The sequence below is a fragment of the Paraburkholderia sp. NPDC080076 genome (assembly GCF_050281145.1).
Lineage (GTDB): Bacteria > Pseudomonadota > Gammaproteobacteria > Burkholderiales > Burkholderiaceae > Paraburkholderia.
In genome coordinates, this window is sequence record NZ_JBNNWQ010000005.1 from 114673 (window position 1) to 172343 (window position 57671).

Here is a 57671-nt window from a genome sequence, read left to right on the forward strand (position 1 = left end):
GCTCGGCGTGCAGGTCCGCTGGGTCGCGCTGGTGCTGCTGCCGTTCATGCTCGGCGCGATGTCGCAGCATCTGCATAACGGCTGGGGTTTCGCATCGCCGAACGGCGGCTGGGAATATCCGGCGTTCTGGGCGGTGACGTTGGTGGTGCAATCGCTGCTGGGTGGCGGAGCGCTGGCGTTTAGCGGGGTGAAGGCGCCGCGGGCGGTGGCTGCCTGATCGGTCCACGCTTGCAATCGAAGGCACGCGCCCGGAAGGCCGCGTGCTTTTTTTTCATGGCGCGACGCCGCGCTGCGCCGCGTTGATGCAATCAATACAACACCATCTGCGTACAACGAAACAACGCCATCGTCTTGCCGTTCGGATCGGTGACCGTGGCGTCCCACACTTGCGTGTTGCGCCCGAGATGCACGCCTTTCGCGACCGCGCGAATCGTTCCTTCCGTCGCCGTGCCGAGAAAATTGCTTTTCAGCTCGATGGTCGTGAAATTGCGCGCCGTCTGCGGCAGATGCGCAATGCAGGCGTAGCCGCAGGCGGTATCGGCGAGACCGATCACGGTGGCGGCATGCAAAAACCCGTTCGGCGCCAGCAATTCCTTGCGCACGGTCAATTCCGCGGTTAGGACGCCTTCTTCCAGCGACAGCACATGCACGCCCAGCAAGGCGGGCAGCGAGCCTGCCTGGCGTTCGTGGAGGTGTTCGACGGTGCATTCCGGGCGGAGTTTGCTCATGAGATTCGGTTCCTCGATGGAAAAATCGGCGGGGCACGGCGGCCAATTACCCGTTTGGGGGCTTCGGCCAACGTGCATTTGTCGATATTATCAACGGCTGGGTCGGCAAGTGGACCTGAACCCGGCACGAGTCCGGCACGAATGCGGGCACACTTGCGCAGGTCAGAGCAAATACGCGGCAAACCGGCTGGCGGCGTCCAGCCTTCTTTCCGGGAGAATTCATGACGGTGATCGTGGTGGCGAATCCGAAGGGCGGCGTGGGTAAAAGTACGCTGTCGACCAATCTGGCCGGCTATTTCGCCGCGGCCGGCGAATGGGTCGCGCTGGCGGACCTGGACAAGCAGCAGTCCGCGCACGCGTGGCTGTCGCTGCGGCCCGACACGCTGCCGGCCATCGAAACCTGGGAAGTCAATCAGGACGCGCCGGCCAGACCGCCCAAAGGGCTGGAGCACGCTGTCATCGACACGCCGGCCGGGCTGCACGGCAATCGTCTGAGTATCGCGCTGGATCTGGCCGACAAGGTGATCGTGCCGCTCCAGCCGTCCATGTTCGATATTCTGGCCACCCAGGAATTCCTTGAGCGGCTCGCCAAGGAAAAAGCGGTCAGGAAAGGCGCGATCGAAATCGGCGTGGTCGGCATGCGCGTCGATGCGCGCACGCGCTCGGCGGAGCAACTGCACCGCTTTGTCGAGGGTTTGAAGCTGCCGGTGCTGGGCTTCTTGCGCGACACGCAGAATTACGTGCAACTGGCGGCCCACGGGCTGACCTTGTGGGACGTCGCGAAAAGCCGCGTGGAGAAGGATCTGGAGCAGTGGCAGCCGATCGTCGAGTGGACTAACGGCACGGGCAAGAAGGGTTGAAGCGGCAGGGCAGGCGGCCCGGCCGCCCGCTGCATGATGATGCGGCCCAAGTTGTTAATCCTGAGGGCTTCGCGCGAGGCGTGCGCCAGTGGACTACGAGTTGCTCTGGTCCAGATCAGTATCTGACGCCCCTGCGCTGTGGCTCGCCCTAGACAACCCTCCGCACGGCGAGCGTAACGAACGCTCAATTGAACAACAGCGCGCTCAGGTCCAGTTCTGCGTCGGTACGTGATCGCGGCTGCCCTTGATCTTGTTGTTTTCGTCCACGAATACCAGGTCCGGCTTCCAGCCGGTCTTCAGTTCCGCTTCATCCACCACCGCGAACGCCGCAATAATCACCAGATCGCCCAGCTGCGCGCGCCGCGCGGCCGAGCCGTTCAGCGAAATCATGCCGCTGCCGCGTTCGCCCTTGATCGCGTAGGTCGAGAAACGCTCGCCGTTGTTGATGTTCCAGATGTCGATCCGCTCGTTTTCGACGATGTTCGCCGCTTCCAGCAGATCTTCATCGATCGCGCACGAGCCTTCGTAGTGCAGCTCGCAGTGCGTGACCGCGACGCGGTGGATCTTCGACTTCAGCATGTTGCGTTGCATGACCAATCCTGTGAGATTTCTTATGCGTGTCTACGCTATCTAAGACGACTTCAGATTTCGAGGTTGTCGATAAGACGGGTGGCGCCAAGCTTGGCGGCGGCCAGCACGACCAGTTCCGCGTTCGCATCTTGCGGACCCGGCGGCAGCAGATCCGAGCGCTTGCGCACTGCGATGTAGTCGGGTTGCCAGCCGCGCGTGGCGAGAGCCGCCATCGCCGCCTGTTCGATTTTTGCGAAGTCGCGCTCGCCCGAAAGCACGGCATCGCGCACGCGATTCAGTTCAGCGGCCAGCATCGGCGCCTCGGCGCGCTCGGCGGCCTGCAAATAGCGATTGCGCGAGCTGAGCGCGAGGCCGTCGGTGTCACGCACGGTTTCGGCGGCGATGATGTCGGTGGGCAGCGCGAACTGGTGGCACATGCGGCGCACGATCATCAACTGCTGGTAATCCTTCTTGCCGAACACGGCGACGCGCGGCTGCACGCACGACATCAGCTTCATCACCACTGTGCACACGCCCTGGAAGAAACCGGGCCGGAATTCGCCTTCGAGGATATCGCCCAGATCGTGCGGCGGATGCACGCGGTACTCCTGCGGCTCCGGATACAGATCCTTTTCCGTCGGCGCGAACAGCACGTAGACGTTTTCCTTCTGGAGCTTTTCGATGTCCGCTTCCATCGTGCGCGGGTATTTGTCGAAATCCTCATTCGGACCGAACTGCAGCCGGTTGACGAAGATGCTCGCCACGACCGGATCGCCGTGCTGGCGAGCGAGACGCATCAGCGACAGATGGCCCTCGTGCAGGTTGCCCATGGTCGGCACAAAGGCCGTGCGATTCTGGCCGCGCAACTGGTCGCGCAATTCATGGATCGAGCTGATGACTTTCATGATCGGACAGGGATTTCCTCGCGCGGCGCAAGACCGGATGGACGCAAAACCCTTGGGATTGCGCGGCCCGCGGCCTCACTGGTAATGACAGGTTCGGAGCGCCGGATTGTAGTGGATTTGCGTGCCTGCCGCACCGAAAAGAGGCACCTTCTCCCGCCGGGCGGAATTGCGCCCGGTTCGAGGGCTTCAGGCGGGCAGATAGGCGAGGCGCACATAGATCGGTGCGAACGGCTCCGCCTGGGTGATTTCGACGAGCGATTCACGGCACAGCTCGAGCACGGCGATGAAATTCACCACCACCACCGGCACGCCCTTGCTCGTGTCGAACAGGTCGGAGAACTCGATGAAGCGCGCGTTCTGCAGTTGCCGCAGGATCGAGCTCATATGCTCGCGCACCGACAGCTCTTCGCGCGAAATCTTGTGATGCTGGACCAGCTTGGCGCGCTTGATCACGTCGGCCCACGCGGCGCGCAGGTCCTCGCTGTTCACGTCCGGAAAACGCGGCGTGATGCTTTGCTCGATGTAGACCTCGGCGCGCAGGAAATCGCGCCCGAGTTGGGGCAACTGGTCGATGCGCTGCGCGGCGAGCTTCATCTGCTCGTATTCGAGCAGGCGCCGCACGAGTTCCGCGCGCGGATCCTCGGCTTCTTCGCCGCTGTCGGCTTTCTTTACCGGCAGCAGCATGCGCGACTTGATCTCGATCAGCATCGCGGCCATGAGCAGATACTCGGACGCGAGTTCGAGATTGGTCTGACGCAACTGGTCGACGTAGCCGAGGTATTGCACCGTGACGTCCGCCATCGGGATGTCGAGCACGTTGAAGTTCTGCTTGCGGATCAGGTACAGCAACAGATCCAGCGGTCCTTCGAACGTTTCGAGAAACACCTCGAGCGCGTCCGGCGGGATGTACAGATCCGTCGGCAGCTTGAAGAGCGGCTCGCCGTACAGGCGTGCGAAAGCAATGCCGTCGACGATGTCCGGTGTCGAATCGGTGGCGGGCGCGGCGAGCGCGGCGTCGGCCGGCGCTGCGCCGTGTGCCTCGTCGGCGTGACTCACGCGCTTAGAAGTTTTGATAGTACGAGTAAGGCGTCTGTTCTACGCGCGAGGCTCTCTGCTCGGCGCGTTCTTCCAGATCGATCGGCTGTTTGTCCCACAGCAGCGCGCGGCCGCGGCGTTGTTCGGCTTCCAGATTGGGCTTCTGTTGCTTGAGCTGGTTCAGGAACTGGGTGATGTCCGATTGATACATGGCTCGACGTCCGTGGTGTAGGAATTGGCGGCTGCCCGGCGCTCATTGGCCCGTTGCCTCGCGCGGCGCCCGCTGCTATTCCATAATTTTACCGCATGCGCGGCGCGCGGTCGAAAAACGGCGGCCAGGCCGGGCGGGCGGCGCGTGAAAATAGCCGGAACCCGCGTGGCAGGGCGTGCGTCAAAGGCGGGCGCGTCGGCGGGCGCGTCGGCGGGCGTGGCGGCGGGCGTGGCGGCGGGCGTGGCGGTATTGCGGCTGTTGTGGGCGTTGTGCGCGCTTGGCGTTAGCGCGACACGGTGGCATTGGTGTCCGCATCGGCCAAGCGGCACTGGCACTGGCACTGGCACTGGCAACGGCAGCGGCAACGGCAACGGCACCGGCACCGGCCAGCCGCTTTGGCATCGGCACCGACACCCGCGTCGGCGTCACGCAGCATCGCGCGCCGCGCGCGAACCCGACGGTAAAGCCCGCCGGCAAGCCGCGGACACAGTTTTAGAGATCTCGCGGCGTCCCGCCGATGTGGTCAAATAGCGTGCTTCGGCCGCCGTGGCGCGGCTGACCGACAAGAATTCATCAACCACGGCTGGAGGTCCTGTTTGGCGGGGTGTGCGATCGACAAGCTGCGGCGCGGCAAGGCCAGTTCCGGGCGTGGGCATCGCACGCCCATGCGGCGCTGGTTGCGCACGTGGCTGGCATTCGCCCTCGTCATGCTGGCGCTTGCAACCGACAACGCCCACGCCGCAAAAGCAGCGGCCAGCTACAAGGTCGATATCGAAGCCACGCCGCGCTCGCTGCGCAAGCTGCTCGAGGCGCATCTGGATATCGCGCGTTTCGCCAAGCGCCCTGACATCAGCGACGACCAGTTCGAGTTTCTGATTACCGCCACGCCCCAGCAGGTCCGCGACTTGGCCTCCACGCAGGGCTATTTCAGCCCGGTCGTGCGCACCGACGTGCGCACCATCGACAATGCGAAGCGCGTCACGGTGAGCGTCGATCCCGGCCCGCAGACCGTCATCTCATCGATTTCGCTGTCGTTTCGCGGGCCGGTGCTGACCGAGGATCCGGCCCAGGAAAACGCCGCGCGCTTCGCATTTTCGCTGCACGAAGGCGATCCGTTCTCGCAGGGCGATTGGGACGATGCAAAAAACGCCTCGCTCAAGGCGCTGCAGGCGCGCCGCTATCTGGGTGCGAAGATTTACCACTCCGAGGCGCGGGTCGATCCGCGTACGCACGAGGCGAAACTGTTGGTCACGTACGACAGTGGGCCGACCTTCACGATGGGCAAGCTCGATGTATCGGGTACGCGGCGCTATCCGGAAAAGATCGTTGAGAACGTGAACCCGATCTCCGAGGGCGATATCTACGACGTTCAACGCATCACCGAATTGCAGCGGCAGTTGCAGAACACGCCGTACTACGCGAGCGTCGCGATCGACGTGGACAGCGACCCGGCCAAGCCGGTCGAGACGCCGGTGCACGTGAAGGTGTCGGAATATCCGTACAACAGCATTCGAGGCGGGGTCGGCTACTCGACGGACAACGGCCCGCTGGTCCAGGGTTCCTATTCGTATCTCGACACGTTCGGCAAAGCGTGGCCGTTCACCATCCAGGGGCGCATCGACCAGATCCAGCAATACGGGCAAATTCAGCTCGCCATGCCGCCGGGGCCGCGTGCGTGGACCAATAGCGTGCTGGCGTCCTACACTACGACCGACGTATCCGACACGCGCATTTACAGTATCCGCGGCGGCGTGCAACGGGCCCGGACCTCGCAATTCATCGACTACAACTACTCGCTCCTCTTCTACCAGGACCGGCTCGATCAGAACGCGTTCGCGCCGACCACGAGCCGCGCGCTGGTGCCGGCTTGGTCGTGGACCCGGCGCAATACCGACGACCCGCTGTTCCCGCGCAAGGGCAACCTGATTCACGTCGAGGCGGGCTTCGCGGTCAAAGGCGCGCTGACCGACCAGACTTTCATTCGCGGCTACGCGCGCGGCCAGCAGTATCTGCCGATCGGCAAGGAAGACCTCGTGCTGATTCGCGCCGAACTCGGCGGCGTGTTCACGAGCGGCCCTTCGAGCGGTATTCCGGCCTCGCTGCTGTTTCGCGCGGGCGGCTCGAATTCCGTGCGCGGCTATGGCTATCAGAGTATCGGTAACAACGTCGACGGTTCGGTGCTGCCCACCAAGTATCTCGTCACGGGCTCGGCCGAGTACCAGCATTGGTTCAGTCACGACTGGGGCGCGGCCGCGTTCTTCGACATCGGCACCGCCACCGACACGTGGGGCGAAAAAGTCTTTTATCCCGGCGTCGGTGTCGGGGCGCGCTGGCGCAGCCCGGTCGGCCCGGTCAACGTCGATGTCGCCTACGGCATTCGCAACAACAGCGTGCGGCCGTATCTGACGCTTGGCATCGCCTTCTGATGAAAACCTGCTTCCACATGATCCACGCATGACCACGGACGTTTCCGCCCAACCTCCCGCGCAGCCGCCCGGTGCACAACCGCCGGAGCAGCCGCCCGAACAGCAGCCGCCGCCCAGGCGCCGCCTCGGCCGGTTGCTGCTGAAAACGTTCGCGTGGACGGTAGCCGTGCTGGTGCTGTTGCTCGCGTTGGCCGTGGGTTTGTTGTACGGCGCGCTCACTACCGAGCGCGGCACCGCCTATGCGTGGCAGGCGGCGGTGAAGCTGCTGGGCGGCAAGCTGAGCGGCACGTTGGAGCGAGGCGCTCTCGCCAATGGCCTGCAATTGCGGCAAGTGCGGTGGCGCAGCCTCGACGGCAGCGGCACCGATATCCAGATCGACCGCGTGGCGGGCCGCTGGGCGCTCGCGCGCGAGCCGTGGCGGTTCACCATCGACTATCTGCATATCGGCACGGTGGACGCGCGTATTGGTTCTTCGTCGTCGAGCAGCAGCGGGCCGGTGAAGCTGCCGCAAGACTTGCGCTTGCCGATGCAGCTCGACGTTCGCGATGTCCAGGTCGACAAGCTGCTGCTGCATCAGGGCGCGTCGACGACCGAATTCTCGCGCTTCGTCTTTCATGGACGTAGTGACGGACGTCATCACGAGGCCGCGATCGAGCGGCTGGACACGCCGTTCGGCGCGGTGACGGCGGCCGCCAAACTCGACGGTGTGCGGCCGTTTCCGTTGACTGGGGACGTCGGCTATTCGGGCAAGGTGAACGACGAGGCGGTGCAGGTGGGTGGCCATCTGAGCGGCTCGCTGGAGAATCTCATCGCGGAACTCGATGCAAGCGGCATGAAGCTCGCCGGTCATGCGAGGGTCGAGGCTACGCCGTTCGGCGACGTGCCGTTGCAGCGCGCTACGCTGACCTTCGATCACATCAACCCGCAGGCTTTTGCGCCCGGCGCGCCGTTGGCCGACCTGGCCGTGCGGGCGGAGTTGCAGCCGGTGGGGCAGGGTGCGGCGGAAGAGGTCGTGTTGGGGGCGAGTGGGGTAACGGGGGCAAGTGCGGCGAGTGCGACAGGCGCTGCGCGCGGGGCCGGTGCGGCAAGTGGGGCGAAGGCAGCGGCAAAGGCCGCGAGTTCGGCGAGTGGTGGCAATGCCACGAGCGTCACGAAGGCTGCGAGTACCACGAACGCCACCAACGCCACCAGCGTTTCCAGTTCAGCCAACGCAGCCAGTGCCGGCCGCGCTGCCAGCCAAAGCGCCCTCGCGGGCGCAGGCAATGCCGCCAGCGCAACGCAACCACCCATAGCGACAACCGGCAAACGCGACGCCAACCCCGACACCACCGCCAAACCCGCCGCGACTTTCGCAGTCACCGGCCACGTCTCGATCGTCAACGCCAAACCCGGTGCGATCGACCAGAACCTGCTGCCGATCATCGACGCCAACGCCGACGTTCGGCTCGACGCCCAGGCGCAGCGCATCTCGAACCTGAACGTGCGGCTCGTAAAGAGCGCCACGCTCACCGGTGGCGGCGCACTGAGCGGCAAGCGTGGGCAGTTCGATCTGAAAGTCGCCAACCTCGACCTGAACGCGCTGCAAGCAACGGTGCGGCCCACACAGCTGTCTGGCCCTATCGGCGTGCGTCTGAACGACGACGTGCAGAGCCTCACACTCGATCTCGCCGACCCGAAAGCGGCGCTGCGCGCCCAGGGCAAAGTGACATTCGATCCCGCCCGCATGAGCTTCAATGACGTACGCATCACTTCGGGCAAAGGCCGCATCGATCTGTCAGGCGCGCTCAAGCACGACGCGAATTCCACCTACAACCTGAAAGCGCAGCTGACCGATTTCGATCCGTTGACGCTGGCTTCACAGATGCCGTCGCGCAAGCCGGTGACTGGACCGACGCCGGCAGCGTCGGCAAGCCGTGCCAAAAACAGCAAAACCGCGGAGGCCGCCGCGCAAGTGGGCAGCACGGCCGGCGCAAAAAGCGCCGCGCCCGCCGACAAAGCCGCCGCCGCCGTAAAAAACACCGCCAAGGCGGCAGTCAAAAGCGAAGTAGTCGAGCGCAAAACCCCGCCGCCGCCGAAACGCGGCGCCCCGCCTGCCCGCAAGATCGAGGCACGTGTGAACGGCACGCTCACCGCGGCCGGCATGCTCGGCCCGGTCTTCACGACCAAGGCCGAATTCAAGCTGGGTCCGAGCGTCTACGACGGCCTGCCGTTGACCGGCGGCGGCACAATCCAACTGGCGGGCTCGCGGATTTTGCCGAGCCGCGCGAACCTCTCGGTCGCGGGCAACCAGGTGGATCTGCAAGGCAGCTTCGGCGCACGCGGCGACCGGCTGAAGTTCCGCGTCGACGCGCCGGAACTGGAGCGCCTTGGCTTCGGTCTCGCCGGACTCGTCGCGGCCGATGGCGACGTCACCGGCTCGTTCGCGCATCCGAATGTCGTGCTGAACTACAAGGCCGACAGCGTGGTGTTCGGCAGCAACCGCATCGGCCACGCGGAAGGGCACGCCGAACTGCGCGACGGCGCGAACGGCGCGCTGGTCTTTACCACCGACGCGCGCAACCTCAGCGCAGGCGGCGTCGATCTGAACGTGCTCACGGCGCGTCTGTCCGGCACGCGCGCCAATCACACGCTCGAGGCCGCCGCCACCGGCAAGCTGCAAGACCGTCCGCTCGATCTCACGCTGGCCGCCAACGGCAAGCTGACCGAAGCGCGCGACGGCACGCGCTGGGACGGCACCGTCACGCGCCTGCAGAATCGCGGCACACCGGCGTTGAATCTCGAGTCGCCGCTCGCCGTCAGCGCCGGGCCGGACCGCCTGACGCTCGGCACGACGCGGCTCACGCTCGAAGGCGCGGTGCTGAGCCTGAAAACCTTTGCCTTCGACCACGGCAAGATTCAGTCGGCAGGCAGTTTGACCGGCATTTCAGTCGCGCGTCTGCAGGCCCTGCGGCACGAGATCACGGGTGAGCCGCCGCACGTCAAAACCGATCTGGTGTTCGACGGCGACTGGGACTTCGCGCTCGGCAGCACGGCGACCGGCCACATCCAGTTGCAGCGCCGTAGCGGCGACGTCACGGTTGAAATCGGCCGTGGCCTCGCCTCGCTCGGTATTTCGAGTATCGCCGCGCGCGCCGAATTCAGCGGCGGCAACCGGCTCAACGCCACTTTTCACGCGCAGGCGAGCCGCATCGGCGTGATCGACGCCGACGCGCACACCACGCTGGTGATGCGCGACGGCTTCCTGACCGTCAACGAGGACGGCGCGCTCACCGGCAACGTGAACGCCAACGTGCCTTCGCTGAAAACCACCGGCGGCCTGTTCGGTCCGAGCTATCTGCTCGACGGCCACCTCGCGCTCAAGCTTGCGCTCGCCGGCACCGTCGCCAAGCCGAACCTGACCGGCTCGCTGCTCGGCGACGGTCTCTCCGCGACGATGGTGGATCAGGGCGTGCAGTTGAAGGACGGCGTGGTGCGCATCGCGCTGTCGCACAATCTGGTGGACTTTCAACAGGTCGAATTCAATGGCGCGAGCGGCACTTTGCGCGCCACCGGCCGTGTGCGTCTGGACGGCGCGGAGCCGGATCTGACGGCGAGCATCGTCGCGGACAAGCTCGAATTGTTCGCGGCGCCGGATCGCAACCTGTCGCTGTCGGGCAGCGCGAGCGTCGCGAATGCCGGCGCGCAAGGCGGCATGGCGATCAACGGCAAATTCGTCGTCGATCACGCGTTGTTCGACATGCCGGAGCAGTCCGCGCCGAAGCTCGGCGACGATGTCGTGGTGGTGCGCCCGGACGGTTCGGTGGCGGGCGAGCGGCCACCGCCTGTGCCTGGCACCAACAAGCCGATTGGCCCGTTCGCCCCGCGCGCCAATATCGACATCAGCCTCGGCAACAACTTCCGCTTCCGCGGCCAGGGCGCGGACCTGGGCCTGACCGGCACGATCACCGCGATGAGCGCGCCGAACCTGCCGCTGCGCGCGGTGGGGAACGTGCGCGTCACGCAGGGCTCGACCTACACCGCGTTCGGCCGCAAGCTCAACATCGAGAACGGCTTCTTCACCTTCAACGGGCCTGTGGCCAATCCGGGCATCAACATCCTGGCCATGCGCCGCAACCAGCAGGTCGAGGCGGGCGTGCAGGTCACGGGCACGGTTCAATTCCCGACGGCGAAGCTGGTGTCGGAGCCGAACGTGCCGGATAACGAAAAGCTCTCGTGGCTACTGTTCGGCCACGGCACGGATCAGGGTAATAACCTCGGCCAGCAAAGCACGATGACGACGGCGCTCGCACTGCTCGGCAGCGCAAGCGGCAAGCGGATCGCGCAGACTTTCGGGCTCGACGAGTTTTCGATCGGACGAAGCGAAGTGGGGCTGACCGATCCGCAGGTGGTGATGGTGTCGAAGGCGATCAACGAGCGGCTCGTAATCGGCTACGAACAGGGGCTGCAGTCGGCGAGCAATGCGATCAAGGCGACGGTCAACCTGACGCGTTACTGGTCGGTCGCGGCTTACGGCGGCACGTTCTCCGGCGTCGATCTGCTCTATACGCGGCGCTTTGACCGGATCCGATGGTGATGGGCAGCGGGCGCGCTTAAATCTTCGCGCTGAGGCAAATAAAAACGGCACGCCTTTTCAGGGCGTGCCGTTTTTTCATGCGTGCCTTCGGCGTGAGACGCCGCGCTTTATTTCACGCGCATGCCCGGCTTCGCGCCGCTATCCGGCTCGAGCACATACAGGCCCGGTTCCGCCTTCTCGTCGGTGGCGGATGCGGCCAGCACCATGCCTTCGGACAGGCCGAACTTCATCTTGCGCGGCGCGAGGTTCGCGACCATCACCGTCAGTTTGCCGACCAGTTGCTCCGGCTGATACGCCGACTTGATGCCCGAAAACACGTTGCGGGTTTTCTCTTCGCCGACATCGAGCGTGAGTTGCAGCAACTTGTCCGAACCTTCCACCGCCTTGCAGTCGACGATCTTCGCAATGCGCAAATCGATCTTCGCGAAGTCGTCGATCGAGATGACGCCGGGCGTTTCGTCCTTGTCGGCGGCGGCCGCTTTCTCTGCCTTCGACTTGCCCTTGGCGTCGGCCGGAGCGGCGGCTTCCGGCGTGGCTTGCAGCGAGTCGCGATTGGCGGCCAGCAGCGCTTCGATCTGCTTCGGATCGACGCGCGTCATCAGATGCTTGTACGCGTTGATCGGGCGGGCGGAGCTGAGCGGCACGTTGGCGTCGGCCCACACCAGCGGTTCGATGCCGAGGAAGCCTTCGACCGCTTCGGCGAGCTTCGGCAACACCGGCTTGAGCGCCAGCGACAGCAGCCGGAACGCTTCGATGCTCACCGTACAAGTTTCATGCAGCGCGACGCTGTTCGCCGGGTCTTTCGCCTGATCCCACGGCTTGGCGGTGTCGACGTAGGCATTCACGGCGTCGGCCAGTTCCATGGTCTGACGCAGCGCGCGGTTGTACTCGCGCGCTTCGTAGTTCGCGGCGATTTGCGGCACGGCGGCGCGCAGCGAGGCGAGCAGCGGATGCTGCATCGCGCTGTCCTGCACGCGGCCGTCGAAGCGCTTGATCAGGAAGCCGGCGGCGCGGCTCGCGATATTCACGTACTTGCCGACCAGATCGCTGTTCACGCGCGCCTGGAAGTCGTCGAGGTTCAGGTCGAGGTCTTCCATCGTGCTGTTCAGCTTGGCCGCGAAGTAGTAGCGCAGCCATTCCGGATTCAGCCCCGTGTCGATCACGCTCTGCGCGGTGATGAACGTGCCGCGCGATTTCGACATCTTCGCGCCGTCCACGGTCAGGAAGCCGTGTGCGAACACGTTGGTCGGCGTGCGGTGGCCCGAAAACTCGAGCATGGCCGGCCAGAACAGCGTGTGGAAATACAGAATGTCCTTGCCGATGAAGTGATACTGTTCGGCCGTCGAACCCTTGCGAATCCACGCGTCGAAGTCGAGACCGCGTTTTTCGGCGAGATTCTTGAAGCTCGCGTAGTAGCCGACCGGCGCGTCCAGCCACACGTAGAAATACTTGCCCGGCGCGCCCGGAATCTCGAAGCCGAAATACGGCGCGTCGCGCGAGATGTCCCAATCGGCGAGCTTGGCTTCGCCGGCGTCACCGAGCCACTCGCGCATCTTGTTGGTGGCTTCCGGCTGCGCCAGACCGCCCACCCACGCGCGCAGGAAATTCTCGCAGCGCGGATCGGAGAGGCGGAAAAAATAGTGCGTCGACGTTTTACGAATCGGCGTGGCGCCGGAGACGACCGAGTACGGATTGATCAGCTCGGTGGGCAGATAAGTCGAGCCGCATACTTCGCAGCTGTCGCCGTACTGGTCTTTCGCGCCGCATTTCGGGCATTCGCCCTTGATGAAGCGATCCGGCAGGAACATTTCCTTGACCGGGTCGTATGCCTGTTCGATATCGCGCGCGTCGATCAGGCCCGCTTCCTTGAGCGCCAGATAGACGTTTTCGCTGAGAACGCGGTTCTCTTCGGAGTCGGTCGTGTAGTAATTGTCGAACGAAATCCCGAAGCTGTCGAAGTCGCGCTTGTGTTCCTGCCAAACGCGGTCGATCAGCTGCTTCGGCGTGAGACCTTCTTTCTCCGCGCGCAGCATGACGGGCGTGCCGTGCGTGTCGTCGGCGCCCACGTAGTAGACCTCGTGCCCGTGCATTCGCAACGTCCGGACCCAGATGTCCGTCTGGATATATTCGACCAGATGGCCAATATGGATTTGCCCGTTCGCATACGGAAGGGCCGACGTGACGAGAATCTGGCGACGGCCTGACGGCGCGCCTGCGGAGAGATCGGTTACGGGTGCTGACATAAGGATGGTGGGAGCCTGCGGTGGGACGAAAGGTTGATTCTAGCAGGGCAGGCGCCGGGCGCGGGGCGGGCCGCCTGGGGCGCGGGCTGAGTCATCGCGGGGCGGCGCGGCGTGTAAACCGAGCGCCCAAAAAAAACCGGGGCTATTAACCCCGGAGCAACAACGACAAGAGGAGAATGGTGACGCGGCGGCATCGCCAGCCACGTACCGTAAAGACAGACAGCGGATTTTGCGCAGAGTTCGAAATTTTTTTCGTTCCCGTGCAAGATTCCTTTTTTCCGCCTTCCACGGCTTGCTAAAGCATAACGGTCGCCGGTGATGCAGCCCCAGCGACCGGCTCTCTCAATCTCCCGCGGTCTCGTCCTTATTGCGTGGTGTGCTGAGCCGTGGCGCGCAGATAGATTTCCACGCGGCGGTTCGCTGCACGACCGGCTTCGGTGTTGTTGTCGGCGATCGGCTGGGTTTGGCCCAAGCCTTGTGCCGACAGGCGCTGCGGCGCGACGCCGCGCTGGCCCAGGTAGCCCGTCACGCTTTCCGCGCGGTTGACCGACAGCGTCTGGTTATACGCCGGCTGGCCCGTGCTGTCCGTGTGGCCGACCACTTGAGCGATCAGTTCCGGATTCTGTTGCATGGTCTGCGCCAGTTGGTCCAGCACCGGCGCGAACGACGGCTTGACCGCGTAGCTGTTGGTGTCGAACGTGACCGAACTCGGAATGTTCAGCTTGAGCGAGCCATCCGGCTGTTCGGTGATCTGCGTGCCGGTGCCCTTGGTGGCGCCCGACAGCTTGTTGTGAATGGCTTGCCAGTTGTAGCCGGTGATGCCGCCCACCGCCGCGCCGACGCCCGCGCCGATCGCCGCGCCCTTACCGCCGCCGAAGATCGCGCCCAGCGCAGCGCCCGTGCCGGCGCCCACGCCCGTACCGACCGCCGTGTTGGTGCCCTGTTGGGTGGCGCAACCCGCCAGCAGTGAACCGGCAACAGCAAAGACAGCCAGGCGAGTCATAATTTTTGCATTCATTTTTGATTCCTTTGAGTGAAGCCAGTCAGGCAAGCAAGGCGGCGATATGAAAAAATCCGTACGGCGAACCTGACGGCAGTAAAGCCGCCGGCTCGACAATACGAGAAGTCTTACGCCCTGCTCAGCCTCGGTCCGACAGTAAAGAAGGGTCTTCCGGCAAGGCTTGCCGCCAGCCACTACAATAATGGCTGAAGCATGCAGCGATGCGGCCCCCTGGCGTTCCGCCTGCCCGAAGGGTGCCCGGCACGCCTGGTTTTCGCAATGCTGTCTAACAATTTCTTTCAAATTCCGGCGCGTGGCCGAGATTTCGATTCCGCTGCGCCGCAGGTGTTCCCCACGGAGTGTCAATGAGTATCGATCGGGCTTTGGTCGACGCTGCCCTCGCAGCCGTCGCTGACCCCAACACCGGCCGGCCCTACGCGGCCGCCAAGAACATCAAGAACGTCGCGGTGCAGGGTGACACGGTTAGCGTCGACGTGGTACTCGGCTATCCGGCCATGCGCCAATTCGACGCGATCCGCACGCAATTTTCGGATGCGCTGCGCGCCGTGCCGGGTGTGGCCGACGTGCGTGTCCAGGTGTCGCAGCAGATCGCGGCGCATACCGTGCAGCGTGGCGTGAAACTGTTGCCGAACGTTAAAAACATCGTCGCGGTGGCGTCGGGCAAGGGCGGTGTCGGCAAGAGCACGACCGCCGTGAATCTTGCGCTGGCGCTGGCGAGCGAAGGCGCGTCGGTCGGTATTCTCGACGCGGACATCTATGGCCCTTCGTTGCCGATGATGCTCGGCATCGTCGGCCGCCCCGAGTCGCCCGACGAGAAGTCGATGAACCCGATGACCGGCCACGGCTTGCAGGCCAATTCGATCGGCTTCCTGATCGAGCAGGACAACCCGATGGTGTGGCGCGGCCCAATGGCCACTTCCGCGTTGGAACAACTGCTGCGGCAGACCAACTGGCACGATCTCGACTACCTGATCGTCGACATGCCGCCGGGCACTGGCGACATTCAGCTGACGCTGTCGCAACGCGTGCCGGTGACGGGCGCCGTGATCGTCACCACGCCGCAGGACATCGCGCTGCTCGACGCGAAGAAGGGTCTCAAGATGTTCGAGAAGGTCGGCATTCCGATCCTCGGCATCGTCGAGAACATGGGTATGCATATCTGCTCGAATTGCGGCCACGAAGAGCATATCTTCGGCGCCGGCGGCGGCGAGCGCATGGGCAAGGAATACGGCGTCGACGTGCTGGGCAGCCTGCCGCTCGACATTGCGATCCGCGAGCAGGCCGACTCGGGCAAGCCGACCGTGGTGGCCGACCCGCAAGGACGCATCGCGGAGATCTACCGGTCGATCGCGCGCAAGGTGGCGATCCATATCGCCGAACGCGCTCGCGACATGACGTCGAAGTTTCCCAATATCGTGGTCCAGAACACCTGAGAAAACGCCGGGCCGCCCCAAGTTTTGTCCCCCCTCGGGGGGCTGGCGCGAAGCGGCAGGTTGGGGGCGCTCTTGACAGCCGTTCGGACAAGGGCCCAAGGCGTCTGTTTTCGCCTGGTCTCGCGGTATCATGTCGACTTCACAAGTTCGGCTCGGCGGCCGCAGGGGCGGCCGCCAGGCCGGCAAGAGGATCGCATGGGAAAACGAATCGACGGGCAGGCGGTGCATGCGTTCATCGTCCTGGCTGCCAGCAGTGTGCTGTTATGCGGCTGTAGCGCGTTCCTGAGACCACAGGAAAAACGTGCGGACGCGCAGTTGCTGCCCACCGTGGGCAATCAGGCGCGCGGTCTCGTCACGTTCATCGAGCGCTCGGACGGCGTGCAGGTTACCTACAATCTCTCGGGCATGCCGCCCAATAGCGACCACGCTTTGCAAGTGCACGAGCGCGGCGACTGCAACGCCGCCGACGGTTCCAGCGCCGGCCAGGTGTTCTCGCCGGCCGCCGAGCGTCTGAAATCGGGCGCGCGGGTCGAGGGCGACCTCGGCAATATTCACGCGGACGCGAACGGAGTGGCCACCGGCTTCATCGTCGCGCCGGACGTCTCGCTCGACGGCATCCGCTCGGTGTTGCAGCGCGCGGTTCTGCTGCATCACGACGCGACCGATCCGTACGCCTATCCGCAGCATGGCGCGGGCCCCGCGCTCGCGTGCGGATTGATTCGCCAATGAGCGTTGCGCGTGCCGCTTGATCGAGGCCCGCGCGCAGGCTGCCGGCGTTCAGCCAGGCGGCCTCGGGGCTGGCATCGGGCCGCTCCCGAACCCAACCTGCGGCAGCATTCTCACGATCGCGTAAAATAAGCGCCTTTCGTTCGGCTGCCTCGCCGGAGTGCCCGTCCTGCCGAGTAGGCGGGGCACTTAGCCGAAGGGGCTTAGAGCGCCGAACGGCCCGCGGCGTGGCTTTGTATCCGAAGTCAGCGCAACGAAGGCGCGCAGTAAGCCAAAAGTGACCCGGCACTTACCGGGTCGTTATCCGTCATACCTCTGTCATTCACGTCGAGCAGCGTTCACCTATGACTATCAAATCCGACAAGTGGATCCGGCGCATGGCCGCGTCGCACAACATGATCGAGCCGTTCGCGCCCGATCAGGTTCGCGTCTCCGAAGACGGCCGGAAGATTGTCAGCTACGGCACGTCGAGCTACGGCTACGACATCCGCTGCGCCGACGAATTCAAGATCTTCACCAACATCAACTCGACCATCGTCGATCCGAAGAACTTCGACGAGAAGTCGTTTGTCGACTTCAAGGGCGATGTCTGCATCATCCCGCCGAATTCGTTCGCGCTCGCGCGCACGGTCGAGTATTTCCGCATTCCGCGCAGCGTGCTGACCGTGTGTCTGGGCAAGTCCACGTATGCGCGTTGCGGGATCATCGTCAACGTGACGCCGTTCGAGCCGGAATGGGAAGGGCACGTCACGCTCGAATTCTCGAATACGACACCTTTGCCTGCGAAAATCTACGCGAACGAAGGCGTCGCTCAAGTGCTGTTTTTCGAAAGCGACGAGATTTGTGAAACGTCGTACGCGGATCGCGGCGGCAAATATCAAGGTCAGCACGGCGTCACGTTGCCCAAGACGTGACGTCGGCAGCGTACTGACCCACCAGCTATACCGGGTGACCGCTGCAATTTAGAGAATGCAGCGGTCGTTCTTTTTGGAGAATCGCCCATGAAGTTTCGTTTTCCCGTCGTCATCATCGACGAAGATTTCCGCTCCGAGAACATCTCGGGTTCCGGCATCCGGGCCTTGGCCGAAGCCATCGAGAAAGAAGGCGCGGAAGTGCTCGGGTTGACGAGCTATGGCGATCTGACCTCGTTCGCGCAGCAGTCGAGCCGCGCCTCGTGCTTCATCCTCTCGATCGACGACGACGAACTGCTGCCGTACGTCGATAACGTGGTGGTGGAAGGCGAGACGCCGGAGCTGGCCGCCGCGATCGTCGCGCTGCGCGCGTTCGTGACCGAAGTGCGCCGCCGCAACGCCGACATTCCGATCTTCCTGTACGGCGAAACGCGCACCTCGCGTCACCTGCCGAACGACATCCTGCGCGAACTGCACGGCTTCATCCACATGTTCGAGGACACGCCGGAGTTCGTCGCGCGCCATATCATCCGCGAGACCAAGGTGTATCTGGATTCGCTCGCGCCGCCGTTCTTCAAGGAACTGGTGCAGTACGCGGACGAAGGCTCGTATTCGTGGCACTGCCCGGGGCACTCGGGCGGCGTGGCGTTCCTGAAGAGCCCGCTCGGCCAGATGTTCCACCAGTTCTTCGGCGAGAACATGCTGCGCGCGGACGTGTGCAACGCCGTCGACGAACTCGGCCAGCTGCTCGATCACACCGGTCCGGTGGCGGCGTCCGAGCGCAACGCGGCGCGCATCTTCAGCGCGGACCACGTGTTCTTCGTGACCAACGGCACGTCCACGTCGAACAAGATCGTCTGGCACGGCACGGTTGCGCCGGGCGACATCGTGCTGGTGGACCGCAACTGCCACAAGTCGATCCTGCACGCGATCACCATGACCGGCGCGATTCCGGTGTTCCTCACGCCCACGCGCAATAACTTCGGCATCATCGGGCCGATTCCGCGCAGCGAGTTCGAACCGGAAAACATCAAGAAGAAGATTCTCGCGAACCCGTTCGCCCGCGAAGCACTCGCGAAGAATCCGGAGCTCAAGCCGCGCATTCTGACGATCACGCAGAGCACCTACGACGGCGTGATCTACAACGTCGAGATGATCAAGGAGATGCTGGGCGACTGGCTCGACACGCTGCACTTCGACGAAGCCTGGCTGCCACACGCGGAATTCCACGAGTTCTATCAGGACATGCACGCGATCGGCGCGGGGCGCCCGCGCATCGGCGCGATGGTGTTCGCCACGCACTCCACGCACAAGCTGCTGGCGGGCATTTCACAGGCTTCGCAGATCGTCGTGCAGGATTCGAAGAACAGCCGCTTCGACAAGCATCGCTTCAATGAAGCGTATCTGATGCACACGTCGACCAGCCCGCAGTACGCGATCATCGCCTCGTGCGACGTGGCCGCGGCCATGATGGAAGCGCCGGGCGGCACCGCGCTCGTCGAAGAGTCGATCGCAGAGGCGTTGGACTTCCGCCGCGCGATGAGCAAGGTCGACGCCGAATACGGCGACGACTGGTTCTTCAAGGTGTGGGGCCCGGACCAGTTCGCCGAAGAAGGCATCGGCTCGCGCGAAGACTGGATGCTGCGCCCGAACGACAAGTGGCACGGGTTCGGTCCGCTCGCCGAAGGCTTCAACATGCTCGACCCGATCAAGGCGACCATCGTCACGCCGGGTCTGGACATGGACGGCGGCTTCGGCGAGTCGGGCATTCCGGCTGCGATCGTCACGAAGTATCTGGCCGAGCACGGCATCATCGTCGAGAAGACCGGGCTGTATTCGTTCTTCATCATGTTCACGATCGGCATCACCAAGGGCCGCTGGAACTCGATGGTCACCGAACTCCAGCAGTTCAAGGACGACTACGACAACAACCAGCCGCTGTGGCGCGTGCTGCCCGAGTTCGTCTCGCATCATCCGATGTACGAGCGCGTCGGTCTGCGCGATCTGTGCGAGCAGATTCACAGCGTGTACCGTGCGAACGACATCGCGCGCTTGACGACCGAGATGTACCTGTCGAGCATGGAACCGGCCATGAAGCCGTCCGACGCGTTCGCCAAGCTCGCGCACCGTGAGATCGATCGCGTGCCTATCGACGAACTCGAAGGCCGCGTCACGTCGATCCTGTTGACGCCGTATCCGCCGGGCATTCCGCTGCTGATTCCGGGCGAGCGCTTCAACAGGACCATCGTCAACTATTTGCGTTTCGCGCGCGAGTTCAACGAGCGCTTCCCGGGTTTCCACACGGACATCCACGGACTCGTCGGCGAAACGATCAACGGGCGCATCGAATACTTCGTCGATTGCGTTCGCGCCTGACGATGCGGCGGGTGAAGTCCCTGTTGGCGGCCGGCGTCGGCGTTCGCGGCGCGCGTCGCGCGTTCGGCGCGTTGGCGCTGGCTTCGGCGGCGGTGCTAGGCGTGCTTCCGCTATCGGCGCACGCCGAAGTCGCCGCCGCCGATCCGATCGATGCGTCGATGCGCGCGTGTCTTGCGCGCAGCGACATGTCGTCGACAACAGGGCAAGTGCAGTGCATGGACAACGCGCGGATCGGCTGGAAGACCGCGCTCGATAACGCGTGGCAGCAGCTTCAGCAGAAGTTGCCGCCCGCGCAGCGCAAGCAGTGGGAAAAGAGTCAGGCGAGCTGGCAGGCTTCACGCGATGCCGAGAAGCAGTTGCTTGCGGCCGTGTTCGCCACGACGCGCGGCACGATGTACGTGCTCGCCGAAGCCGACATGCAATTGCAGCCGGTGCGCGACCGCGCGCTCGCGCTGCGCAGCGCGGTGGCGAAGGCGAGTGCCGGCGGCGATCCGCCGCGCCGGGTGCGTGCCTGCAGCGCGGACGCGCAGTGCGAACACGCGATGTTCGATCTGAACCGCTATTACCGACGTTTGCAGTCGAAGATGCCGGCGCGTACGCGTCCGACACTGACGCATGCACAGAAGGCGTGGACTGCGTATCTGAACGCCACGACGCCGGTGGTCGATGAGCGCAGTCGTATCGATGTGATCGGCGCGCGGGTCGCGACACTCAAGCGATTGTCGGAAACAGTCGGCAATAGTTGAGCGGTGTGCTCGGGCGTGAGCCTGCTTAATTGACTATGTAGCCTTCCGCTTCCGGGCTCGGCAATTGAACAGCCGGTTCGCCGAGCATGTCGCGCATGGCGTCCTCGATTGCCACGGACATCAGGTTGAGCGCGAGGTCGTTGTCGTCGATGCCGAACGGCTCTTCGATTTGCGATGCAATGGCTTCGTGCGCCATGAACGTGTACGCCACGAAGACCGCGAAGACGGGCGTGAAGATGCCGATGCTGTCCACCAGTCCGAACGGCAGGGACGCGCAGAAGAAATACACCGTGCGGTGAATCATCACCGAATAGGCGAACGGCAGCGGCGTCGAAGCAATGCGCTCGCATCCGCCGATTACTTCCGAGATTCCATTCAGATTCCGATCGAAGGCGATGACCGCCATTGGATCGATCGCGCCTGAGCGAGCGTGACATTGCACCCATTCGCCGAGGTAAAGCATCAAGGTGGCCGGTTTGTAGCGCGACGCTATGACGCGGGCGAAGAGGGCTGGCGGCAGGCGTTCGGCGAGGTCTTCGCGTGCGTCGCTCTTGCGGAGCTGATGACGCAGCGCGTGCGGGAGGGCGCTGAGCGCTATGAAAAAAACTTTGATGTCTTCTTGTGGGAGCTGTTTTGTCGGCAGCGTGAGCGTCTGGCGGATGAGTGAGCGTGACTCGTTCAGCAGTTGGCCCCAGAGCTTGCGGGCTTCCCACCAGCGGTCGTAGCTGGCGTTGTTTCTGAAGCCCAGGAAGACTGCTAACGCGATGCCTATTAGCGAGAAGGGCGCTGTCGTGTTGAGGTTTAGCGAGATCGGGAGCAGGTGGTCGTGGGCCGCCACGGCGACGATCGAAATGCAGAAGATCAGGAATAGGCGCGGGAGCAACTGCGGGAGGACGGAGCCTCGCCAGGCTAGCAGCATGCGGAACCAATGGAGGTGGGGGCGGATGATCATTGGGGTGTGCTTTTTGCCTGCGGCGCTTCGGGGTTTCTATTATCGCTTTTTTGGGTTTTTGGCGGATGTTTTGGGCGTTGGCCTTTCATTGTTTTGTTAGTGGTCTATTCGCGTTGCCCCTGTGCGGGGCGGCACCTACTTTCTTTGCGGCGGCAAAGAAAGTAGGCAAAGAAAGCCGCCTCACACCGCTAGCTCATAAGCGGGTCCCTCGCGCAGTCGCGGTAGTGGTTCATCTGGAATCTGTGTTCTCGCACACTCCGCGTGAGTGACAAGGCGCTCATTCTTCCGGCGGCGCAAGCAGATGCAATTCAAAACGATCTCGCGTCGCACAGCGACAACACACTGACAGTGAGCACTGACAGTGAGCAGTGAGCCGTGAGCCGTGAGCCGCGGCGATCGCGAATGCACCGAGTCGGCTCAACGGTTTCCCGACGCAACCACGCTTAACGAACCGGAAGCCTTTAACGGCACTTCGCCGAGGCGGAGCCGACGGCCCCCACCGCGCGCAGCGAAACCCAGGGATTTTAAGCAGACCGTTCCGGCGAGCGCATCGCGCGAGGCGGGAAGAATGAGCGCCTTGTCACCGAGGCAGAATGTGCGAGAACACAGATTCCAGATGCACCACTACCGCGACTGCGCGGGAGACCCGCTTAAGAATTAGCGGTGTGAGCCGCTTTCTTTTGCCTACTTTTCTTTGCGGCCGGCAAAGAAAAGTAGGTGCCGCCCCGCACAGGGGCAACGCGAATAGACCACTAACAAATCAAGGAAAGGCCAACACCTTGAAACCAACAACCACCTGCGGCGCAGACCAAAACCAGCAACATCAATCCCGAGCCGAAGAAGCCGCCCCATGACTCAACCAATCGAGCACAGCACTAGCATCATCATCAGCCCCTTGCCTGGCTTTGGCGACCGTCTCCGCGACATCAGCGCTAGGCACAGCACGCCGAATAGCCACTCCAACAGCAAGAATATCGATCATGACGAGATGCAAGATCCGCGAAATCATGGACAACTGCGACTCACGAATTTCAATGTGATCGGTTTCCAAAGCCACAGTAGCCCGCTTAGCCAACGGCGTATTGCTCGAAGTAATAGCAATCACCTTAGCCCCGGCCTGCATAGCCACATCCAGCACGCGCAGCAATTCAGGCGCGCGCCCTGACTTGGACACAGCAACGATCACATCCCCCTTCCCAAGCAAAGCTGCCGACGCCGCCTGCATATACAAATCGCCATAGGCAATAGTAGGAATACCAAACCGGAAGAACTTGTAATGCGCATCCTGCGCGACGATATTCGAGTTGCCGAGCCCATAGAACTCAATCCGCCGCGCGCCGTTCAGAAGATCGATAGCCCGCTCGACCTGATCGAAGTTCAAATGCTCGCGCAGCTGCAAAATCGCCGACACGGTGTTATCCAGCACTTTCGCGCCGAAGTCCGTCGCCGTATCACCCAGATGCACCTGGCTATGACTCACCGGAATCGTACCGGTCAATCCCGTCGCCAGCTTCAGCTTGAAATCCGACAACCCCTGGCAACCGAGCGAACGACAAAACCGGATCACCGTCGGCTGACTCACATCCGCCTTGCGAGCGATATCGACAATCGGATCGTTGATGATCGACCGCGGATGATTCAGCGCGAGATCGGCCACACGCCGCTCGGCCGGCGTCAACGCATCGCGCATCTGGCGAATCCGCTCGAACACCGCCGACGAACTGCCGCCCGCGCGATTCGACAACTGCTCGGCAAGAATCGCCGATACACCGAGAAACGCCGGATATTCAGCGGTAATCACATACGTCGGCACGTTCTGCAGATAAGCCTCGAACCGGCCCTTGGCCTCGAAGCGCTTACGAAACGACGAACGTGAAAAGAACTCGCCAAGCCGAGGCACGACGCCACCGCCGATATAGATCCCGCCCAACGCCCCGAGCGTCACGGCGATATTGCCCGCGAAGGTGCCGAGAATGCCGCAGAACACATCGACGGACTCAGCCGCGAGCGGCTCGCCTTCCAGCGCGCGCTTGACGACCTCGACGGTGTCGACATTTGCCGCCACGCGCTTCTTGTCGCGGCCCGCGAGCGCGCGATAAATCACTTCGATGCCAGGGCCTGCGGCCACTCGCTCGAACGACACGTGCGACCATTTCTTGCGCGCATATTGCAGCACGATATCTTCGCGTTCATCAGCCGGCGCGAACGTAGCGTGGCCACCTTCGCTGCCGAGCGCGATCCAGCGGTCGTCAGCGGGAATCAAACCGGACACGCCCATGCCGGTGCCCGGACCGAGCAACCCAATCACGCTATTCGGCCGACGCGCGCCGCCGCCCACCTGCACGCGTTGCTGGTCGGTGAGACCGGGCAGCGCCATCGCCAGCGCGGTAAAGTCGTTCACCACCAGCAGCGTGTCGAAACCAAGCGCGCGTCGCGTGGCTTCGATCGAAAAGCTCCAGTCGTGATTCGTCATGCTCACCTGATCGCCGTCGACCGGGTTCGCAATCGCGATCGCCGCGTGATTCACGCGGCCGATCTTGGTGTCCTTCAAATACTTCTTGATGACTTCGGCAACGCCCGGATAGTCCGCGCACGGATAGACCTTCACCGAGCCAATTTCGCCCGGGCTAGTCTCCAGCGCGAAGCGCGCATTGGTGCCGCCGATGTCGGCCAGCAGCCTCGGTCCATCGGCGTGCTGGCCCGCGCCCGGAACAGCCTTAGTTTGCACACCAGTAGACATCGAGTCTCACTCCCTTGTCGTTTGCCAACTGCGAGATGGCATTTTTTTGTAGCGAAGCGGACGCGGCATTCAGCACGTCCATCTTGCGCGGTCCTGCGATCAGCAAGAACAGATGCTTCACTTCCTTCAACGCGGACATGGACCAGCTCACGCGCGCATGCGGCGCGCTGCCGGGGTGCACGGCAACGAAGCGCTCGGTCGTCGTGATCGCGTGATCCCATTCGGGCGAGTCGGCAAAGATCGACGCGGTGTGGCCGTCTTCGCCCATTCCGAGAATCGCGACGTCCGGCACGACGCTGAAGCGCGAATCGGCATTCAGCGCGGCGACATGCGCGTTCAGATCTTGCGTGGTGTCCACGAGCGGCCAGAAGGTGGCGTCCTTCGCGGCATTCTGCAGCAGCGTGGCGTGCACCAGTTGCGAGTTGCTTGCGCTGTCCGTTTCCGGCACCCAGCGGTCGTCGACCAGCGTCACGGCAATGCGCGCCCAGTCGAAGGTTTGCGTGGACAACGTCTGCAGGAACGGGCGCGGACTGCTGCCGCCGGAGACTGCAAGCATTGCGGGGCGCGCGCCGGTGGTGGAACCGGCGGCCTGTGCGGCGAGCGACGCATGCAACGCGTCGCCGACCGCTTTCGCCAACGCGTCGGATTGGGCGCGTTGATCGTCGAAAGCGTGAAGCTCGATCACTTCTCCTCCGTGCTGCTTTTTTGTGTGATCTGCGGAATGTGCCGTACTGCTCTCACGCGATGCCTGCCAAGTGGATGACTTGCAGGCGCCCTCGTGATACCGGCGCCATTCCGTTCAGTTCGTCGGTGGGTCTTACGGGCGACACGTCATATTCCATTCAATACGACGCGCCGCCGTGATTCAATTCTCTTCTTCGAGCCAGCAGGTGCCGTGCTGCGCCAGCATCGCGCTCGATGCGGCCGGTCCCCACGTACCCGATGCGTACGGCTTGGGCGGCTTGTTCGACACCTTCCATTCGTTCAGGATCGGTTCGACCCAGCGCCATGCGGCCTCCTGCTCGTCGCGCCGCACAAACAGCGCGAGGCGACCGTTGATCACGTCGAGCAGGAGACGCTGATATGCCTCCATCTGTCCTTCGCGGAAGAACTGGTCGAACGCGAGGTCGAGGTGGACGCTGGCCAGGTTCATGCCTTCGCCGGGCTGCTTCGCGAGACAGTACAGGCGAATGGTTTCGTTCGGCTGCAGGCGGATCACCAGACGGTTCGCGCCGGCGCGCAATGCGGAGGCGCCCAGCGCCGAATGTGGCACCGCACGAAAGTTCACCACGATCTCGGCGACACGGTCGGCGAGGCGCTTACCGGTGCGCAGGAAAAACGGCACGCCGGCCCAACGCCAGTTTTCGATCTCGACCTTCAGCGCAACGAAGGTTTCGGTCGTGCTGTCCGGCCTCACGCCGGACTCGGTGGCGTACGCCGGCACCGCGGTGCCGCGAATCACGCCCGAATGATACTGCCCACGCACGGCGACCTTGCCGATATCGCGTGGATCGATGGGCTTCAAAGCGCGCAGCACGCGCAGCTTTTCGTCACGCACCGAATCCGAATCCATGGAGTGCGGCGGTTCCATCGCCACGATGGAAAGCAGTTGCAGCAAATGGTTCTGCACCATGTCGCGCAACGCGCCGGTATTGTCGTAGAAGTCGCCGCGCGCTTCCACGCCGAGCTCTTCGGCGATCGTGATCTGGATGCTCTCGACCCACTCGCGGCGCCACAGCGGCTCGAACAGCGCATTGCCGAAGCGCAACGCCAGCAGGTTCTGCACCGGTTCTTTACCGAGGTAGTGGTCGATCCGGTAGATCTGTTCTTCAGCGAAGATTTCGCCGACCGCATCATTAATTGCATTCGACGACTTGAGGTCGTAGCCGAGCGGCTTCTCCAGCACGATGCGCGAATTCTCGTTCAGCCCGACCGATGCCAGCGCATGGCAGATCGGTACGAACAGCGACGGGCCCGTTGCCAGATAGAACACGCGGATGCCCGGCAGATCCTTGATCGCGTCGCGCAAATGGACGAAGTCTTCCGCTTTGCCGAGGTCGATATTCACGAACTCGATGCGCTCCAGAAAGCTCGCCCATGCCGTTTCGTCCACACCGTTCTTCGACACGTGCGGTTTGACGTGCTCGTTCACCCACTCAATGTACTCGCGGCGATCCGTGGCATGCCGCGCCACCGCGACGATCTTGCCGCTGTCGGCCAGCATGCCGCCTGCACGGTGTGCTTCAAACAGTGCGGGCAGGATCTTGCGCATCGACAGGTCGCCGGTGCCGCCGAAGAGAACGAAGGTGAAGCTTGAATCGGTTTGCATGAGTCTCCGTCGATGTCCTGGGGCCGCGGAAGGTGAGCGAAAGCGCGACCGTAGTCCGATAAAATATTTTTTGACACTGAATTGTAGTTTAACTACAATCCAAATCAAGAGGTAGCGCTAATTCGATGAAAAAAGCGTGCGCTGTGAGTCAAGATGCGCGTTTTCCCGAATCGGCAGGCGTCCCCTGCATGTTAACGGACATTGCGTGTCGGCACGTGCCAGCATGCCCCGGCGGCCCTTACGGAAAGCCGGGGAGCTGAACCGCCGGCAGGGTCTGCCCCAAGTTGACGTGCAAGGCACCTCGAGTCTGCCGCGCGCGACGCGGGCAGGCAAAAATCAAAAGAGGAGACAGTCAGTTGCATCCCGAACCACTCATCTCTTGAGCTTCCAGCGGCCGAAAATCGGTCCGCCGGCACATGCCTTAAGGCATGCGCCCGACCGTGCTCGATCGCCCAGTGTTTTGCCTGTTTGAACCAACCACAGCACCCTGGCGACATCAGGGGCCATTTGTTTTTTGTTCAGGTGTCTGGAGGAGATAAGCAATGAAATTTCGCGCGATCATGGGCGCTTTGTGCGCCGCAGGTCTGATGTGTGGCGTCTCGGCTGTGCAAGCCGCCGAGTCGGTCGAAGTGTTGCACTGGTGGACTTCGGGCGGTGAATCGAAAGCCGTCGGCGTCCTCAAGGACGACATGACGAAGCAGGGTTACACGTGGAAGGACTTCGCGGTTGCGGGTGGCGCCGGCGCGGCTGCCATGACGGCACTCAAGACGCAGGTGATCTCGGGCAACGCACCGAGCGCTGCGCAGATCAAGGGTCCGCTGATCCAGGACTGGGCGTCGCAAGGCGTGCTGGTGCCGATCGACTCCGTCGCGGGTGACTGGAAGAAGAACCTGCCGCCGGAAATCGACAAGATCATGCACGCGGACGGTCACTACGTCGCGGCGCCGTTCTCGGTGCACCGCGTGAACTGGCTGTACATCAACAAGGCAGCGCTGGACAAGGCGGGCGGCAAGGCGCCGACCACGTGGCCTGAGTTCTTCGCGGTGGCCGACAAGATGAAGGCCGCGGGCATCCAGCCGATCGCGATGGGTGGCCAGCCGTGGCAAGACCTGACGCTGTGGGAAGACGTCGTGCTGTCGCAAGGCGCGGGCTTCTACAAGAAGGCGCTGGTCGATCTCGACGAGAAGACGCTGACGTCGGATCAGATGGTCGGCGTGTTCGACACGGTCCGCAAGATTCAGGGTTACTTCGACGCGGGCCGCACGGGTCGTGACTGGAACCTGGCAACGGCCATGGTCATCAACGGCAAGGCCGGCATGCAGTTCATGGGCGACTGGGCGAAGGGCGAATTCGCCAACGCCGGCAAGAAGTCGGGCTCGGACTACATCTGCGCCGCTGTGCCGGGCACGGAAAAGTCGTACACGTTCAACGTCGACTCGTTCGTGTTCTTCCAGCAGAAGGGCCAGAAGGCGGCAACGCCGGGTCAGCTCGCACTGGCGAAGACGATCATGTCGCCGGACTTCCAGGAACAGTTCAGCCTGAACAAGGGTTCCATCCCGGTTCGTCTGGGCGTGTCGATGGCCAAGTTCGACGACTGCGCGAAGAAGTCGTACGCGGATGAACAAGTGGCGATCAAGTCGGGCGGCTATGTGCCTTCGCTGGCACACGGCATGGCGCAACCGGATGCAGCAGCCGGCGCGATCTCGGACGTGGTCACGAAGTTCATGAACTCGCAGCAGGATTCGAAGAGCGCTGTTGCCGCGCTCGCGAAGGCAGCGAAGACCAAGTAAGTTGCGTCAAACGAAGCGGCGCGCCCGGCGGTTCAGAAACGGGCGCCGGGCGCGCCCTTCGTGTCGCTGATTGCCGGGGTTTTACTCGTTGCATTGGCAGGCGGCTTCACCCTGGTTTCATAGAGTCACACCTATGTCGTTACGGCCTCGCGTTTTTTCAGCGTGAAGGTCCGGGCGGCACAGTTTCAGCAGGAGTCGAGTAGTGACTGCTTCTATCAGCGGAAACGGGAAAACGGCCACCGTGACCCGCCGCACGTCGCCGATGGCGGCCCTTGCCGATCGCTGGATTCCGAAGCTGGTGCTCGCACCCAGCGTCGTGATCAGCCTGATCTTCGTGTATGGCTTCATCGCCATTACCGGCTTTCTGTCGCTGTCCAATTCGCGACTGATGCCACGTTATGAATTTGTCGGTCTCGATCGTTATCGCGAGCTGTTCGATAACGATGTGTTCTGGACGTCGGCTGCCAACCTCGGCTGGTTCGGCATCCCGTTTATCGGTATCTGTATCGGTCTGGGTCTGTTCCTCGCCATCCTGCTCGATCAGCAGATCCGCAACGAAGGCGCGCTGCGCGCCGTGTTCCTGTACCCGATGGCGCTCTCGTTCATCGTGACGGGTACGGCGTGGCAATGGATCATGACGCCGAGCATCGGCCTCGAGAAGGTGTTCCACGACTGGGGCTGGACGAGCTTTTCGTTCGGCTGGCTGGGCGACCCGGACAAGGCGATCTTCTGCGTCGTGATCGCGGCCGTGTGGCAATCCGTGGGCTTCGTGATGGCGCTGTTCCTCGCGGGCCTGCGCGGTGTCGACGGTGAAATCTTCAAGGCCGCGCAGATGGACGGCGCGAATCTGCCCACCATCTACCGCAAGATCGTGATTCCGAGCATGCGCCCGGTGTTCTTCTCCGTGCTGCTGATTCTCTGCCACATCACGATCAAGACCTTCGACCTGGTCGTTGCGTTGACCGCGGGTGGTCCGGGCACGTCTTCGTCGCTGCCGGCTATTTTCATGTACACGTTTTCGTTCAATCGCGGGCAACTGGGCGTCGGCGCGGCATCGTCGATGATGATGCTCGCCACTGTCGTAGCCGTGCTCGTGCCGCTGATGTATCTGGAATCGAGGAGTACCCGCAATGCAGCCTAAGATGACGATCAGCCGTGCCGTCATTTATGCGGCCTTGATCCTGTTCGCCCTGTACTTCCTGTTCCCGCTGTACGTGATGCTGTCCACGTCGTTCAAGGACATCGATCAACTGCGCACCGGCAACCTGCTCACGCCGCCCACGCATTGGACCATCGACCCGTGGATCAAGGCATGGAGCGGCGCCTGTACGGGTGTGCGTTGCGACGGCATGCAGCCGTTCTTCATGAACTCGGTGCGGATGGTGATTCCGGCCGTGCTGATCTCGTCGATCATCGGCGCGTTCAACGGTTATGTGCTCACGCACTGGCGCTTCCGTGGCGCGGATCCGATCTTCACGATGCTGCTGGTCGGCTGCTTCATTCCGTTCCAGGCGATCCTGCTGCCGATGGCGCGTTTCGAAGGTTTCCTCGGCCTGTCGAACACGACCACCGGGCTGGTGGTGGTACACGTGATCTACGGTATCGCCTTCACCACGATGTTCTTCCGCAACTTCTACGTCAGTATTCCGGCTGAACTCGTGAAGGCGGCGCGTATCGACGGCGCGGGTTTCTTCACGATCTTCACGAAGATTCTGCTGCCGGTTTCGCTGCCGATTTTCATGGTGTGCCTGATCTGGCAATTCACGCAGATCTGGAATGACTTCCTGTTCGGTATTGTGTTCTCCGGTGTCGATTCGATGCCGATCACGGTGGCGCTGAACAACCTCGTGAACACCTCGACCGGCGTGAAGGAATACAACGTGGACATGGCCGGCGCGATCATCGCCGCGTTGCCCACGCTGCTGGTCTACATCATCGCCGGACGCTATTTCGTGCGCGGCCTGACGGCGGGCGCAGTGAAGGGCTAGACGCCAAGCTAAACCATCCGAGCGCGGCGGCGCTTCATGAAGCGCCGCCGTCACCCGAAGACGTTTTCAAGCAGTACCAGAGACAAGAGGATTCACAGCATGGCAAGCCTTTCCATCCGTGACGTGTACAAGACTTACCCGAACGGGGTGCCGGTCCTGAAGGGTGTCAATATCGACATCGAAGACGGCCAGTTCCTGATTCTCGTCGGCGGTTCGGGCTGCGGGAAGTCGACGCTGCTCAACATGATTGCCGGCCTCGAGACCGTGACCAAGGGCGAGATCCAGATCGACGGCAAGACGGTGAACAACCTGTCGCCGAAAGATCGCGACATTGCGATGGTGTTCCAGTCGTACGCGCTGTATCCGTCCATGACGGTGCGCGAGAACATCTCGTTCGGTCTGAACATCCGCAAGGTGCCGAAGAACGAGCAGACGCAGATCGTCGACCGCGTGTCGAACACGCTGCAGATCACGCACCTGCTCGATCGCAAGCCGGGTCAACTGTCCGGCGGCCAGCGTCAGCGCGTGGCCATGGGCCGTGCGCTTGCACGCGATCCGGTCATGTTCCTGTTCGATGAACCGCTGTCGAACCTCGACGCGAAGCTGCGTATCGAGATGCGTTCGGAAATCAAGCTGCTGCATCAACGCCTAGGCACGACGATCGTCTACGTGACGCACGATCAGATCGAAGCAATGACGCTCGGCGACCGCATCGCGGTGATGAAAGACGGCATCGTGCAGCAGTTCGGCGCACCGCAGGAAATCTACGATTCGCCGTCGAACCTGTTCGTGGCCGGCTTCATCGGCGCGCCGCCGATGAACTTCATCCAGGGCAAGCTGGTCGAGCAGGGCGCGGGCGTGGCGCTCGAACTGGATACGGGTGTCGCACGCACGGCGGTGAACCTGCCGTTCGACTCGGCGAAGGTGAAGTCGCATGTGGGCCGTGACGTGATTCTCGGCCTGCGCCCGGAGCGCATCACCGACGCGCGCGGCGCGCATGGCGACAACGCGAAGTTGCAGCCGATCGAAGTGAAGGTCGACGTGATCGAGCCGACCGGTCCGGACACGCTGGTGTTCGCGCAGGTCAACGGCAAGCGCATTGTGAGCCGCGTGCACCCGGCCTCGAATCCGCAGCCGCTGACGAACACGACGTTGCTGTTCGATACGTCGAAGGCGGTGCTGTTCGATCCGACGAACGAAGAGCGGATTGCCTGATCGCGAAGTTCGATTGCATTAGAAGAAGAAAAGCCCCATGCGCTTCGCAACGCACGGGGCTTTTTCGTTTTTGCGCGCCTCGCTTCGTTAGTCCGTGATGCGCAGATCCGGATTGTTGCGTGCCAGTTCGGTCACCCACTCGATGAACGCACGCAGCCGCGAACTCAGATTCCGGCGATGCGCGTAGAGCACCGAGAGCGGCGTGCCGGGGCTCGTATAGTCGGTGAGAATTTCCTTCAGCGCGCCTTGCGCGATCAGATCGGCGACCATGAAACGCGACGGCTGGATGATGCCGTGACCGAGCGCGGCCGCGCCAATGTAGACCGAGCCGTCGTTCACGGCGAGCACGCTCTTGAGCGACACCTTGGCGATCTCGCCGTCCACCTGGTATTCGAACGGGAACGTTCTGCCCGTGCGCGCGGACACGTAGTTGACCGCGCGGTGCTCGCTCAATTCTTCGAGTGTGGTCGGCTCGCCATATTTCTCCAGATACGCCGGCGACGCGCACGTGACGATTCGCGCCTGACCGATTCGCCGCGCGACGAGGCTCGACTCTTCCGGCGTGCCCATGCGGATCACGCAATCCACGCCGTCCTGAATCAGATCGATGTTGCGGTCGGCGAGGCCGAGCCGCACGTCGATCTCGGGGTATTGTCGGTAGAAATCGTCGAGCGCGGGGAGCAGCAGCGCGCGGGCCAGCGTGCCGGACGTATCCACGCGGATCGTGCCGGCCGGATTTTCGCGTTTGTTCGACAGCGACGATTCGGCGTCGGTGACTTCGGCGAGGATGCGCACGCAGCGCTCGTAGAACAGCGCGCCGTCTTCGGTGACGCTGACCTGGCGCGTTGAACGATTCAGCAGACGCACGCCGACGTGTTCTTCCAGCGCCTGGATGGTGCGGCTGACTTTGGCGCGTGGCAGGTCGAGCGACTCGGATACTTTGGTGAAGCTGTTCGCTTCGACCACACGCGTAAATATCTCCATCGCTTCGAAACGGTCCATGTTTTGCCTTAAGGTTGAGTGGCGGAAGTAGGCTTCGAAGTGAAGTGTATAGGCTGGAAAAATTGTTGTCGCAAACGGTGATGGTGGGCGGGGCGCCGGCGCCCGTCTTTCGGCCGACGCCGCCGCGCCGCGGTCCCTCAATCGCGGTCCGGCGCGCCGAGTGGGAAATACGCGCGATACGGGCGCGCTTCATCCACCGCGCGTGCGAACGACGGCCGCGCCAGCAGGCGTTTGCGGTAGGCGAGCACGTGCGGAAACGCCGGGCCGATGGCGTGCGTCCAGTCGGCGTAAAACAGGAACGGCGCGGCGCCGCAATCGGCGAGGCTGAAGGTGTCGCCAGCCGCCCATTCGCGTTCCGCCATCACCTTGTTCAGCCAGCCGTACGCGGTGTCGAGCATGGCCCGCGCCTCGGCCACGGCTTGCGAGTCGCGCTCCGGCTCAGGGCGCATGCTGTCGTAGACGATCTTTTGCTGCGGCGTCGAGACGTAGTTGTCGAAGAAGCGGTCCATGGTGCGCACTTCCAGCGCGGCACGGGCGTCGGCCGGCAACAGCGGCACCGGGCCGGGATGGTAGAGGCCCAGATACTCGATGATGATGCTCGCCTCCATCACGGTCCGGCTGCCGTCGACCAGCAGCGGAAAGCGCTTGATCGGCCAGAGCGCGGCGAATTCGGCCATGACTTGCAAGTCGTCGTGCGCCAGCAGGCGCAGTTCGAACGGCGTGCCGTTTTCGTAGAGCGCGGTCAGGACCTTCTGACAGTAAGAGGAGAAAGGATGGGCGTAGAGCTTCAGGGGCATCGTGGTCACCTTGGGCGGTTGCTGATTCTGGGTGCGCTGCGGCGCGACGACGGCCAAAGGGCCGTCTACCTCACGACGAACGGCAGCGGCGTAAATCGACACTATGACGATTCATCCGACCCGGCATTCGTTACGACAAAAACGTCACAAAACTATGAAGAAAGATGGTGTAACATTTGAAAACTTTGTAAGAGACGCCGACGTGACCGGATAAATGGCGCAACAGAAGCGACCGGGGCGTCACTCAACGAATAACGAATAAATTCGACGCACGGGGAGCTTTACATGTCTACGATCACGTCCTCGGTGAATAGCGCGACGGCCAACGCGCAAAGCCAGGTCCAGCAAGCAGCGCAATCCATTATCAGCGGTTCGACCGGCAATTCGTCGATGGATGTGGCGACCCTGGTCTCGGCGCTAGTCAATGCCAAGACGGCGGGTCAGGCGGCGGCGCTGCAGGCGAGGCAAACCACCGACAACACCACCTTGTCCGCCTACGGCGCGCTCACTTCGGCGTTGTCCGCCTTGCAGGCGGCGATCAAGAATCTGTCGGATGGGACCACGTTGTCCACCTTCGCGGCCACCGCGAGCGGCAAGGGCCTGGACCCGAAAGCGGGCCCGGGTGCGGTTGCCGGCAGCTATGCGATCGATGTGACGCAGATCGCGTCGTCGCAGAGCCTGTCTTCGGCGGCGTTCGGCGCCACGACGCAACTCGGCACCGGCAAGTTGACGATCTCGGTCGGCGGCAAGTCAATGGACGTCTCGATCGACAGCACCAACAACACGCTGAGCGGTATCGCCAGCGCGATCAACAAGGCGTCCAACAACCCCGGTGTCACGGCGACGATCGTGACCGGCATCGGCGGCGCTCACCTCGTGTTGCGCTCGGCGACCACCGGCTCGACCAACACGATCAACGTGGCCACCAGCAACGTTCAGAACGACGCGGGCCTGTCGAGCCTCGGCGTGACGTCCACGCCCGGCGCGAACGGCGGAGCGTCCACGATCGTCTCGTCGGATGCCGGCAATGCGTGGCATCAGAGCGAAGTGGCGCAGGACGCGTTGCTCACCATCGGCGGGATCGCGGCGCGCAGCGCCAGCAATGCTGTCGCCGATGCGATCGTCGGCGTCACGCTGAATCTGTCGAGCGCTTCGGTTAGCAACCCGCAAACGCTGACCATCGCGCCGGACACCACCGCGCAGAACACGGCCATCACGAATTTCGCCAACCTGTACAACACCGTCGTCACCACGATCAGCAAACTGTCCTCATTCGACAAATCGTCGAAGACGGGCGGCGCACTGCTCGGCGATTCGACGCTATTGACGGTCAAGAACGCGCTGGCGTCGATCGTGGGCGGCGGGGTTGGTAAGGGCACTTCGGTGGTGAGTCTCGGGCATATCGGGATCACGCTGAAGGGCGATCCGGCGGACGGTACGCTGGTCGTCGACAACGCGAAACTGACTGCGGCGCTCAATTCCAGTCCCGCGCAAGTGGCCGCCTTGTTCAATGCGACCGACGGCGTCGGCGCCAAATTGAACAAGAGCATCGACGAGTTCACGCGGACGGGCGGCATCATCGATACGCGCAACAACGCGCTGACTGCCGACCTGAAGAGCGTGACCGCGCAGCAGACCAAGCTGAGCGATTACGCCACGCAATTGACGAAGCAGTATCAAAGTCAGTTCACCGCGCTGAACACGTTGATGGCGACCATGAACAACAACTCGGCCTACCTGACGGCGCTGTTCGGCGGCTCGAAGAGCGCGGGCGCGCTGGCGACCAACAAGTAAGTTTGAATGTAGGGCGGCGCGTTGCCTATTCGCGGGCAACGCGCCGTTTTGCGATTCATTCTGTCAGTGCGGCAAACGCACATTGAACCGGAACGTCACGAGCCGTGCGAGCAGGATGAAGGCAGTCGCGATCAGCACGCTATACACCGTATCGACGTCCGCATAATCCAGCAGCACATACAGCCAGCAGCCCACGAACGCACACGTCGCGTAAGGCCGCGAGTCGCGCAGAATCAGCGGCACTTCGTTGCACAGCACGTCACGAATCACGCCGCCGAAAACCCCCGTCAGCACGCCCATCATCACCGAGGTGAACCACGGCATTTGCGCATCGTGCGCGATCGACGTGCCTCCTATGCTGAACAGCCCCAGCCCGATCGCATCCGCCACCAGCAGAACCCGCTCGGAAACCAGCCGCGAGGTCATTTTCAATAGAGTCGGCGCGAACAGCGACATGACGAAGATCGCGATCAGATAATCCTGATGCTCGACCCAGTAAAAAGGCCGCCGTTCCAGCAGCACGTCGCGCAACGTGCCGCCGCCGAAGGCCGTGGCCACCGCCACCAGAAACGTGCCCACCGCATCGAGCCGGCGGTTTTTGGCCTCGATGAAACCGGAGAGGGCGTACGCGAAAATCGCCAGCGCCTCCATGATGGTCAGCGCGAGCGTCAGCCTCGGATGGATCACCGTGGCTCCGTCAGGATCTGGCGTGAGCCGGCGACGCGCCCGGCTGCAACAGCACGACCACCGCGCCGGCGCCGCCGTCATGCGGGCGCGCCTGGCAGAACGCGATCACCTCGGACTTCTGCACGAGCCACGCGCGTACTTTGCCCTTCAACACCGGCTCCTTGCCGATCGATCCCAAACCCTTGCCGTGAATCACGCGCAAACACCGCAAACCGCGCTTCACCGACTCGCGGATGAACTCCGCCAGCGCCTCGCGCGCCTCTTCACGCCGCATGCCGTGCAGGTCGATTTGCGCCTGCACGATCCAGTCGCCGCGCCGCAGTTTGCGCACCACTTCCTGGCTCACGCCGGGGCGGCAGTAGGACAGCGTCTCGTCGGTTTCAAGCAGGATCTCGGGATCGAACTCGTCGGAGATCGCTTCGTGCAGCACGGCTTCTTCGTCGAGTTTGGTCTGCACCGGCAGCGGCGGCGGAGGATTGCGCGGCAGCGTGGCGCGCGGCGGCACGGCGAGCGGCGCGACCGCGCCGATTTCGCGGCGAAACAGATCGGCGTCCGCCGAGGCTTCGCGCTGCGCGGCTGCGGCGGCCGCCCGTTCACGCTCACGCCGTTGCGTGTCGACTTTGAGCGCGTCGCGCAACGCGCCGAGGCCGGCGAGACCGGCCGCCGGATCGAGCTTCGGCTCGGCAGCGGGTGCAGCCGGTTCGGGCGCGGGTCGCGCGACGGCTCGCGCGCGCTTCGGTTCGCTCGGATGGGGCTGGTTCTTCGGCATTTTTGGGTAATACACGCAGAAAAAGTAGATCGGTCGCGCGACGTTTTCTTGCGACCGAATGCAAAAAGGCCGCCGGCTTGGCAGCCGCGGCCTTCTTTCAAGCTGGCGGCCGGGTCACGCCCAGTCGCCATTTTACCGTTGCGCTAGTTTTCCCGACCGGTTCGCAGACCGGCGCGGCCGATTAACGCTCGGCTTCCTGGCTCATAGCGTGCTCGCCGACCATCTCGTCGATGGTTTCCAGATAGCGTTGCGCGTCGAGCGCGGCCATACAGCCCGTGCCGGCGCTGGTGATCGCCTGGCGATACACGTGGTCCTGCACGTCGCCCGCTGCGAACACGCCCGGCACGCTGGTCGCGGTCGCAAAACCGTTCAGGCCGCCCTTGGTGATGATGTAGCCGTTCTTCATCTCCAGCTGGCCCGCGAAAATGTCCGTGTTCGGCTTGTGGCCGATCGCGACGAACAGACCTTGCAGCGCGATGTCTTCGGTGGCGCCGGTTTGCGTGTTCTTGATGCGCAGGCCGGTCACGCCGGACTGGTCGCCGGTCACTTCGTCGAGCGTGTGGTTCCACTTGATCTCGACCAGGCCTTCCTTTTCCTTCGCGAGCAGACGGTCGATCAGGATCGGCTCGGCGCGGAACTTGTCGCGGCGATGGATCACCGTCACCTTCTTGGCGATGCCGGACAAATAGAGGGCTTCCTCGACCGCGGTATTGCCGCCGCCGATCACGGCCACATGTTGTTGCTTGTAGAAGAAGCCGTCGCAGGTGGCGCAGGCCGACACGCCTTTGCCCATGAACGCTTCTTCCGACGGCAGGCCAAGATATTGCGCCGATGCGCCGGTCGAGATGATCAGCGAGTCGCAGGTGTATTCGCCCGAGTCGCCGATCAGACGGATCGGCTTTTCATCCAGCTTGGCCGTATGGATGTGGTCGAAAATGATTTCGGTGTTGAAGCGCTCGGCGTGCTCCAGAAAGCGCGCCATCAGTTCCGGGCCTTGCACGCCGTTGCCGTCGGCGGGCCAGTTTTCGACGTCGGTCGTGGTCATGAGCTGGCCGCCTTGGGCCAGACCCGTGACCAGCACCGGCGCGAGATTGGCGCGCGCTGCGTAGACCGCGGCCGTGTAGCCGGCGGGACCGGAACCGAGAATCAGAACCTTGGCGTGTTTCGTGGAAGTTGCGGGCATGATCAAATCCTTTTACGGCGCCCGGCTCGCCCATGCGAGGCCGCGCGACTTGAGCTGAAACTGTAGATGGGTATCAGCGCGACATTATAAAGGGCGGGGCGCCGGCCTGCTCCATGAAGCTTTCCGATCACGCCGATAGCGTCGGCGGCGCGCCCGGCAACGCCTTTCTGTGGCCAAACGGCCAAGTTACCGTCATTTACAGCCTCGCGCGGGGCACTGCGTTTACAATAGGCCGGATCGAAGTTCCCGGAAGCCGGGATCGGGCCCGAAGCCGCGCTGGGCGAGGCTCCCCCACGGCTCAGGCCGGGAATCGGGCACACACGCAACAGGATCAATGGCAAAAGCTCCCTATTCCGCGAGCGCGCAGGCATTGCCGCACCGCATGTCGCGCCTTTTCACCGAAATCCGCTGGATCCTGCAGGTGGCGCTCGGCGTTTTCCTGCTCATGGCGCTCGTCAGCTACAGTCGGCGCGATCCGAGCTGGACCCATGCCGCGCAGGTCGACCATATCGCCAACTGGGCGGGCCGCGTCGGAGCGTGGACGTCCGACATCCTGCTGCTGCTGTTCGGCCTGTCCGCCTACTGGTGGATCGTGCTGCTCGGCCGCCATATCTCCGCAAACTACAAGCGCATTACCCGTCACGAGGAAGAGCAGGAAGACGTGCCGCGTGAGAGCTGGCTCGCCGACGCGTTCGCCTTCATGCTCGTGCTGCTGGCCTGCGACGGCATCGAGGCGCTGCGCATGTGGTCGCTGAAAGTGCAGTTGCCGCGCGCGCCGGGCGGCGTGATCGGCGAGGCGGTCGCGCGCGGTGTGTCGCATGCGCTGGGTTTCACGGGCGGTACGCTGGCGCTCCTGATCGTGCTCGGCATCGGTTTGTCGTTGTATTTCCGTTTTTCGTGGCTGTCAGTGTCGGAGAAGGTCGGCGAATCGATCATTTCCGCGGTGACGTTTGCCAAGCTGCGCCGTGAGGCCGGCCGCGACCGCAAGCTCGGTGAGGCGGCTGCAGTGAAGCGCGAGGGCAAAGTCGAGAAGGGCCGCGTGCGGATCGAGGAGCACGAGCCGGTCATGATCGTGCCGCCGGTCGTCACGCCGGCCAAGTCGGAGCGTGTCGAGAAGGAGCGGCAAGTGCCGCTCTTCACGGACCTGCCGGGCGATTCCACCTTGCCGCCCATTTCGCTGCTCGATGCTGCGCCCGTCGCGCAGGAAACCATCTCGGCGGATACGCTGGAATTCACTTCGCGGCTGATCGAGAAAAAGCTCAAGGACTTCGGCGTCGAGGTGAGCGTGGTCGCGGCGTATCCGGGTCCGGTGGTCACGCGCTATGAAATCGAGCCGGCCACGGGCGTGAAGGGCAGTCAGATCGTCGGCCTCGCCAAGGACCTCGCGCGGTCGCTGTCGCTCGTGTCGATCCGCGTGGTCGAAACGATTCCGGGCAAGAATTTCATGGCGCTGGAGTTGCCGAACCAGCGTCGCCAGACCGTGAGTCTGTCCGAGATTCTCGGCTCGGCGGTTTATGCGGATGCCGCGTCGCCGTTGACCATGGGCCTTGGCAAGGACATCGGCGGCAAGCCGGTGTGCGCCGACCTCGCGAAGATGCCGCACTTGCTGGTGGCGGGTACGACGGGTTCGGGCAAGTCGGTGGGTATCAACGCGATGATCCTGTCGCTGCTCTATAAGGCGAGCGCCGAACAGGTCCGCATGATCCTGATCGATCCGAAGATGCTCGAAATGAGCGTGTACGAAGGCATTCCGCATCTGCTGTGTCCGGTAGTCACGGACATGCGCCAGGCCGGTCACGCGCTGAACTGGGCGGTCGCCGAAATGGAGCGACGCTACAAGCTGATGAGCAAGCTCGGCGTGCGTAACCTCGCCGGCTACAACAACAAGATCGACGAAGCCGCCAAACGCGAAGAAAAGCTGCCGAATCCGTTCAGCCTCACACCGGACGATCCAGAGCCGCTCACGCGCTTGCCGAACATCGTCGTGGTGATCGACGAACTGGCCGACCTGATGATGGTGGTCGGCAAGAAGGTCGAAGAGCTCATCGCGCGGATCGCGCAGAAGGCGCGCGCGGCTGGCATTCATCTGATTCTGGCCACGCAGCGTCCGTCGGTGGACGTGATCACCGGTCTCATCAAGGCCAACGTGCCGACGCGGATGGCCTTCCAGGTGTCATCCAAGATCGACTCGCGCACGATTCTCGACCAGCAGGGCGCGGAATCGCTGCTCGGCATGGGCGACATGCTGTATCTGCCGCCGGGCAGCGGCTTGCCGGTGCGCGTGCACGGCGCGTTCGTGTCGGACGAGGAAGTGCACCGCGTCGTCGACAAGCTCAAGGAACAGGGCGAGCCGAACTATATCGAAGGCATTCTCGAGGGCGGCGTGACGGGCGAGGGCGACGAAGGCTCCGCGGGTGCCGGGGGAACCGGCTCGGGCGACGGTGAGTCGGACCCGTTATACGACCAGGCGGTCGATGTGGTGCTGAAGAACCGTCGCGCGTCGATCTCGCTGGTGCAGCGGCATTTGCGCATCGGCTATAACCGCGCGGCGCGCCTGCTCGAGCAGATGGAGAACTCGGGCGTGGTGTCGGCGATGTCGTCGAACGGCAATCGCGAGATTCTTGCGCCGGCGCGGGAAGCGGAATAGGCCGACGGGCCTCAGTTCCGCGGTGAGAGGGGCGGTGTGCCGCCGGTTGCGAAGCTGGGCGCCTGCGTTACCGCAGCGGGGAGCGGACGGCAAGCCGTGCTTCCACGACGTTCAGGCGCCGGCCGACTCTCTAAGGCTCGTTTAAGGCTGATTGCCTAAGCTGCTATAACACGTAAGCATGGCCGGCCGAGGGCAAGTCATCTGGCTTTGCGCCAGGCGCTCATCGCCGCGGGCACACAAGGATCGCCCGTGCGCCCGTGACCACGGCCGCTCAACGAATTCAATCAAGGGAGAAAACTATATGAAGCTATTCGCGCAGCAGCACGCTCGAGAGAATGCTCAATCCAGCCGTTTCGGTCAGCTTGCCCGCGCCCTCGTGCGTAGCGTGGGCAGCGTGGCGATCGGCGCGTCGGTGCTGTTCGCGTCGCAGGCGTTCGCGAGCGGCACCGAGCAACTGAAGGCGTTCGTCGCGCAAGTGCATTCGGCGCGCGGCACTTTCGTGCAGCAGGAAGTGCGGGCACCGAGCAAGGCGCAAAGTGCGAGCGGCACATTGTCGACCACGGGTACCGGCAAGACCGGCACGTCGAGCGGCACGTTCACGTTCGCGCGTCCCGGCAAATTCATCTGGCAATACGAGAAGCCGTATGCCCAACTGCTGCAGGCGGACGGCGACAAGCTCTACGTGTACGACAAGGATCTGAATCAGGTGACGGTGCGCAGCCTCGGCGGCGCACTCGGCGCGAGCCCGGCGGCAATCCTGTTCGGCAGCAACGATCTGGACAAGAACTTCACGCTGCGTGATGCGGGCGTGAAGGCCGGCATCGACTGGCTCGAACTGACGCCGAAGGCGAAGGACACGCAATTCCAACGCGTCGGCATCGGCTTCAAGGACGGCAATCTCGAAGCGATGGAACTGCACGACGTGTTCGGCAACGTGACTTTGCTGACCTTCTCGAACATTCAGAAGAATCCGCCGCTGCCGGCCGATGCATTCAAGTTCACGGTGCCGAAGGGCGCGGACGTGATCAACGGATAAGCCGCCTTGGGCGAGACGAAGTGCAGAGAAAGCCGCGCCCGAAAGCGCGGCTTTTTTATTGCGCGCGTTTTCTAACTTACTCGTCCACTTCCAGAACCTGCACCGGATGCGCGGCCTTCATGTCGTCGATGAACGCTTCGACGATATCCGTGCGATGCTGCCGCGCCCGCGTGACCATGTGGAACGCGACGCGGTAACGCATCTGCGCCGGATTCAGCGCGCCGAGCAGCCCTTGCTTGACGAACGGCGCCGCGAAATGCCCGGGCAGATAGCCGAGATGATGCCCGGAGAGCACCAGCATCGCGACCGCTTCCATGTTGTCGGCGACGGCGGTGACGTTCTGCGGCGTGGTCGAACTCTCGGCTTCGGGCAGCGGATAACTGCGCCACGCCCATTCATGCTGCGCGGCCTCGGCAGGCGGCACCTCGCCGGCTTGAGCGAACAACGGATGCCCTTTCGCGCAATAAGCGAACTGATCTTCCGCGAACACCTCGGTGTATTCGAGCGACGGCACGCGATGCCAGAAATAGCCGATGCCGATCTGAATCCGCCCATTCAACAGCAACTCTTCGAGTTCGCCCGGCGAGCGCACCAGAATCGAAAACCGCACCGACTGATCGCGCGCCCGGAAGCGGCCGATCGCGTCGCTGATGCGCGCGCTCGCCGACACCGGCGTGTGGCCTATCATGCCGATATCGAGTGTGCCGACGAGCTTGCGACCGACGTTGCGCGCCTGCATGCCGAAGGTGTCGACGGCTGAGAGCAGAGCGCGGGCGGCGTCGATGAACTGCTCGCCGCGCGCGGTCAGGCTGAAGCCGCCGCGGCCGCGCTCGCACAACCGGTAGCCGAGGCGCGTTTCCAGCGTGGCAAGCTGCGTGCTGATGGTCGACTGGCCGACGTTCAGGGTCGCCTGGGCCGGCGACACGCCGCCCGCGTCCACAATGGCGAGAAAGACGCGGATTAGCCGCAGGTCGAGATCGGTGAGCTGGGAGAACATAGGTCAGGATACATCGCTGAGAATCAATGTGAAGTTTATTCCGTCGGTATTTTAACTTCTCGAAAACTGCTCAAGAATCGAGATTCGCCCGGCAAGGCGCGGTTTTGATGCTTCTCCTCAGCCGGTCTGCACGATTTTGCTTGCTGCCCCCTTTTCATTGCCGAGACACGATGAATACCTCTTCCTTCATTTCCCCAGAAGCCGGCCAACGGCCGCAGCCGCTGTCCGGCAACGCGATGCCCCGCTGCGGCGGCATCGCGACGATGATGCGGCTGCCGAACGTCGGCTCGGCCGAAGGGTTCGACGCCTGCTTCGTCGGCGTGCCGTTCGACCTCGGGACCTCGAACCGCACCGGCGCGCGCTTCGGTCCGCGCCAGATCCGCAGCGAGTCCGTGTTGCTGCGTCCGTACAACATGGCGACGCGCGCGGCGCCCTTCGATTCGCTGCGCGTGGCCGATCTCGGCGACGTCGCGATCAATCCGTATAACCTGCACGATTCGATCAAGCGCATCGAAACCGCGTACGACGAAGTTCTCCAGCACGATTGCAAGCCGATCACGCTCGGCGGCGATCACACCATCGCGCTGCCGATCCTGCGCGCGATTCATCGCAAGCACGGCAAGGTCGGCCTGATCCACGTGGATGCGCACGCGGACGTCAACGACACGATGATGGGCGAGAAGATCGCGCACGGCACGCCGTTCCGGCGCGCGGTGGAAGAGGGCTTGCTCGATTGCGATCGTGTCGTGCAGATCGGTTTGCGCGGCACGGGCTACGCGGCGGAAGACTTCGACTGGTGCCGCGATCAGGGCTTCGAAGTGGTCCAGGCCGAGGCGTGCTGGAACCAGTCGCTCGTGCCGTTGATGGCGCGTATTCGCGAGCGTATGGGCGACGGTCCGGTGTACATCACGTTCGACATCGACGGGATCGATCCGGCCTTTGCGCCGGGTACGGGCACGCCTGAAATCGCCGGCTTGACGGTGCCGCAGGCGCTGGAAATCATTCGCGGCTCGCGTGGACTGAACATCGTCGGCTGCGATCTGGTCGAGGTCGCGCCGCCGTACGATCCGTTCGGCACGACCGCGCTGCTCGGCGCGAATCTGGCGTTCGAATTGCTGTGCGTGTTGCCGGGCGTCGAGTATCGGGCGTCCACGCGCTGAAGCGACTCACGCGATAAGAAAAGGCCTGCATTTGCAGGCCTTTTCGTATTTCTGGGTTCGCGTGACGCCCGCTCAAGACTCAGGCATACGCCGTCTTGCGCGTCGACACGAACACCAGATAGCACGCCGCGCCGATCACCAGCGCGGGCAGCGTCGCGCCGAGATTCGGCAGCCATTGGTTGATCGCCTGATACGCGACGATGCCAATGGCCCACGCGAGGAACGCGCTCAGATGCCAGCCGCCCGAAAAGCCGTAACGGCCGCGTACGTCGGCGAGCGCGGCGGCTTCGATGCGGCGCTTGCGCACGATGAAGTGATCCACCAGCACCACACCGAACAGCGGCGCGAACACCGAGCCGATCAGCAGCAGGAAGTTCTGATACTTCGCCATCGGCACGGCCACGGCGATCAGCGTGCACAACGCGCCGAACGCCGCCGACAACAGAGGCACGCTGCCGCGAGCCCAGACCGTGCCGGTCGACACCGCGGCCGAGTGGATATCGGCGAAGGCGTTGTCGACTTCGTCGATCAGGATCAGCAGCAAGGCGAGGCCGCCGCCGGCTTGCGCCAGCGCGCCCGTGAGCAGCGCGTCGCCGCCGCCTGCCGCGAGGCCGTAGATCGCGCCGAGCGCGTAAAACCAGATGTTGGCGATGCCGTAGCCGAGCAGCGTGCCGCGGAAGGTTTCGCCGGGGCGCCGTCCGAAGCGGGTGTAGTCGGCTATCAGCGGCAGCCACGACAGCGGCATGGCCACCACCAGATCGATCGCGCCGCCGAACGACATTTCACCCGTGCCCGGACGCTGCATCAGCGCAGCCAGATCGTGCTTGGCGAGCAGATTCCACGTGAGCCACGCCGCGCCGGCGAGCAGCAGCCAGATGCCCGACGTGCGCAGAAAGCGCCGCACGAACGACAGCGGGCCGCTGATCGCCAGCAGCGTCGCGAGCAAGCCGAAGATCAAGGTCCAGATGAGCGGCATCGAGAGGCCGAAGGCCTGTTTGGCGAGGGCGTCGGCGGAGTCGCGCATCACGATCACCTCGAACGAGCCCCAGCCGACCAGTTGCACCGCGTTCAGCACGGCGGGCACGGAAGCGCCGCGCACGCCGAGCGTCGGCCGCAGCGACGACATCGCCGCGAGCCCCGTATCCGTGCCGATGACGCCGGCCAGCGCCAGCAGCACCACGCCAATCACGCTGCCGATCACGATGGCCAGCAACGCATGCGGCAGCGACAATCCCGGCACCAGCAGCGCGCCCGCTTGCGCGACCAGGAGGCCGATGCCGAGCGAAAACCAGAGCGCGAACGCGTCGCCGGTGCGGAATGCGCGGCGCGCGTCGGGCACCGGCGTGAGCGGTGCGTAGGTGGAACCGGCGTCGCCGGCGAGTGGATCTTGTGCCATCTGTTCTTGTCCCTGTTGGTGTTGCTTGCAAACTTACCTGTGAAGTTGGGTCGGCGGTTGCGTTTGCTGTTATATCCGCGGTTGCTTATCGGGTTGCCTCATTCGCTGCCGGATTTCTGCCCGGCCCAGCCGCCCAAGTCCTGCCGGCGCGCCGCGCGGTCTTCGTCCGGGCGCCGTCACTGTCATAATGCAGGACGTTGCCCGCACTTTCGCGTGCTGGCGTGGCTCACCGGCAGTACGCCGCCTTCACACGGACCGCGTCCGGAAAAGCCGAGATTATCCCCAAAACGTCATGTTTGAAGAAACCCGTGCCAATGTTCCGCTCGCCGAACGCCTGCGGCCCCGCAATATCGACGAAGTGATCGGCCAGAAGCACCTGCTCGGCCCGAACAAGCCGCTGCGGGTCGCCTTCGAATCCGGCGAGGCCCATTCGATGATCCTCTGGGGCCCGCCCGGCGTCGGTAAAACCACGCTTGCCCGGCTCATGGCCGATGCGTTCCATGCCGAGTTCATCGCGCTGTCCGCGGTGCTCTCGGGCGTGAAGGACATCCGCGAGGCGGTCGAGACCGCGCAGATTCATCGCGCGAACGGCCATCAGACGCTCGTGTTCGTCGACGAAGTGCATCGCTTCAACAAGAGCCAGCAAGATGCGTTCTTGCCGCACGTCGAGTCGGGGCTGTTCGTGTTCGTCGGCGCGACGACCGAGAATCCGTCGTTCGAGGTGAACAGCGCATTGCTCTCGCGTGCGGCCGTCTATGTGCTGAAAAGCCTCAACGACGAAGAGCAGCGCGAGTTGCTCGAACGCGCGCAGCAGGAACTCGGCGGCCTCACGTTCACCGACGAAGCCCGCGACGCCCTGATCGGTTCCGCCGACGGCGACGGCCGCAAGCTGCTGAACAACCTCGAAATCGTCGCCCGGGCGGCCTCGCAGCAAAAGACCACCGAGATCGACGGCACCTTGCTCGGCAGCGCGCTCGCCGAAAATCTGCGCCGCTTCGATAAGGGCGGCGACGCATTCTACGACCAGATCAGCGCGCTGCATAAATCGGTGCGCGGCAGCAGCCCGGACGGTGCGCTGTACTGGTTCTGCCGCATGCTCGACGGCGGCGCGGACCCGCGTTATCTGGCGCGCCGCATCGTCCGCATGGCTTGGGAAGACATCGGCCTCGCCGATCCGCGCGCCGCGCGCATTGCGCTCGACGCCGCCGAAACCTATGAGCGCCTCGGCACGCCCGAAGGCGAGCTGGCGCTGGCGCAGGCGATCATCTATCTGGCGGTCGCGCCGAAATCGAACGCCGGGTACAACGCGTATAACGAGGCGCGCCGCTTCGTGAGCAAGGATCAGTCGCGCGGCGTGCCGGTGCATTTGCGCAATGCGCCGACCAAGCTGATGAAGGAACTCGGCTACGGTCACGAGTATCGCTACGCGCACGATGAACCCGATGCCTACGCGGCCGGCGAGACCTACCTGCCGGAGAACATGCGCGATCCGCATTGGTACGAGCCGACGCCGCGCGGGCTCGAAGGCAAGATCGGCGACAAGATGGCGCGTCTGGCGGAGCTCGACGCGCAGTGGCGCAGCGAGAACAAGCCGAAGAAGGGGTGAGGGTTTGCGGCGGCATCCGCACGCGTTCACCATCTAACGCACCGGCCGCCCGCGCCGGTGCGCTAAAATCCCACCTTCATACAACGAACACCCGCCCCATCCCATGCTCGACATACAGCTGCTGCGCAAAGACCTCGACGGCGTCGCCAAACGCCTCGCCGACCGCGGCTATACCCTCGACGTGGCGGCCTTCACCGCGCTCGAAGCGGAACGCCGCGATACCCAGACCCGTACCGAAGAGATGCAGGCGCGCCGCAACAGCCTGTCGAAGCAGATCGGCGCGATGAAAGGCAAGGGCGAGGACACGTCGGCGGTGATGGCCGAAGTGGGCGGCATCGGCGACGAAATGAAGGCGTCGGCGGCCAGGCTGGACGAGATCCAGAAGCGTCTGTCGGACCTGCTGCTCGGCGTGCCGAACCTGCCGCACGAAAGCGTGCCGATGGGCGATGACGAAACCGGCAACGTCGAAGTGCGCCGCTGGGGCACGCCGCGCCAGTTCGACTTCGAGGTGAAGGATCACGTCGATGTCGGCGCGCCGCTCGGGCTCGACTTCGAGACCGGCGCGAAGCTCTCGGGCGCGCGCTTCACCATGCTGCGCGGCCAGATTGCGCGGCTGCATCGCGCGCTCGCGCAGTTCATGATCGACACGCACACGCAGCAGCATGGCTATACGGAGATCTACACGCCGTACATCGTGAATCCGGAAATTCTGTACGGCACCGGCCAATTGCCTAAATTCGCCGATGACATGTTTCGCGTCGAGAAGGGCGGTGAAGAGAACACGGTTACGCAGTATCTGATCTCCACGTCGGAAATTTCGCTGACGAACACGGTGCGCGACAGCATCCTCGAAGCGGACGCGCTGCCGGTCAAGCTGACCGCACATTCGCCGTGCTTCCGCTCGGAAGCGGGCTCGTATGGCCGCGACACGCGCGGTTTGATCCGCCAGCATCAGTTCGACAAGGTCGAGATGGTGCAGATCGTCGCGCCGGAAGCGTCTTACGACGCGCTGGAAGAGATGGTCGGCCATGCTGAGGCGATTCTGCAGAAGCTGGAGCTGCCGTACCGCGTGATCACGCTGTGCACGGGCGATATGGGCTTCTCGGCGGCCAAGACGTACGACCTGGAAGTGTGGGTGCCGGCCCAGAATACGTATCGCGAAATTTCGAGCTGCTCGAACACGGAGTCGTTCCAGGCTCGCCGCATGCAAGCGCGTTATCGCAATGCGCAGGGCAAGCCGGAGCTGGTGCACACGCTGAACGGTTCGGGTCTGGCCGTGGGCCGTACGCTCGTGGCGGTGCTCGAGAACTTCCAGAACGCCGATGGTTCGGTCACCGTGCCGGTGGCGTTGCGTCCGTACCTCGGCGGTGTGGAGCGGCTGGAATTGCCGGCGGCCTGATTCGAGCGCGGCGGGTCGCCGTTGACGTTTCCAGGCCTCTTCGAAAAATTTTTGTCGAGGGGCTTGGAAATCGAATTCAGCTGTTTTATAATCTTTTTCTCCCAAGCAACGACCCGCTTGGATCTGACTCTGCAGTGACCCAAGCAACCTCGTTGCTGCGAGTAAGAAGACCCGGAAAGGTGGCAGAGTGGTCGAATGCGCTGGACTCGAAATCCAGTGTACCTTTAGGGGTACCGTGAGTTCGAATCTCACCCTTTCCGCCAATTCAGAAAACAGGCCCTTCGGGGCCTGTTTTCGTTTCTGCTGAGCGCGTTCGGCAATTCTCGTGGCGATCGATCAATGGATCGAGCCGCTGACCGCGCCGAGAGTACCCACAGTTACCGCATCAGCTTCGTCTCGCGGTCGCCGCGCGATCGAGCGCCACGTCAACATTCCGCGATACAACTCCACATCGATCTCCGCCATCGCTCCGAATTGCGGCGCAACGACTCACTGTCCATTGTCGTCCGCAGACCGGCCGCCAAACTGAATCGACTCCGCAATCGCGGCTAAACGCATCCATTCCCTTCCTCGCTGCGTAAATCCCCTCAAGGACGCGCAACCCCGCCACACCCGACTGACCAACCGCGCGCCCCGACCAGGAGACGCGCCCATGCCCCATTCCGCACCGACCTCACCACTACCGCGCGGCTCGCGGGTCGCGGTCATCGGCGCCGGCATTTCGGGTCTGGCCAGCGCGTATCTGCTGGCGCGCAATCATCGGGTCACGCTATTCGAATCGGCCGGCTACCTGGGCGGCCATACCAACACGGTGGACGTCACGCTCGACGGCCACACGCACCCCGTCGACACCGGCTTCCTGGTGTTCAACGACCGCACCTATCCGAACCTGCTCGCGCTGTTCGCCGAACTGGGCGTGCAATCGCACCCGAGCGACATGACCTTTTCGGTCTCGCTCGACGAAGGCCGCCTCGAATGGGCCGGCACCAGTCTGAACACGGTGTTCGCGCAGCGCCGCAACCTGTTGTCGCCGACCTTCATCGGCATGCTGCGCGACATCATGCGTTTTAACGGCAGCGCGCAACGCAACCTCGAACTGGCGATTCAAACGCGCGCGTCGATGGGCGAACTACTGACTGAAGGCGGCTACGGCGGCGCGTTCCAGCGTCAATATCTGCTGCCGATGGCCGCCGCGATCTGGTCGAGTGCCACCGCCGACATCCTCGCGTTCCCGGCCACCACCTTCTTGCGCTTCTGCCTGAACCACGCGCTGCTGCAGGTGAATCGCCGGCCGCAGTGGAAGACCGTGGTCGGCGGCGGTCGGGAGTACGTACAGCGCCTTGCAAGCACGCTCGACGACGTCCGCATCGGCACGGCAGTCCACGGTGTGCGGCGCGACGCGGACGGCGTCGACGTCTTCACGGACAACGGCACCGAGCGCTTCGACGCGCTGGTGCTCGCCACTCACGCACCGACCACACTGCGGCTGCTGGAAGACGCCGATCAGGACGAGCGCGGCGTGCTCGCGGCGGTGCGCTATCAACCGAACGTCGCGGTACTGCACACGGACACGAACCTGCTGCCGCGTCGTCAGCGCGTATGGTCGGCGTGGAATTACCTGGGCCGCCGCAGTATCGACGGCATGCATCCGGTGTGCGTCAGTTATCTCGTCAATCAGTTGCAGCCGCTGCCGTTCAGGACGCCGCTCGTCGTCACGCTCAACCCAGTGACCCAGCCTGCGCCGGGCACCGAACTGCGCCGCTTCGTCTACGATCATCCGCTGTTCGATCTGGCCGCGATCGACGCGCAGCATCGTCTGCCTTCACTGCAGGGCAAGCGCCGCACATGGTTCGCGGGCGCATGGACGGGCTATGGTTTTCACGAGGACGGTCTGAAATCGGCGCTGCGCGTTGCCGCCGATTTTGACGCATCGCCGCCATGGGCCAGGTTATGAAACCGCCGGGCGATAGCGATAGCAACACTGCCGCCACGGTTCCGGCGGCCTGGCTTCTGACCGGCAAGGTGATGCACGAGCGACTGCGGCCAAAGCATCATCGCTTCACGTATCCGGTGTTTTACGTGCGCTGCGACCTCGATCGACTGGCCTCGCTCGATAGCGGCTGGTTCGGCATCGACCGATGGCGGCCGCTCAGTCTGTATCGACGCGACCACGGTCCGCGCGACGGCCGCGAACTCGCCACCTGGATGCGCGAGCAACTATCGGCCGCGGGCGTCGAAGAAGCGAACGGCCGGATCTGGTTGCAAGCTTTCCCACGCGTGTTCGGCTACGCGTTCAATCCGGTCAGTTTCTGGTTCTGTCACGACCGCGACGGCCAATTGCGCGCGCTGCTGGCCGAAGTGCGCAACACATTCGGCGAGCGCCACAGCTATCTGCTCAGCGCAAACGGCAACGCGCCGATCGCCGCGAATACGCGGCTCATGTGCCGCAAAGTGCTGCACGTGTCGCCGTTTTGCCGCGTGGAAGGCGGCTACGCCTTCCGCGTGAGGGAAGCGTCCAACAGCGCGTCGGTCTCGATCGATTATCACGACGCCGACGGTCTGTTGATCCGCACCGCACTGGGCGGCCGCCTGACGCCGCTAACTCGCGCGAGCGCGCTCGCCGCGCTGCTGCGTCAGCCGCTGCTGACCGTTGGTGTCATCGCGAGAATCCACTGGCAGGCCTTGCGCCTTGCTCTCAAGAAAGTGCCGTTTCACGGCAAGCATCCCGCGCCGGCCCGCAGCGGCGACGCGCCCACCGACCACGCCGCAGCCGGCCAACCATCCGCCGCCGCGCGCCCCCTTTCGTCCGATTGAGGAAATTCAGCCATGGCGCTTTCAAGAACCCTGAGCGGGCACCAAACCGCCCCCGCGTCAGGCCGTCTCTTTCTCTCGTTGCTCGAACGGATCCAGGTGGGGCATCTGGTTCTGATCACGCCCGACGGTCAACAGCGCGTGTTCGGCGATCCGCATGCGGCGCCCGCGGCGCGCCTGGAGTTGCGTGACTGGCGCGCGTGCGGCGCGATTCTGCGCAAAGGCGATATCGGTTTCGCGGACGCGTGGCGCGCCTTCTGGGTCGATACGCCCGACCTGGCCGCGCTGCTGCGCGTCGCGATCCGCAACGAGCGTGCGCTGCAACGCACGGTGTATGGCGGCTGGCTCGCGCAACTCTGGTACGGGCTGCGCCATAAGCTGAGGCCGAACACGTGTTCGGGCAGCCGGCGCAATATTCACGCGCATTACGACATCGGCAACGCGTTTTACGCGCAGTGGCTCGACGCGACCTTCACGTATTCGAGCGCGGTGTTCGACGGCAATGTCCATCAATCACTCGAAGACGCGCAGCGTGCGAAGTATCAACGGATCGTCGATACGCTCGGTTTGCGCGAAGGCATGCGCATTCTGGAAATCGGCTGCGGGTGGGGCGGGTTTGCGATGCACGCGGCGCGTCTGGGCATCCACGTGCATGGCGTGACGATCTCGCCGGCACAACTCGAATTCGCGCAGCAGCGCGTGAACGAAGCAGGCCTGAGCGATCGCGTGCAACTCGAATTGCGCGACTACCGCGGCTTGACCGGTCAGTACGACAGCATCGTATCGATCGAAATGTTCGAGGCCGTCGGCGAAAAATTCTGGCCGGCGTACTTTCGCATTCTGCGCGAACGTCTGCGGCCGGGCGCTCGCGCGCTGGTGCAAACCATCACGATCGACGACTCGCACTTTGCCGCTTATCGCGCGACGAGCGACTTTATCCGCGAGTTCATCTTCCCAGGCGGCATGTTGCCGAGTCCGCAGCGTTTCACGGAAGCCGCACGGCGCTGCACGCTCGTGACGCGCACGTCGCTCGCTTTCGGCCGCGATTATGGGGAGACCTTGCGCCGCTGGCGCAGCGCGTTCGAAGCGCAACTCGACACGATCCGCGCGCAAGGCTTCGACGAGATTTTCGTGCGCACGTGGCGCCTATATCTGGCGTATTGCGAAGCCGGCTTCGACGAAGGGCGCACGGACGTGATGCAGTTCGTGCTCTCGAAGGCCGACTGACGTGCGCGCGTTCACCGCTCTCGCGCTGATGTTGTGGGCAAGCGCCGCCTGCGCCGATTGGCGCGGCGACGTGCAATCCGCGCAACTCGTCGGCGAAGGCGATTTCAGTGTGTTCGGCTTCCGGCTCTATCGCGCGCAGATGTGGAGCGAACGCGTGCCGGTCGATTACGACGAACGCTTCGCGCTGCACATCGTCTACGCGCGCGGCATCAAGCGCGAACGCCTCGCGGACACCGGTATCAGCGAGATCAAACGCCTGGCTGCCGCGCCGATTCCGGCCGATACACTGGAACGCTGGCGCGCGGACATGCTGCAGGCCTTCGTGGATGTCGGCCCCGGCGATCAGTTGAGCGCGGTGTATCTGCCGGACAAAGGCGTGCGTTTCTATGTCGGCGACCGCATGACCGGTGAGTTCGACGATCCTGCGTTCGCGCGCGCGTTCTTCGGCATCTGGCTCGATCCGTCGACGCGCGCGCCTACTTTACGCAAGCAATTGCTGGGCACGGCGGCGCGGTAGCCGAATTCGCGCGCTGCCGGCGCATTTGATAAATGTCGCCTTGCACATCATCCGCACCGTCACGCGAACGCCGCGCTTCATTGTTCGCCTGCTTGTGGATAAATGCGCTTGCATCGTCGAGCACCGGCGCAAAGCCGCGCAACGGTCCGGCAAACGCGCCCACCAGCAGCGCGTGCCCGACGCGCGGATAGTGCTTCACTTCGACATCCGCGTCGCCCAATGCACGCAATTTCGCCGCTAGCCTATCGGTGTTGCCCGGATCGACGGTGGTATCGCGCTGGCCTGCCGCGAGGAAGATCGGCGGCTCGTCGCCAGCGACAAAGTTGATCGGCTGACTCGCGGCGCGCAACGCGGGCGGGAAGATTTCCTCGAGCGTGGCGTCGTTCAACGGCAAAAAATCATATGGGCCGGCCAGGCCGATCACACCGCCGATATCGTTTTTGTTCATTTGCTGCGCGGCGAGATAGCGGCCGTCGGTGGCGAGCAGCATCACGATATGCGCGCCCGCCGAATGTCCCATCAGGAAGATTCGCGACGAGTCGCCGCCGAACTCGGCCGCGTGGTCGCGTGCCCAGCGCACGGCCGTGGCCGCATCGTCGACGAAGCCGGGGAAGGCGGTGCCGGGCCACGTCCGATAGTCGGGCAGCACGGCGACGAAGCCGTGCGACGCCAGCGCCGCGCCGACGAACAGGTAGCTGCTGCGCGAGCCGGTCTGCCAACTGCCGCCGTAGAAGAACACCACGACCGGGCGGCCGTGTGAAGCGGCTGGCGACGCGTCGGTGGTGGGCACGTAGACGTCGAGTTTCTGGCGCGGCGCGTTGCCGTAAGCCAGGCCGTTCTCGGCCCGGAAATGCTTGTGCGATACGGCAGCGTTGAGCACGCCGGCGGCGCTGCAGCCGCCCAGAGCGGCGAGCGCCAACGCGGCGGTCAAGGTAAGCAGGCGTCGAGGCATGAGAGTCGGATCCGTTCGAAGAGATGCTTTCGAACCATGTACGCGTGAATCCCGCAAGCGGATGCAGGCGGCGCTTGGCTTCGATCGGACGCATCGATAAGTCATGCTGATTTGTCGCCGGACTCCGACATGGCTATGCTCCTCAAATGGTTCGCTACCCAATGCCGCGGACATCTGCCGTTCACGCGATGCGACGACCCAAAAACGCGCACGCAAAAGCCTCCATTCTTCCGAGCAAAACGTCGCAACGAAATCCCCGGCGCGGCGATTCTGGCGCGGCTCGCCGAGGCTCGGCGGCGATCCTCTGTACAATTGGCCGATCGATTTGAACATCGACCTCCCATTCGACCCACATCGACCGAATTCATGGCCATTACCTACAAGACTCCCGACGACATCGCCAAGCTGCGCATTTCCGGCCGCCTCGCGGCCGACGTGCTGGCGATGATCGGCGAGCACGTCAAGGCCGGTGTCTCCACCGAAGAGCTGGACGCACTGTGCAACGACTACATTGTCAATACGCAAAAGTCGATTCCGGCAAATGTCGGCTATTTGGGTTTTCCGAAGACCGTGTGCACCTCGGTCAACTCGGTGGTGTGCCACGGCATTCCGAATCGCGGCGAGATCCTGAAAGACGGCGACATCATCAATATCGACGTCGCGATCATCAAGGACGGCTACTTCGGCGACACGAGCCGCATGTATTGCGTCGGCCAACCGAGCACGGTGGCGCGCCAGCTGATCGACACGACCTATGAAGCGATGCTCGCCGGCATTCGCGAAGTAAAGCCGGGCGCCACGCTCGGCGACGTGGGCCACGCGATTCAGAAGGTTGCGCAGCGCGACGGCTTCTCGATCGTGCGCGACTATTGCGGGCACGGCATCGGCAAGGTCTACCACGAAGACCCGCAAGTGCTGCACTACGGCCAGCCGGGGCAGGGCGTGCGTCTGAAGCCGGGCATGGTCTTCACGATCGAACCGATGATCAACGCCGGCCGCGCGGGCACCGCGGTGCAACGCGACGGCTGGACCGTGGTCACCAAGGACCGCTCGCTGTCTGCGCAATGGGAACATATGATCGCCGTGACCGACGACGGCTATGAACTGCTGACACCGTGGCCGGACGGCACCGGTAGCTACGAAGCGCCATGACCATGCATGGCGTGTACTGCGTCCGGTCGCATGCGCCGGAGGCAGGCGCGCGGCATGCTGCTGAGTCTGGATATGCTCCATATGTAGCCTCCCAAGGGGACTTCCTGCGGCGCGTGCCACATTCCGGTAAAGAATGATTTGACTCTCGCGCCGGTTCGGTTAAAGCTACGCCTTAGGGTTTCAAGGGGTTTTCGTCTGCATGAGTCCGTCATTGACCGTTCGCCGTATCGCCGCTGATCAGGGCGCCGTTTTCCGCGAACTCCGTACTGCGTCGCTGCGGGAGGCGCCCTATGCCTTCGGCGCCACGCTCGAGGACGCGTTGTCGGCCGACGCCGCCAGTTTCGACGCCACCGCCGCGGATCACGCGGTTTCCTTCATCATCACCACCTTCATCCTCTACACCGAGGGCCATCCAGCGGGACTGATCGAAGCGCACTTCGACGACACCGCGGCGCGCCGCGCATTCGTTTGCGAACTGTGGGTGGCGCCGGCCGTGCGTCATCTGCGGGGCGGCGAGCTGCTCGTCGATTCGGCCGCCGCGTGGCTCTCGAATGAAGGCGCCACGGAAATCTACGCGTGGGTCGCCGACGCCAACCGCAACGCCATGCGCTTTTACGAGGCGCTCGGCTTCGGTCCGACCGGCGAGCATCGGCGCGTCATGCGCGCACCGGACCAGGCCGAAAGCCTGCTGGTGCGACACGTGCCGACCACGTCCCAGGTGTTTCAGCAGTGATCTCGCGAGCGGCGCAACAGTCTGCCGCTCGATTCCCTTCCGCGTCTCTTCAGCGTCTGTCGCCGGGTCATCGGCGCGATGCGCGGCCTGAATGGCCACTGCGAGGCCGTCGCGTTGCCTGTGCAGGGCCGCGTCGTCATCGTGGCGGCCCGTTCTCCCGGCAAAAAAGCTGGCCGCGCGCGTCGACGCCTGTAAAATACGCAAAATTTTTTGCCGAACGCTATGTCGCCCAAGAAATCGCCCTTTTTCGAACTTCGCAGCGGCTCTGTCGACACGCTCCTGTTCGTGGTCAAGACAACCGACCTCGACGCCATGCGTGCCGAACTGACCCGGCGCTTCGAGGCGACCCCCGAATTTTTCGCTAACGACGTCGTCGCGATCGACGTGCGCCGTCTCGCCGAGAACGAACGCGTGCCGCTCGCCGACATCGCGCAACTGCTCGACAGCGTGCGCATGCGTCCGGTCGGCGTGGTCGCCAACGCGCAGCAGACGTGGGCTGCGGAGTCGCAGTTGCCGCTTCTGGAAGCTCGTGACCGCCGCGGCGCCGCCGCGAAATCCGCGGACGAAGACAGCGCCAACGCCGCCGCAGCGGCGCCGGTCGTCACCGCCGCCACGGCCACGCCGCCGGCCGATCTGTTCGAGCTCGCCGCCGGCACGCCGGAAAACGGCACACCGGCCACGGCCGCCGCCGTCGAACCCGCTCCCGCCGCGGAGCCGGTGCGTCTTGCCACGTCGTCGCAAACCATGGTGGTCGACAAGCCGCTGCGCTCCGGCCAACGCATTTACGCCAAGGGCGACCTGGTGGTGCTCGGGCTCGTGAGCTACGGCGCCGAAGTGATCGCGGAAGGCAACATCCATATTTACGCGCCGCTGCGCGGCCGGGCTTTGGCCGGCGTGCAGGGCAATCACGACGCGCGCATTTTCTGCACGTGTCTCGAGCCGGAACTCATCTCGATCGCAGGCATCTATCGAACGACCGAGAACCCATTGCCGGCCGACGTGCTCGGCAAGCCGGTGCAGATCTGGCTCGAAGAAGAAAAGTTGATGATCGAACCGCTGCGGCTCACGTAAGCGACGTGAAGCGCGCTGCCTCGATCGATCTGAGGCACGCTGCGTTTCACGGCAAATATGGCCGCGCATAATTGACGAATTTGACGAACACAAGGTAAGGGTAATGGCAAAAATCATTGTGGTGACTTCGGGCAAGGGTGGCGTGGGCAAGACGACCACGAGCGCGAGTTTTGCATCGGCCCTCGCTCTGCGTGGCAGCAAAACCGCCGTGATCGACTTCGACGTCGGCCTGCGTAACCTCGACCTCATCATGGGTTGTGAACGCCGCGTGGTGTATGACCTGATCAATGTGATCCAGGGCGAAGCCAATCTGAACCAGGCGCTCATCAAGGACAAGAAGTGCGAGAACCTCTTTATCCTGCCGGCCTCGCAGACGCGTGACAAAGACGCGCTGACGATGGAAGGCGTCGAGAAGGTCATCAACGATCTGATCGCGATGGACTTCGAATTCATCGTCTGCGATTCGCCGGCCGGTATCGAATCGGGCGCGCTGCTCGCCATGCATTTCGCCGACGAAGCGCTGATCGTGACCAATCCGGAAGTCTCGTCGGTGCGTGACTCGGACCGCATCCTCGGCATTCTGTCGTCGAAGACCAAACGTGCAATCGAAAGCAAAGAACCGATCAAGGAACACCTGCTGATCACTCGCTACAACCCCAAGCGCGTCAGCGAAGGCGAAATGCTGTCGCTGACCGATATCCAGGAAATTCTGCGCATCGATCTGATCGGCGTGATTCCGGAATCGGAAGCGGTGCTGCACGCATCGAACCAGGGCTTGCCGGCGGTGCATCTGGACGGCACCGATGTGGCCGAAGCCTATAAAGACGTCGTGTCGCGTTTCCTCGGCGAGCAGAAGTCGCTTCGCTTTACCGACTACCAGAAGCCCGGGCTGCTGCAGCGCCTCTTCGGCACCAAGTAAGGGGAGCGCACGTAATGTCGATTCTTTCGTTTTTGCTG

The 57671-nt window shown here is 63.5% G+C and carries 47 protein-coding genes and 1 tRNA gene (2 of these 48 only partly in view); 29 read left to right on the top strand and 19 right to left on the bottom strand.

Translation table 11 applies throughout. The annotated features are described in order from the left end of the window. Positions 1 to 217 carry the 3' portion of a DoxX family protein gene (locus tag ACQKRQ_RS22080; RefSeq protein ID WP_408180696.1) on the top strand. Its footprint begins 200 nt before the window's first position, so 217 of the gene's 417 nt are visible here — the last part of the coding sequence; the start codon falls outside the window, past its left edge; the stop codon is at positions 215 to 217. A 91-nt stretch (positions 218 to 308) separates the two neighbouring features. Here the strand turns inward: ACQKRQ_RS22080 and ACQKRQ_RS22085 are convergent, their stop codons facing one another. Next, positions 309 to 728: a PaaI family thioesterase gene (locus ACQKRQ_RS22085; RefSeq protein WP_427479403.1), complete on the bottom strand. Its 420-nt coding sequence runs from the start codon at positions 726 to 728 to the stop codon at positions 309 to 311. A 221-nt stretch (positions 729 to 949) separates the two neighbouring features. Here ACQKRQ_RS22085 and ACQKRQ_RS22090 point away from each other — a divergent pair, with 221 nt between their 5' ends. Further along, positions 950 to 1588: an AAA family ATPase gene (locus ACQKRQ_RS22090; RefSeq protein WP_408320276.1), complete on the top strand. Its 639-nt coding sequence runs from the start codon at positions 950 to 952 to the stop codon at positions 1586 to 1588. A 204-nt stretch (positions 1589 to 1792) separates the two neighbouring features. On the opposite strand, the gene panD is transcribed toward ACQKRQ_RS22090, so the two are convergent. The 4 genes from panD to ACQKRQ_RS22110 form a co-directional block, all read right to left on the bottom strand. Continuing rightward, the gene (gene panD, locus ACQKRQ_RS22095) at positions 1793 to 2179 is read right to left on the bottom strand and encodes an aspartate 1-decarboxylase (protein WP_427479405.1); all 387 of its coding nucleotides are present in this window, start codon (positions 2177 to 2179) and stop codon (positions 1793 to 1795) included. A gap of 50 nt (positions 2180 to 2229) precedes the next feature. After that, a complete protein-coding gene (panC, locus tag ACQKRQ_RS22100) occupies positions 2230 to 3063 on the bottom strand; it encodes a pantoate--beta-alanine ligase (protein ID WP_132375692.1) in 834 nt (277 codons plus the stop codon). A 186-nt stretch (positions 3064 to 3249) separates the two neighbouring features. After that, the gene (locus ACQKRQ_RS22105) at positions 3250 to 4119 is read right to left on the bottom strand and encodes a segregation and condensation protein A (protein WP_408180692.1); all 870 of its coding nucleotides are present in this window, start codon (positions 4117 to 4119) and stop codon (positions 3250 to 3252) included. 4 nt (positions 4120 to 4123) lie between these two features. Then, complete coding sequence (locus ACQKRQ_RS22110) at positions 4124 to 4309, bottom strand: DUF3460 family protein (RefSeq protein WP_175150426.1); 186 nt, start codon at positions 4307 to 4309, stop codon at positions 4124 to 4126. Positions 4310 to 4905: 596 nt separating this feature from the next. Here ACQKRQ_RS22110 and ACQKRQ_RS22115 point away from each other — a divergent pair. Together ACQKRQ_RS22115 and ACQKRQ_RS22120 are read left to right on the top strand one after the other, a co-directional pair. Next, the gene (locus tag ACQKRQ_RS22115; RefSeq protein ID WP_427479408.1) at positions 4906 to 6735 is read left to right on the top strand and encodes an autotransporter assembly complex protein TamA; all 1830 of its coding nucleotides are present in this window, start codon (positions 4906 to 4908) and stop codon (positions 6733 to 6735) included. Positions 6736 to 6763: 28 nt separating this feature from the next. Then, the gene (locus ACQKRQ_RS22120) at positions 6764 to 11308 is read left to right on the top strand and encodes a translocation/assembly module TamB domain-containing protein (protein ID WP_427479410.1); all 4545 of its coding nucleotides are present in this window, start codon (positions 6764 to 6766) and stop codon (positions 11306 to 11308) included. Between the two features lie 107 nt (positions 11309 to 11415). Here the strand turns inward: ACQKRQ_RS22120 and metG are convergent, their stop codons facing one another. Both metG and ACQKRQ_RS22130 read right to left on the bottom strand, forming a co-directional pair. Beyond that, entirely contained in the window at positions 11416 to 13551 is a 2136-nt protein-coding gene (gene metG / locus ACQKRQ_RS22125; RefSeq protein ID WP_427479412.1) for a methionine--tRNA ligase, read from the bottom strand. A 364-nt stretch (positions 13552 to 13915) separates the two neighbouring features. After that, positions 13916 to 14569, bottom strand: coding sequence for an OmpA family protein (locus tag ACQKRQ_RS22130; protein ID WP_132375682.1), 654 nt, complete (start codon positions 14567 to 14569; stop codon positions 13916 to 13918). Between the two features lie 347 nt (positions 14570 to 14916). Between ACQKRQ_RS22130 and apbC the strand changes: the two genes are divergently transcribed. The 5 genes from apbC (at position 14917) to ACQKRQ_RS22155 (ending at position 20764) form a co-directional block, all read left to right on the top strand. Next, on the top strand, positions 14917 to 16005 hold the full coding sequence (apbC, locus tag ACQKRQ_RS22135; protein WP_132375680.1) for an iron-sulfur cluster carrier protein ApbC: 1089 nt from the start codon (positions 14917 to 14919) through the stop codon (positions 16003 to 16005). 195 nt (positions 16006 to 16200) lie between these two features. Then, on the top strand, positions 16201 to 16734 hold the full coding sequence (locus ACQKRQ_RS22140; RefSeq protein ID WP_132375678.1) for a superoxide dismutase family protein: 534 nt from the start codon (positions 16201 to 16203) through the stop codon (positions 16732 to 16734). A gap of 341 nt (positions 16735 to 17075) precedes the next feature. Beyond that, positions 17076 to 17645, top strand: a complete 570-nt coding sequence (gene dcd, locus ACQKRQ_RS22145; RefSeq protein WP_012432068.1) for a dCTP deaminase — start codon at positions 17076 to 17078, stop codon at positions 17643 to 17645. A gap of 87 nt (positions 17646 to 17732) precedes the next feature. Continuing rightward, positions 17733 to 20018 carry an Orn/Lys/Arg decarboxylase N-terminal domain-containing protein gene (locus ACQKRQ_RS22150; protein ID WP_408294459.1) on the top strand — a complete coding sequence of 762 codons (2286 nt, stop codon included), beginning with the start codon at positions 17733 to 17735 and terminating at the stop codon, positions 20016 to 20018. 2 nt (positions 20019 to 20020) lie between these two features. Then, positions 20021 to 20764 (top strand): lysozyme inhibitor LprI family protein, encoded by a 744-nt coding sequence (locus ACQKRQ_RS22155; RefSeq protein WP_427479414.1) that lies wholly within the window; start codon positions 20021 to 20023, stop codon positions 20762 to 20764. A 25-nt stretch (positions 20765 to 20789) separates the two neighbouring features. Here ACQKRQ_RS22155 and ACQKRQ_RS22160 read toward each other — a convergent pair whose 3' ends face one another. The 4 genes from ACQKRQ_RS22160 to zwf all read right to left on the bottom strand — a co-directional run bounded on the left by ACQKRQ_RS22160 (position 20790) and on the right by zwf (position 26785). Next, entirely contained in the window at positions 20790 to 21716 is a 927-nt protein-coding gene (locus ACQKRQ_RS22160) for a bestrophin family protein (protein WP_427479416.1), read from the bottom strand. An 823-nt stretch (positions 21717 to 22539) separates the two neighbouring features. Further along, the gene (locus tag ACQKRQ_RS22165; protein ID WP_132375671.1) at positions 22540 to 24456 is read right to left on the bottom strand and encodes a bifunctional transcriptional regulator/glucokinase; all 1917 of its coding nucleotides are present in this window, start codon (positions 24454 to 24456) and stop codon (positions 22540 to 22542) included. Then, positions 24434 to 25141 carry a 6-phosphogluconolactonase gene (pgl, locus tag ACQKRQ_RS22170; RefSeq protein ID WP_408180684.1) on the bottom strand — a complete coding sequence of 236 codons (708 nt, stop codon included), beginning with the start codon at positions 25139 to 25141 and terminating at the stop codon, positions 24434 to 24436. Before pgl ends, ACQKRQ_RS22165 begins: the two co-directional genes overlap by 23 nt. Before the next feature lie 180 nt (positions 25142 to 25321). After that, positions 25322 to 26785 carry a glucose-6-phosphate dehydrogenase gene (zwf, locus tag ACQKRQ_RS22175; protein WP_408180683.1) on the bottom strand — a complete coding sequence of 488 codons (1464 nt, stop codon included), beginning with the start codon at positions 26783 to 26785 and terminating at the stop codon, positions 25322 to 25324. Between the two features lie 542 nt (positions 26786 to 27327). Between zwf and ACQKRQ_RS22180 the strand changes: the two genes are divergently transcribed. The 4 genes from ACQKRQ_RS22180 (at position 27328) to ACQKRQ_RS22195 (ending at position 31778) form a co-directional block, all read left to right on the top strand. Next, complete coding sequence (locus tag ACQKRQ_RS22180; protein ID WP_132375667.1) at positions 27328 to 28575, top strand: ABC transporter substrate-binding protein; 1248 nt, start codon at positions 27328 to 27330, stop codon at positions 28573 to 28575. A 202-nt stretch (positions 28576 to 28777) separates the two neighbouring features. Continuing rightward, a complete protein-coding gene (locus tag ACQKRQ_RS22185; RefSeq protein ID WP_132375665.1) occupies positions 28778 to 29716 on the top strand; it encodes a carbohydrate ABC transporter permease in 939 nt (312 codons plus the stop codon). Then, on the top strand, positions 29706 to 30563 hold the full coding sequence (locus tag ACQKRQ_RS22190) for a carbohydrate ABC transporter permease (protein ID WP_132375663.1): 858 nt from the start codon (positions 29706 to 29708) through the stop codon (positions 30561 to 30563). Before ACQKRQ_RS22185 ends, ACQKRQ_RS22190 begins: the two co-directional genes overlap by 11 nt. A gap of 99 nt (positions 30564 to 30662) precedes the next feature. Further along, a complete protein-coding gene (locus ACQKRQ_RS22195) occupies positions 30663 to 31778 on the top strand; it encodes an ABC transporter ATP-binding protein (protein ID WP_132375661.1) in 1116 nt (371 codons plus the stop codon). An 87-nt stretch (positions 31779 to 31865) separates the two neighbouring features. Here the strand turns inward: ACQKRQ_RS22195 and ACQKRQ_RS22200 are convergent, their stop codons facing one another. Beyond that, entirely contained in the window at positions 31866 to 32780 is a 915-nt protein-coding gene (locus ACQKRQ_RS22200) for a LysR family transcriptional regulator (RefSeq protein WP_132375660.1), read from the bottom strand. Between the two features lie 137 nt (positions 32781 to 32917). Next, the gene (locus ACQKRQ_RS22205; protein WP_427479420.1) at positions 32918 to 33577 is read right to left on the bottom strand and encodes a glutathione S-transferase family protein; all 660 of its coding nucleotides are present in this window, start codon (positions 33575 to 33577) and stop codon (positions 32918 to 32920) included. Between the two features lie 285 nt (positions 33578 to 33862). Between ACQKRQ_RS22205 and fliD the strand changes: the two genes are divergently transcribed. Further along, positions 33863 to 35371 (top strand): flagellar filament capping protein FliD, encoded by a 1509-nt coding sequence (fliD, locus tag ACQKRQ_RS22210; RefSeq protein ID WP_427479421.1) that lies wholly within the window; start codon positions 33863 to 33865, stop codon positions 35369 to 35371. 63 nt (positions 35372 to 35434) lie between these two features. On the opposite strand, the gene ACQKRQ_RS22215 is transcribed toward fliD, so the two are convergent. From ACQKRQ_RS22215 to trxB, 3 genes are all read right to left on the bottom strand, one after another. Then, the gene (locus ACQKRQ_RS22215; protein ID WP_427479800.1) at positions 35435 to 36055 is read right to left on the bottom strand and encodes a trimeric intracellular cation channel family protein; all 621 of its coding nucleotides are present in this window, start codon (positions 36053 to 36055) and stop codon (positions 35435 to 35437) included. 13 nt (positions 36056 to 36068) lie between these two features. Further along, positions 36069 to 36827, bottom strand: coding sequence for a Smr/MutS family protein (locus tag ACQKRQ_RS22220; RefSeq protein WP_132375655.1), 759 nt, complete (start codon positions 36825 to 36827; stop codon positions 36069 to 36071). A gap of 181 nt (positions 36828 to 37008) precedes the next feature. After that, entirely contained in the window at positions 37009 to 38010 is a 1002-nt protein-coding gene (gene trxB, locus ACQKRQ_RS22225; RefSeq protein WP_132375654.1) for a thioredoxin-disulfide reductase, read from the bottom strand. Between the two features lie 334 nt (positions 38011 to 38344). Here trxB and ACQKRQ_RS22230 point away from each other — a divergent pair, with 334 nt between their 5' ends. Both ACQKRQ_RS22230 and lolA read left to right on the top strand, forming a co-directional pair. After that, positions 38345 to 40657, top strand: coding sequence for a DNA translocase FtsK (locus ACQKRQ_RS22230; protein ID WP_132375652.1), 2313 nt, complete (start codon positions 38345 to 38347; stop codon positions 40655 to 40657). A gap of 301 nt (positions 40658 to 40958) precedes the next feature. After that, the gene (lolA, locus tag ACQKRQ_RS22235) at positions 40959 to 41693 is read left to right on the top strand and encodes an outer membrane lipoprotein chaperone LolA (RefSeq protein ID WP_132375650.1); all 735 of its coding nucleotides are present in this window, start codon (positions 40959 to 40961) and stop codon (positions 41691 to 41693) included. A gap of 76 nt (positions 41694 to 41769) precedes the next feature. On the opposite strand, the gene ACQKRQ_RS22240 is transcribed toward lolA, so the two are convergent. Then, the gene (locus ACQKRQ_RS22240) at positions 41770 to 42690 is read right to left on the bottom strand and encodes a LysR family transcriptional regulator (RefSeq protein ID WP_132375648.1); all 921 of its coding nucleotides are present in this window, start codon (positions 42688 to 42690) and stop codon (positions 41770 to 41772) included. Positions 42691 to 42860: 170 nt separating this feature from the next. Between ACQKRQ_RS22240 and speB the strand changes: the two genes are divergently transcribed. Further along, a complete protein-coding gene (gene speB / locus ACQKRQ_RS22245; protein WP_427479425.1) occupies positions 42861 to 43850 on the top strand; it encodes an agmatinase in 990 nt (329 codons plus the stop codon). 79 nt (positions 43851 to 43929) lie between these two features. Here speB and cytX read toward each other — a convergent pair whose 3' ends face one another. Beyond that, positions 43930 to 45246, bottom strand: a complete 1317-nt coding sequence (gene cytX / locus ACQKRQ_RS22250; RefSeq protein WP_427479427.1) for a putative hydroxymethylpyrimidine transporter CytX — start codon at positions 45244 to 45246, stop codon at positions 43930 to 43932. Between the two features lie 292 nt (positions 45247 to 45538). Here cytX and ACQKRQ_RS22255 point away from each other — a divergent pair, with 292 nt between their 5' ends. The 7 genes from ACQKRQ_RS22255 to ACQKRQ_RS22285 all read left to right on the top strand — a co-directional run bounded on the left by ACQKRQ_RS22255 (position 45539) and on the right by ACQKRQ_RS22285 (position 52806). Further along, on the top strand, positions 45539 to 46852 hold the full coding sequence (locus tag ACQKRQ_RS22255; protein WP_427479429.1) for a replication-associated recombination protein A: 1314 nt from the start codon (positions 45539 to 45541) through the stop codon (positions 46850 to 46852). Positions 46853 to 46955: 103 nt separating this feature from the next. Then, positions 46956 to 48251 (top strand): serine--tRNA ligase, encoded by a 1296-nt coding sequence (gene serS / locus ACQKRQ_RS22260; RefSeq protein ID WP_427479431.1) that lies wholly within the window; start codon positions 46956 to 46958, stop codon positions 48249 to 48251. Between the two features lie 173 nt (positions 48252 to 48424). Beyond that, positions 48425 to 48514, top strand: a tRNA-Ser gene (locus ACQKRQ_RS22265). Between the two features lie 389 nt (positions 48515 to 48903). Beyond that, positions 48904 to 50205: an NAD(P)/FAD-dependent oxidoreductase gene (locus tag ACQKRQ_RS22270; protein WP_427479433.1), complete on the top strand. Its 1302-nt coding sequence runs from the start codon at positions 48904 to 48906 to the stop codon at positions 50203 to 50205. Next, positions 50202 to 51065, top strand: a complete 864-nt coding sequence (locus ACQKRQ_RS22275; RefSeq protein ID WP_427479802.1) for a DUF1365 domain-containing protein — start codon at positions 50202 to 50204, stop codon at positions 51063 to 51065. The genes ACQKRQ_RS22270 and ACQKRQ_RS22275 overlap by 4 nt, the downstream gene beginning before the upstream one ends. A gap of 12 nt (positions 51066 to 51077) precedes the next feature. Beyond that, positions 51078 to 52289, top strand: coding sequence for a class I SAM-dependent methyltransferase (locus ACQKRQ_RS22280; RefSeq protein ID WP_427479435.1), 1212 nt, complete (start codon positions 51078 to 51080; stop codon positions 52287 to 52289). A gap of 1 nt (position 52290) precedes the next feature. After that, a complete protein-coding gene (locus ACQKRQ_RS22285) occupies positions 52291 to 52806 on the top strand; it encodes a chalcone isomerase family protein (protein WP_427479437.1) in 516 nt (171 codons plus the stop codon). Here the strand turns inward: ACQKRQ_RS22285 and ACQKRQ_RS22290 are convergent. Next, the gene (locus ACQKRQ_RS22290; protein WP_427479439.1) at positions 52766 to 53758 is read right to left on the bottom strand and encodes an alpha/beta hydrolase; all 993 of its coding nucleotides are present in this window, start codon (positions 53756 to 53758) and stop codon (positions 52766 to 52768) included. The two genes, ACQKRQ_RS22285 and ACQKRQ_RS22290, sit on opposite strands and share 41 nt — an antisense overlap. 366 nt (positions 53759 to 54124) lie before the next feature. Here ACQKRQ_RS22290 and map point away from each other — a divergent pair, with 366 nt between their 5' ends. From map to minE, 5 genes are all read left to right on the top strand, one after another. Continuing rightward, positions 54125 to 54910 (top strand): type I methionyl aminopeptidase, encoded by a 786-nt coding sequence (gene map, locus ACQKRQ_RS22295; protein WP_408180668.1) that lies wholly within the window; start codon positions 54125 to 54127, stop codon positions 54908 to 54910. Between the two features lie 199 nt (positions 54911 to 55109). After that, a complete protein-coding gene (locus tag ACQKRQ_RS22300; RefSeq protein ID WP_408180667.1) occupies positions 55110 to 55643 on the top strand; it encodes a GNAT family N-acetyltransferase in 534 nt (177 codons plus the stop codon). A 222-nt stretch (positions 55644 to 55865) separates the two neighbouring features. After that, entirely contained in the window at positions 55866 to 56714 is an 849-nt protein-coding gene (gene minC, locus ACQKRQ_RS22305; protein WP_132375628.1) for a septum site-determining protein MinC, read from the top strand. Between the two features lie 103 nt (positions 56715 to 56817). Beyond that, positions 56818 to 57633, top strand: a complete 816-nt coding sequence (gene minD, locus ACQKRQ_RS22310) for a septum site-determining protein MinD (RefSeq protein ID WP_063495093.1) — start codon at positions 56818 to 56820, stop codon at positions 57631 to 57633. Between the two features lie 14 nt (positions 57634 to 57647). Beyond that, positions 57648 to 57671, top strand: the 5' end (the start) of a protein-coding gene (gene minE / locus ACQKRQ_RS22315) for a cell division topological specificity factor MinE (protein ID WP_091796304.1). It continues 231 nt past the right edge of the window; 24 of the gene's 255 nt are visible here — the first part of the coding sequence; it begins with the start codon at positions 57648 to 57650; its stop codon lies beyond the right edge, outside the window.

What these genes read in the sequence shown, in the direction of transcription:
- ACQKRQ_RS22085 (WP_427479403.1), bottom strand. Translation starts at nt 728, where the DNA reads ATGAGCAAACTCCGCCCGGAATGCACCGTCGAACACCTCCACGAACGC.
- ACQKRQ_RS22090 (WP_408320276.1), top strand. Translation starts at nt 950, where the DNA reads ATGACGGTGATCGTGGTGGCGAATCCGAAGGGCGGCGTGGGTAAAAGT.
- panD (WP_427479405.1), bottom strand. Translation starts at nt 2,179, where the DNA reads ATGCAACGCAACATGCTGAAGTCGAAGATCCACCGCGTCGCGGTCACG.
- panC (WP_132375692.1), bottom strand. Translation starts at nt 3,063, where the DNA reads ATGAAAGTCATCAGCTCGATCCATGAATTGCGCGACCAGTTGCGCGGC.
- ACQKRQ_RS22110 (WP_175150426.1), bottom strand. Translation starts at nt 4,309, where the DNA reads ATGTATCAATCGGACATCACCCAGTTCCTGAACCAGCTCAAGCAACAG.
- ACQKRQ_RS22120 (WP_427479410.1), top strand. Translation starts at nt 6,764, where the DNA reads ATGACCACGGACGTTTCCGCCCAACCTCCCGCGCAGCCGCCCGGTGCA.
- metG (WP_427479412.1), bottom strand. Translation starts at nt 13,551, where the DNA reads ATGTCAGCACCCGTAACCGATCTCTCCGCAGGCGCGCCGTCAGGCCGT.
- ACQKRQ_RS22130 (WP_132375682.1), bottom strand. Translation starts at nt 14,569, where the DNA reads ATGAATGCAAAAATTATGACTCGCCTGGCTGTCTTTGCTGTTGCCGGT.
- apbC (WP_132375680.1), top strand. Translation starts at nt 14,917, where the DNA reads ATGAGTATCGATCGGGCTTTGGTCGACGCTGCCCTCGCAGCCGTCGCT.
- ACQKRQ_RS22140 (WP_132375678.1), top strand. Translation starts at nt 16,201, where the DNA reads ATGGGAAAACGAATCGACGGGCAGGCGGTGCATGCGTTCATCGTCCTG.
- dcd (WP_012432068.1), top strand. Translation starts at nt 17,076, where the DNA reads ATGACTATCAAATCCGACAAGTGGATCCGGCGCATGGCCGCGTCGCAC.
- ACQKRQ_RS22150 (WP_408294459.1), top strand. Translation starts at nt 17,733, where the DNA reads ATGAAGTTTCGTTTTCCCGTCGTCATCATCGACGAAGATTTCCGCTCC.
- ACQKRQ_RS22155 (WP_427479414.1), top strand. Translation starts at nt 20,021, where the DNA reads ATGCGGCGGGTGAAGTCCCTGTTGGCGGCCGGCGTCGGCGTTCGCGGC.
- ACQKRQ_RS22160 (WP_427479416.1), bottom strand. Translation starts at nt 21,716, where the DNA reads ATGATCATCCGCCCCCACCTCCATTGGTTCCGCATGCTGCTAGCCTGG.
- ACQKRQ_RS22165 (WP_132375671.1), bottom strand. Translation starts at nt 24,456, where the DNA reads ATGTCTACTGGTGTGCAAACTAAGGCTGTTCCGGGCGCGGGCCAGCAC.
- zwf (WP_408180683.1), bottom strand. Translation starts at nt 26,785, where the DNA reads ATGCAAACCGATTCAAGCTTCACCTTCGTTCTCTTCGGCGGCACCGGC.
- ACQKRQ_RS22180 (WP_132375667.1), top strand. Translation starts at nt 27,328, where the DNA reads ATGAAATTTCGCGCGATCATGGGCGCTTTGTGCGCCGCAGGTCTGATG.
- ACQKRQ_RS22190 (WP_132375663.1), top strand. Translation starts at nt 29,706, where the DNA reads ATGCAGCCTAAGATGACGATCAGCCGTGCCGTCATTTATGCGGCCTTG.
- ACQKRQ_RS22195 (WP_132375661.1), top strand. Translation starts at nt 30,663, where the DNA reads ATGGCAAGCCTTTCCATCCGTGACGTGTACAAGACTTACCCGAACGGG.
- ACQKRQ_RS22200 (WP_132375660.1), bottom strand. Translation starts at nt 32,780, where the DNA reads ATGGACCGTTTCGAAGCGATGGAGATATTTACGCGTGTGGTCGAAGCG.
- ACQKRQ_RS22205 (WP_427479420.1), bottom strand. Translation starts at nt 33,577, where the DNA reads ATGCCCCTGAAGCTCTACGCCCATCCTTTCTCCTCTTACTGTCAGAAG.
- fliD (WP_427479421.1), top strand. Translation starts at nt 33,863, where the DNA reads ATGTCTACGATCACGTCCTCGGTGAATAGCGCGACGGCCAACGCGCAA.
- ACQKRQ_RS22220 (WP_132375655.1), bottom strand. Translation starts at nt 36,827, where the DNA reads ATGCCGAAGAACCAGCCCCATCCGAGCGAACCGAAGCGCGCGCGAGCC.
- trxB (WP_132375654.1), bottom strand. Translation starts at nt 38,010, where the DNA reads ATGCCCGCAACTTCCACGAAACACGCCAAGGTTCTGATTCTCGGTTCC.
- ACQKRQ_RS22230 (WP_132375652.1), top strand. Translation starts at nt 38,345, where the DNA reads ATGGCAAAAGCTCCCTATTCCGCGAGCGCGCAGGCATTGCCGCACCGC.
- lolA (WP_132375650.1), top strand. Translation starts at nt 40,959, where the DNA reads ATGAAGCTATTCGCGCAGCAGCACGCTCGAGAGAATGCTCAATCCAGC.
- ACQKRQ_RS22240 (WP_132375648.1), bottom strand. Translation starts at nt 42,690, where the DNA reads ATGTTCTCCCAGCTCACCGATCTCGACCTGCGGCTAATCCGCGTCTTT.
- speB (WP_427479425.1), top strand. Translation starts at nt 42,861, where the DNA reads ATGAATACCTCTTCCTTCATTTCCCCAGAAGCCGGCCAACGGCCGCAG.
- cytX (WP_427479427.1), bottom strand. Translation starts at nt 45,246, where the DNA reads ATGGCACAAGATCCACTCGCCGGCGACGCCGGTTCCACCTACGCACCG.
- ACQKRQ_RS22255 (WP_427479429.1), top strand. Translation starts at nt 45,539, where the DNA reads ATGTTTGAAGAAACCCGTGCCAATGTTCCGCTCGCCGAACGCCTGCGG.
- serS (WP_427479431.1), top strand. Translation starts at nt 46,956, where the DNA reads ATGCTCGACATACAGCTGCTGCGCAAAGACCTCGACGGCGTCGCCAAA.
- ACQKRQ_RS22270 (WP_427479433.1), top strand. Translation starts at nt 48,904, where the DNA reads ATGCCCCATTCCGCACCGACCTCACCACTACCGCGCGGCTCGCGGGTC.
- ACQKRQ_RS22275 (WP_427479802.1), top strand. Translation starts at nt 50,202, where the DNA reads ATGAAACCGCCGGGCGATAGCGATAGCAACACTGCCGCCACGGTTCCG.
- ACQKRQ_RS22280 (WP_427479435.1), top strand. Translation starts at nt 51,078, where the DNA reads ATGGCGCTTTCAAGAACCCTGAGCGGGCACCAAACCGCCCCCGCGTCA.
- ACQKRQ_RS22290 (WP_427479439.1), bottom strand. Translation starts at nt 53,758, where the DNA reads ATGCCTCGACGCCTGCTTACCTTGACCGCCGCGTTGGCGCTCGCCGCT.
- map (WP_408180668.1), top strand. Translation starts at nt 54,125, where the DNA reads ATGGCCATTACCTACAAGACTCCCGACGACATCGCCAAGCTGCGCATT.
- ACQKRQ_RS22300 (WP_408180667.1), top strand. Translation starts at nt 55,110, where the DNA reads ATGAGTCCGTCATTGACCGTTCGCCGTATCGCCGCTGATCAGGGCGCC.
- minC (WP_132375628.1), top strand. Translation starts at nt 55,866, where the DNA reads ATGTCGCCCAAGAAATCGCCCTTTTTCGAACTTCGCAGCGGCTCTGTC.
- minD (WP_063495093.1), top strand. Translation starts at nt 56,818, where the DNA reads ATGGCAAAAATCATTGTGGTGACTTCGGGCAAGGGTGGCGTGGGCAAG.